General features: G+C 67.0%; 59 protein-coding genes (1 of these 59 cut by a window edge). 23 read left to right on the top strand and 36 right to left on the bottom strand.

Annotation, left to right across the window (positions count from 1 at the left end):
* The 6 genes from carB to pyrR all read right to left on the bottom strand — a co-directional run.
* A protein-coding gene (carB, locus tag RUH65_RS02915) for a carbamoyl-phosphate synthase large subunit (protein ID WP_313815699.1) crosses the window boundary here: on the bottom strand, positions 1-817 show its 5' portion. The gene continues 2,510 nt to the left of window position 1, outside the view; the window shows 817 of its 3,327 coding nt (coding positions 1-817); it begins with the start codon at positions 815-817; its stop codon lies off the left edge, out of view.
* Between the two features lie 6 nt (positions 818-823).
* Positions 824-1,996, bottom strand: coding sequence for a glutamine-hydrolyzing carbamoyl-phosphate synthase small subunit (gene carA / locus RUH65_RS02910; protein WP_313815698.1), 1,173 nt, complete (start codon positions 1,994-1,996; stop codon positions 824-826).
* A 96-nt stretch (positions 1,997-2,092) separates the two neighbouring features.
* Entirely contained in the window at positions 2,093-2,653 is a 561-nt protein-coding gene (locus RUH65_RS02905; RefSeq protein WP_313815697.1) for a hypothetical protein, read from the bottom strand.
* The gene (locus RUH65_RS02900; protein ID WP_313815696.1) at positions 2,650-4,068 is read right to left on the bottom strand and encodes a dihydroorotase; all 1,419 of its coding nucleotides are present in this window, start codon (positions 4,066-4,068) and stop codon (positions 2,650-2,652) included. Before RUH65_RS02900 ends, RUH65_RS02905 begins: the two co-directional genes overlap by 4 nt.
* Positions 4,065-5,078, bottom strand: coding sequence for an aspartate carbamoyltransferase catalytic subunit (locus RUH65_RS02895; protein ID WP_313815695.1), 1,014 nt, complete (start codon positions 5,076-5,078; stop codon positions 4,065-4,067). The genes RUH65_RS02900 and RUH65_RS02895 overlap by 4 nt, the downstream gene beginning before the upstream one ends.
* Positions 5,075-5,695, bottom strand: a complete 621-nt coding sequence (gene pyrR / locus RUH65_RS02890) for a bifunctional pyr operon transcriptional regulator/uracil phosphoribosyltransferase PyrR (protein WP_313815694.1) — start codon at positions 5,693-5,695, stop codon at positions 5,075-5,077. Before pyrR ends, RUH65_RS02895 begins: the two co-directional genes overlap by 4 nt.
* A 121-nt stretch (positions 5,696-5,816) precedes the next feature.
* Between pyrR and RUH65_RS02885 the strand changes: the two genes are divergently transcribed.
* Positions 5,817-7,109, top strand: a complete 1,293-nt coding sequence (locus RUH65_RS02885; RefSeq protein WP_313815693.1) for a PrsW family intramembrane metalloprotease — start codon at positions 5,817-5,819, stop codon at positions 7,107-7,109.
* Here the strand turns inward: RUH65_RS02885 and nusB are convergent.
* From nusB to RUH65_RS02820, 13 genes are all read right to left on the bottom strand, one after another.
* Positions 7,057-7,467: a transcription antitermination factor NusB gene (nusB, locus tag RUH65_RS02880; RefSeq protein WP_159551174.1), complete on the bottom strand. Its 411-nt coding sequence runs from the start codon at positions 7,465-7,467 to the stop codon at positions 7,057-7,059. The two genes, RUH65_RS02885 and nusB, sit on opposite strands and share 53 nt — an antisense overlap.
* 18 nt (positions 7,468-7,485) lie before the next feature.
* On the bottom strand, positions 7,486-8,049 hold the full coding sequence (efp, locus tag RUH65_RS02875) for an elongation factor P (protein WP_313815692.1): 564 nt from the start codon (positions 8,047-8,049) through the stop codon (positions 7,486-7,488).
* A 133-nt stretch (positions 8,050-8,182) separates the two neighbouring features.
* Positions 8,183-9,316 carry a 3-dehydroquinate synthase gene (aroB, locus tag RUH65_RS02870; RefSeq protein ID WP_313815691.1) on the bottom strand — a complete coding sequence of 378 codons (1,134 nt, stop codon included), beginning with the start codon at positions 9,314-9,316 and terminating at the stop codon, positions 8,183-8,185.
* Positions 9,313-9,894, bottom strand: a complete 582-nt coding sequence (locus RUH65_RS02865; RefSeq protein ID WP_313815690.1) for a shikimate kinase — start codon at positions 9,892-9,894, stop codon at positions 9,313-9,315. The genes aroB and RUH65_RS02865 overlap by 4 nt, the downstream gene beginning before the upstream one ends.
* Positions 9,891-11,135, bottom strand: coding sequence for a chorismate synthase (gene aroC, locus RUH65_RS02860; RefSeq protein WP_313815689.1), 1,245 nt, complete (start codon positions 11,133-11,135; stop codon positions 9,891-9,893). The genes RUH65_RS02865 and aroC overlap by 4 nt, the downstream gene beginning before the upstream one ends.
* 51 nt (positions 11,136-11,186) lie before the next feature.
* A complete protein-coding gene (locus RUH65_RS02855) occupies positions 11,187-12,110 on the bottom strand; it encodes a shikimate dehydrogenase (protein ID WP_313815688.1) in 924 nt (307 codons plus the stop codon).
* Positions 12,103-13,521, bottom strand: a complete 1,419-nt coding sequence (gene mltG / locus RUH65_RS02850; protein WP_313815687.1) for an endolytic transglycosylase MltG — start codon at positions 13,519-13,521, stop codon at positions 12,103-12,105. Before mltG ends, RUH65_RS02855 begins: the two co-directional genes overlap by 8 nt.
* Entirely contained in the window at positions 13,502-14,041 is a 540-nt protein-coding gene (ruvX, locus tag RUH65_RS02845; protein ID WP_313815686.1) for a Holliday junction resolvase RuvX, read from the bottom strand. Before ruvX ends, mltG begins: the two co-directional genes overlap by 20 nt.
* Positions 14,038-16,797: an alanine--tRNA ligase gene (alaS, locus tag RUH65_RS02840; RefSeq protein WP_313815685.1), complete on the bottom strand. Its 2,760-nt coding sequence runs from the start codon at positions 16,795-16,797 to the stop codon at positions 14,038-14,040. Before alaS ends, ruvX begins: the two co-directional genes overlap by 4 nt.
* 7 nt (positions 16,798-16,804) lie before the next feature.
* The gene (locus tag RUH65_RS02835; protein WP_313815684.1) at positions 16,805-17,212 is read right to left on the bottom strand and encodes a hypothetical protein; all 408 of its coding nucleotides are present in this window, start codon (positions 17,210-17,212) and stop codon (positions 16,805-16,807) included.
* A 217-nt stretch (positions 17,213-17,429) separates the two neighbouring features.
* The gene (gene rpsD, locus RUH65_RS02830; protein ID WP_313815683.1) at positions 17,430-18,056 is read right to left on the bottom strand and encodes a 30S ribosomal protein S4; all 627 of its coding nucleotides are present in this window, start codon (positions 18,054-18,056) and stop codon (positions 17,430-17,432) included.
* A 298-nt stretch (positions 18,057-18,354) separates the two neighbouring features.
* Positions 18,355-18,870, bottom strand: coding sequence for a general stress protein (locus tag RUH65_RS02825; RefSeq protein ID WP_313815682.1), 516 nt, complete (start codon positions 18,868-18,870; stop codon positions 18,355-18,357).
* Positions 18,871-18,965: 95 nt separating this feature from the next.
* Entirely contained in the window at positions 18,966-20,504 is a 1,539-nt protein-coding gene (locus tag RUH65_RS02820) for a replication-associated recombination protein A (protein WP_313815681.1), read from the bottom strand.
* Between the two features lie 72 nt (positions 20,505-20,576).
* On the opposite strand from RUH65_RS02820, the gene dtd reads away from it, so the two are divergent.
* Entirely contained in the window at positions 20,577-21,080 is a 504-nt protein-coding gene (gene dtd / locus RUH65_RS02815; RefSeq protein ID WP_313815680.1) for a D-aminoacyl-tRNA deacylase, read from the top strand.
* Here dtd and RUH65_RS02810 read toward each other — a convergent pair.
* Positions 21,077-21,289, bottom strand: a complete 213-nt coding sequence (locus RUH65_RS02810; protein ID WP_313815679.1) for a hypothetical protein — start codon at positions 21,287-21,289, stop codon at positions 21,077-21,079. The two genes, dtd and RUH65_RS02810, sit on opposite strands and share 4 nt — an antisense overlap.
* 1 nt (position 21,290) lies before the next feature.
* A complete protein-coding gene (aspS, locus tag RUH65_RS02805; RefSeq protein ID WP_313815678.1) occupies positions 21,291-23,141 on the bottom strand; it encodes an aspartate--tRNA ligase in 1,851 nt (616 codons plus the stop codon).
* A 109-nt stretch (positions 23,142-23,250) separates the two neighbouring features.
* Between aspS and RUH65_RS02800 the strand changes: the two genes are divergently transcribed.
* The 5 genes from RUH65_RS02800 to RUH65_RS02780 all read left to right on the top strand — a co-directional run bounded on the left by RUH65_RS02800 (position 23,251) and on the right by RUH65_RS02780 (position 30,401).
* On the top strand, positions 23,251-24,537 hold the full coding sequence (locus RUH65_RS02800; RefSeq protein ID WP_313815677.1) for an APC family permease: 1,287 nt from the start codon (positions 23,251-23,253) through the stop codon (positions 24,535-24,537).
* 325 nt (positions 24,538-24,862) lie between these two features.
* Positions 24,863-28,348, top strand: a complete 3,486-nt coding sequence (locus RUH65_RS02795) for a DUF4020 domain-containing protein (RefSeq protein WP_313815676.1) — start codon at positions 24,863-24,865, stop codon at positions 28,346-28,348.
* A 284-nt stretch (positions 28,349-28,632) separates the two neighbouring features.
* Complete coding sequence (locus RUH65_RS02790) at positions 28,633-29,202, top strand: hypothetical protein (RefSeq protein WP_313815675.1); 570 nt, start codon at positions 28,633-28,635, stop codon at positions 29,200-29,202.
* Between the two features lie 308 nt (positions 29,203-29,510).
* A complete protein-coding gene (locus tag RUH65_RS02785) occupies positions 29,511-29,888 on the top strand; it encodes a hypothetical protein (RefSeq protein WP_313815674.1) in 378 nt (125 codons plus the stop codon).
* A gap of 162 nt (positions 29,889-30,050) precedes the next feature.
* Positions 30,051-30,401, top strand: coding sequence for a hypothetical protein (locus RUH65_RS02780; RefSeq protein WP_313815673.1), 351 nt, complete (start codon positions 30,051-30,053; stop codon positions 30,399-30,401).
* 208 nt (positions 30,402-30,609) lie between these two features.
* On the opposite strand, the gene RUH65_RS02775 is transcribed toward RUH65_RS02780, so the two are convergent.
* Complete coding sequence (locus RUH65_RS02775) at positions 30,610-31,575, bottom strand: IS481 family transposase (protein ID WP_313815672.1); 966 nt, start codon at positions 31,573-31,575, stop codon at positions 30,610-30,612.
* 199 nt (positions 31,576-31,774) lie between these two features.
* Here RUH65_RS02775 and RUH65_RS02770 point away from each other — a divergent pair, with 199 nt between their 5' ends.
* On the top strand, positions 31,775-32,323 hold the full coding sequence (locus RUH65_RS02770) for a GNAT family protein (protein ID WP_313815671.1): 549 nt from the start codon (positions 31,775-31,777) through the stop codon (positions 32,321-32,323).
* 151 nt (positions 32,324-32,474) lie between these two features.
* On the opposite strand, the gene RUH65_RS02765 is transcribed toward RUH65_RS02770, so the two are convergent.
* Both RUH65_RS02765 and RUH65_RS02760 read right to left on the bottom strand, forming a co-directional pair.
* Positions 32,475-33,101: a hypothetical protein gene (locus RUH65_RS02765; RefSeq protein ID WP_313815670.1), complete on the bottom strand. Its 627-nt coding sequence runs from the start codon at positions 33,099-33,101 to the stop codon at positions 32,475-32,477.
* Between the two features lie 153 nt (positions 33,102-33,254).
* Positions 33,255-33,461, bottom strand: coding sequence for a hypothetical protein (locus RUH65_RS02760; protein WP_313815669.1), 207 nt, complete (start codon positions 33,459-33,461; stop codon positions 33,255-33,257).
* A gap of 321 nt (positions 33,462-33,782) precedes the next feature.
* Here RUH65_RS02760 and RUH65_RS02755 point away from each other — a divergent pair, with 321 nt between their 5' ends.
* From RUH65_RS02755 to RUH65_RS02735, 5 genes are all read left to right on the top strand, one after another.
* Positions 33,783-34,178: a hypothetical protein gene (locus RUH65_RS02755; protein WP_313815668.1), complete on the top strand. Its 396-nt coding sequence runs from the start codon at positions 33,783-33,785 to the stop codon at positions 34,176-34,178.
* Positions 34,179-35,031: 853 nt separating this feature from the next.
* Positions 35,032-35,757, top strand: coding sequence for a hypothetical protein (locus tag RUH65_RS02750; protein WP_313815667.1), 726 nt, complete (start codon positions 35,032-35,034; stop codon positions 35,755-35,757).
* A gap of 696 nt (positions 35,758-36,453) precedes the next feature.
* Positions 36,454-37,137: a hypothetical protein gene (locus tag RUH65_RS02745; protein WP_313815666.1), complete on the top strand. Its 684-nt coding sequence runs from the start codon at positions 36,454-36,456 to the stop codon at positions 37,135-37,137.
* A 109-nt stretch (positions 37,138-37,246) separates the two neighbouring features.
* Positions 37,247-37,690, top strand: a complete 444-nt coding sequence (locus RUH65_RS02740; protein ID WP_313815665.1) for an AraC family transcriptional regulator — start codon at positions 37,247-37,249, stop codon at positions 37,688-37,690.
* Positions 37,691-37,938: 248 nt separating this feature from the next.
* Positions 37,939-38,514, top strand: a complete 576-nt coding sequence (locus RUH65_RS02735; RefSeq protein WP_313815664.1) for a GNAT family protein — start codon at positions 37,939-37,941, stop codon at positions 38,512-38,514.
* 105 nt (positions 38,515-38,619) lie between these two features.
* Here RUH65_RS02735 and RUH65_RS02730 read toward each other — a convergent pair whose 3' ends face one another.
* Together RUH65_RS02730 and RUH65_RS02725 are read right to left on the bottom strand one after the other, a co-directional pair.
* Positions 38,620-39,138: a hypothetical protein gene (locus RUH65_RS02730; RefSeq protein ID WP_313815663.1), complete on the bottom strand. Its 519-nt coding sequence runs from the start codon at positions 39,136-39,138 to the stop codon at positions 38,620-38,622.
* A 666-nt stretch (positions 39,139-39,804) separates the two neighbouring features.
* The gene (locus RUH65_RS02725) at positions 39,805-39,969 is read right to left on the bottom strand and encodes a hypothetical protein (protein WP_313815662.1); all 165 of its coding nucleotides are present in this window, start codon (positions 39,967-39,969) and stop codon (positions 39,805-39,807) included.
* A 303-nt stretch (positions 39,970-40,272) separates the two neighbouring features.
* On the opposite strand from RUH65_RS02725, the gene RUH65_RS02720 reads away from it, so the two are divergent.
* Positions 40,273-41,307 carry a serine/threonine protein phosphatase gene (locus RUH65_RS02720; RefSeq protein WP_313815661.1) on the top strand — a complete coding sequence of 345 codons (1,035 nt, stop codon included), beginning with the start codon at positions 40,273-40,275 and terminating at the stop codon, positions 41,305-41,307.
* A 171-nt stretch (positions 41,308-41,478) separates the two neighbouring features.
* Here the strand turns inward: RUH65_RS02720 and RUH65_RS02715 are convergent, their stop codons facing one another.
* Positions 41,479-41,892, bottom strand: coding sequence for a hypothetical protein (locus RUH65_RS02715; protein WP_313815660.1), 414 nt, complete (start codon positions 41,890-41,892; stop codon positions 41,479-41,481).
* A 472-nt stretch (positions 41,893-42,364) separates the two neighbouring features.
* On the opposite strand from RUH65_RS02715, the gene RUH65_RS02710 reads away from it, so the two are divergent.
* Positions 42,365-42,727, top strand: coding sequence for a hypothetical protein (locus tag RUH65_RS02710; RefSeq protein ID WP_313815659.1), 363 nt, complete (start codon positions 42,365-42,367; stop codon positions 42,725-42,727).
* A 181-nt stretch (positions 42,728-42,908) separates the two neighbouring features.
* On the top strand, positions 42,909-43,247 hold the full coding sequence (locus RUH65_RS02705) for a hypothetical protein (protein ID WP_313815658.1): 339 nt from the start codon (positions 42,909-42,911) through the stop codon (positions 43,245-43,247).
* Between the two features lie 111 nt (positions 43,248-43,358).
* Here the strand turns inward: RUH65_RS02705 and RUH65_RS02700 are convergent, their stop codons facing one another.
* From RUH65_RS02700 to RUH65_RS02680, 5 genes are all read right to left on the bottom strand, one after another.
* Positions 43,359-43,757 carry a hypothetical protein gene (locus RUH65_RS02700; protein ID WP_313815657.1) on the bottom strand — a complete coding sequence of 133 codons (399 nt, stop codon included), beginning with the start codon at positions 43,755-43,757 and terminating at the stop codon, positions 43,359-43,361.
* Positions 43,750-44,088, bottom strand: coding sequence for a hypothetical protein (locus RUH65_RS02695; protein ID WP_313815656.1), 339 nt, complete (start codon positions 44,086-44,088; stop codon positions 43,750-43,752). Before RUH65_RS02695 ends, RUH65_RS02700 begins: the two co-directional genes overlap by 8 nt.
* Positions 44,089-44,252: 164 nt before the next feature.
* Positions 44,253-44,465 carry a hypothetical protein gene (locus RUH65_RS02690; protein ID WP_313815655.1) on the bottom strand — a complete coding sequence of 71 codons (213 nt, stop codon included), beginning with the start codon at positions 44,463-44,465 and terminating at the stop codon, positions 44,253-44,255.
* 170 nt (positions 44,466-44,635) lie between these two features.
* Positions 44,636-45,202: a DUF1697 domain-containing protein gene (locus tag RUH65_RS02685; RefSeq protein ID WP_313815654.1), complete on the bottom strand. Its 567-nt coding sequence runs from the start codon at positions 45,200-45,202 to the stop codon at positions 44,636-44,638.
* A gap of 111 nt (positions 45,203-45,313) precedes the next feature.
* Entirely contained in the window at positions 45,314-45,904 is a 591-nt protein-coding gene (locus tag RUH65_RS02680) for a dihydrofolate reductase family protein (protein ID WP_313815653.1), read from the bottom strand.
* A 179-nt stretch (positions 45,905-46,083) separates the two neighbouring features.
* Between RUH65_RS02680 and RUH65_RS02675 the strand changes: the two genes are divergently transcribed.
* Entirely contained in the window at positions 46,084-46,638 is a 555-nt protein-coding gene (locus tag RUH65_RS02675) for a GNAT family N-acetyltransferase (RefSeq protein WP_313815652.1), read from the top strand.
* 107 nt (positions 46,639-46,745) lie between these two features.
* Here RUH65_RS02675 and RUH65_RS02670 read toward each other — a convergent pair whose 3' ends face one another.
* A complete protein-coding gene (locus RUH65_RS02670; protein WP_313815651.1) occupies positions 46,746-46,916 on the bottom strand; it encodes a hypothetical protein in 171 nt (56 codons plus the stop codon).
* A 129-nt stretch (positions 46,917-47,045) separates the two neighbouring features.
* On the opposite strand from RUH65_RS02670, the gene RUH65_RS02665 reads away from it, so the two are divergent.
* Positions 47,046-47,405 carry a VOC family protein gene (locus RUH65_RS02665; RefSeq protein WP_313815650.1) on the top strand — a complete coding sequence of 120 codons (360 nt, stop codon included), beginning with the start codon at positions 47,046-47,048 and terminating at the stop codon, positions 47,403-47,405.
* Between the two features lie 21 nt (positions 47,406-47,426).
* Here the strand turns inward: RUH65_RS02665 and RUH65_RS02660 are convergent, their stop codons facing one another.
* Positions 47,427-48,602: an MFS transporter gene (locus tag RUH65_RS02660; RefSeq protein ID WP_313815649.1), complete on the bottom strand. Its 1,176-nt coding sequence runs from the start codon at positions 48,600-48,602 to the stop codon at positions 47,427-47,429.
* Positions 48,603-48,658: 56 nt separating this feature from the next.
* Between RUH65_RS02660 and RUH65_RS02655 the strand changes: the two genes are divergently transcribed.
* The 3 genes from RUH65_RS02655 to RUH65_RS02645 all read left to right on the top strand — a co-directional run bounded on the left by RUH65_RS02655 (position 48,659) and on the right by RUH65_RS02645 (position 50,133).
* Positions 48,659-49,246: a TetR/AcrR family transcriptional regulator gene (locus RUH65_RS02655; RefSeq protein WP_313815648.1), complete on the top strand. Its 588-nt coding sequence runs from the start codon at positions 48,659-48,661 to the stop codon at positions 49,244-49,246.
* A 132-nt stretch (positions 49,247-49,378) separates the two neighbouring features.
* A complete protein-coding gene (locus RUH65_RS02650) occupies positions 49,379-49,816 on the top strand; it encodes a VOC family protein (protein WP_313815647.1) in 438 nt (145 codons plus the stop codon).
* Between the two features lie 110 nt (positions 49,817-49,926).
* Positions 49,927-50,133 (top strand): hypothetical protein, encoded by a 207-nt coding sequence (locus RUH65_RS02645; protein WP_313815646.1) that lies wholly within the window; start codon positions 49,927-49,929, stop codon positions 50,131-50,133.
* 24 nt (positions 50,134-50,157) lie between these two features.
* On the opposite strand, the gene hisS is transcribed toward RUH65_RS02645, so the two are convergent.
* Complete coding sequence (gene hisS / locus RUH65_RS02640) at positions 50,158-51,531, bottom strand: histidine--tRNA ligase (protein WP_313815645.1); 1,374 nt, start codon at positions 51,529-51,531, stop codon at positions 50,158-50,160.
* Between the two features lie 295 nt (positions 51,532-51,826).
* Here hisS and RUH65_RS02635 point away from each other — a divergent pair, with 295 nt between their 5' ends.
* Entirely contained in the window at positions 51,827-53,377 is a 1,551-nt protein-coding gene (locus RUH65_RS02635) for a DUF349 domain-containing protein (RefSeq protein WP_313815709.1), read from the top strand.
* Positions 53,378-53,570: 193 nt separating this feature from the next.
* Positions 53,571-54,131 (top strand): hypothetical protein, encoded by a 561-nt coding sequence (locus tag RUH65_RS02630; protein ID WP_313815644.1) that lies wholly within the window; start codon positions 53,571-53,573, stop codon positions 54,129-54,131.
* 14 nt (positions 54,132-54,145) lie between these two features.
* Here RUH65_RS02630 and RUH65_RS02625 read toward each other — a convergent pair whose 3' ends face one another.
* Positions 54,146-56,413 (bottom strand): bifunctional (p)ppGpp synthetase/guanosine-3',5'-bis(diphosphate) 3'-pyrophosphohydrolase, encoded by a 2,268-nt coding sequence (locus tag RUH65_RS02625; RefSeq protein ID WP_313815708.1) that lies wholly within the window; start codon positions 56,411-56,413, stop codon positions 54,146-54,148.
* Positions 56,414-56,548 lie beyond the last annotated feature (135 nt).

The following is a 56,548-nucleotide window of genomic DNA, read 5'->3' as shown; positions in this document are numbered from 1 at the left end:
GGATCACGGCGATCGAGATGTCCCGCATCGTCTGGTACTCGCGGTCGGTCAGGGTCATGGCGGGCGCCACGGTGATGGAGTCGCCGGTGTGGACGCCGACCGGGTCGAAGTTCTCGATGGAGCAGACCACCACGACGTTGTCGTTACGGTCCCGCATCATCTCCAGCTCATACTCCTTCCAGCCGAGGATGGACTCCTCGAGCAGGACCTCGGAGGTGGGGCTGTACTGGATGCCGGCGCCGGCGATGCGCCGCAGGTCCTCCTCGTTGTACGCCAGGCCGGAGCCCAGGCCGCCCATCGTGAAGGAAGGGCGCACCACCATGGGGTAGCCCAGCTTCTCCGCCGCGGCCAGGGCCTCGTCCATGGTGTGGACGATCTCAGATTTCGCGGACTCGGCGCCGCAGCGCTCGACGACGCCCTTGAACAGCTCACGGTTCTCGCCGAGCTCGATCGCCTCGATGTTGGCGCCGATCAGCTCGACGCCGTACTTCTCGAGCACCCCGTTCTTGTCCAGGGCGATCGCGGTGTTCAGGGCGGTCTGGCCGCCGAGGGTCGGCAACACGGCATCCGGGCGTTCGACGGCGATGATCTTCTCGACGACCTCGGGGGTGATCGGCTCCACGTAGGTGGCGTCGGCCAGCTCGGGGTCGGTCATGATGGTGGCCGGGTTCGAGTTGACCAGCACCACGCGCAGGCCCTCGTCCTTGAGGACCCGGATCGCCTGGGTGCCGGAGTAGTCGAACTCGGCGGCCTGACCGATGACGATCGGGCCGGAGCCGATGACCAGGACGGACTTCAGATCGGTGCGCTTGGGCATCGGGGCTCAGGCTCCTTCGGAGGTAGAGGACTGCTCGGTCATCATCGCGATGAACCGGTCGAATAAGGGAACCGAATCGTGCGGGCCGGCGGCCGATTCGGGGTGGAACTGAACGGAGAAGGCGGGGCGGTCCAGCAGGCGCAGCCCCTCGACCACCTGGTCGTTCAGGGACCAGTGCGAGACCTCGACCCGGCCGTAGGCGGCCTCGGGTGCCATCACGGGCTCACCCAGGGGGGCGTCCACGGCGAAGCCGTGGTTCTGCGAGGTGATCTCCACGCGCCCGGTGGTCTTGTCCATGACGGGCTGGTTCGGGCCACGGTGTCCGAAGGGCAGCTTGTAGGTGCCGAAGCCCAGGGCACGGCCGAAGACCTGGTTGCCGAAGCAGATGCCGAAGAACGGCAGCCCGGCGTCGAGGACCTGCCGCAGCAGTGCCACCTGGTCATCGGCAGTGGCGGGGTCCCCGGGGCCGTTGGAGAGGAACACGCCGTCCGGGTCCAGGGCGGTGATGTCCTCGAAGGAGGACGTGGCGGGCAGCACGTGGAGCCGGACCCCACGGGACGCCAGATGCCGTGGCGTGGCGGCCTTCAGGCCGAGGTCGAGGGCCACCACGGTGTGCAGCGGCTCGCCCTGCCAGCCGTGCTCGGCCGGCTCCACGACGTAGGCCGACTCCGTGGTCACCCCGTCCGCCAGGCGGGCACCGGCCATGGACGGCTGGGCCTCCACCTCGGCGATGAGGTCGGCGACCGGACGCCGGGCGGCGGCGCCGGAGAAGATCCCGGCCTTCATGGCGCCGGCGGAGCGCAGGTGCCGGGTCACCGCACGGGTGTCCACGCCCTGGATCCCGACGACGCCCTGGGCTTCCAGCTCATCGTCCAGGCTCCGCTGGGAGCGCCAGTTCGACGGCACGCGGGCCGCCTCGCGGACCACGTAGCCGGCGGCGAAGACGGCCCGGGACTCGGCGTCCTCGGTGTTGACGCCGGTGTTGCCGATGTGCGGGAACGTCTGCACGATGATCTGGCGGGCGTAGGACGGATCGGTCAGCGTCTCCTGGTAACCGGTCATGCCGGTGGTGAAGACGGCTTCGCCCAGGGTGGTGCCGGTCTGGCCATAGGCCTGGCCGTGATGGACCGTTCCATCGGCCAGGACCAGTACGGCCGGCTCGCGGTTCAAGAGGCTCACGAGTTGTTCTCCATCTGCGGGGTATCTATGGGGGTATCTGCGGGTGTGTGGGGTCGTCAGTGCGGTCTGGTGTGCGGCGGGTACCGCATCGGTCGTCTAGGCGTCCGGCGCGGTCGCGGAGGTGGTCGTCGGGGTGGCCGGGGGCTGGCCCTCGATCAGGGTCTGGATGGCGGTCAGCAACGGATCACGGTCATCGGCCGCGCGGGTCCGGAATCCGGTGGAGACCTCGTGGGCGCCCAGGGTCCACGAGACCACCAGCAGGCCGCCCTTCTCCACGAACTTCCCGCTCATGCCGGAGTCGAGGCGGACCTGGCGTAGATCGGCCTGCGGGATGAACAGATTGGTCCCGCCCTCCCGCAGCAAGGCCACGCCGGAGGGGTGCACCTCCAGCCGGGCGTTGGTGCGCAGCCCGAGGTCATGGACGGCGATCCGGTCCAGGTAGTCCCGCCCGCGGACCGTGGTGACGTACATGCCCTCGGCGCCGGCGAGCGGCTCGGACTCCAGGACCTCGGCCGGCACGGGCACCGGGGCCGCGATGTCCTGCTGGCGTCGCTTGCGGTTGCGCCATCCCCACCACATGAGGACCACGACCACGACCAGTCCGAGGCCGGTCAGGAACCCGATGAGGGTGTACTCGGCGCTGAAATCATCGTTCACTGCTGGGCGCTTCCTGTCTGCTGCTGGTGCTGGTTCTGCTGGTACTGCGTCCGGGGTGTGGCCAGGGCACGGTCCCGGACCACCGGGTGACCGTGGTTGAAGACGTCGGTGACCTGGCCGGGCAGCTCCATCCCCCGGAAGGGGCTGTTGCGCGACTTGGTGGCGTGCGACTCCGGGTCCACCGTCCGGGAGACCGAGGGGTCGTAGACGGCGAGGTTGGCGGGGGCACCGATCTCGAAGACCCCCTCCGGGGAGATGCGGCCCTGGTCCGCCAGGCGGGCGATGCGGGCCGGCGTCGAGCTGAGGATCCGGGAGATGCCGGCCCAGTCCATCAATCCGGTGTCCACGAGCGCCTGCTGGACCACCGGCAAGGCGGTCTCGAGGCCGGTCATGCCCATGGCCGCGACCGTCCACTCGCATTCCTTGGTCTCCGCGGTGTGCGGCGCGTGGTCGGTGCCGATCGTGTCGATCGTGCCGTCCGCCAGGCCCTCGCGCAACGCCATCACGTCCTGCTCCCGGCGCAGCGGCGGGTTGACCTTGTAGACCGGGTTGTAGGTGCGGACGAGTTCCTCGGTCAGCAGCAGGTGGTGCGGGGTCGCCTCGGCGGTGACCTCGATCCCGCGCTCCTTGGCCCAGCGGATGATCTCCACGGAACCGGCGGTGGAGACGTGACAGACGTGCAGCCGGGAGCCCACGTGCTGGGCCAGCAGCACGTCCCTGGCGATGATGGCCTCCTCCGCCACGGCGGGCCAGCCGGCCAGGCCCAGGACCGAGGACAGGGCGCCCTCGTTCATCTGGGCGCCGTCGGTCAGCTTCGGCTCCTGGGCGTGCTGGGCGATCACGCCGTCGAAGGCCTTGACGTACTCCAGCGCCCGGCGCATCAGCACAGCGTCCCAGACGCACATGCCGTCATCGGAGAACACCCGCACCTCAGCCCGCGACTGCGCCATGGCACCGAGTTCCGCCAGGCGTTCCCCGCCCAGGCCCACCGTGACGGCACCCACGGGGTGGACGTCGCACCAGCCGGCCTCCCGGCCCAGCTGCCAGACCTGCTCGACGACGCCGGCCGAGTCCGCGACCGGCGTGGAGTTGGCCATGGCGTGCACCGAGGTGAAACCGCCGAGGGCGGCGGCGCGGGTCCCCGTCTCCACGGTCTCCGCGTCCTCGCGGCCGGGCTGGCGCAGATGGGTGTGCAGGTCCACCAGCCCGGGCAGGAGGATGCGGCCGGTCGCGTCGATCACCTCGGCCGCCAGCGCCCCTGCTCCTGCCTCAAGCGTGGCCGCGGCGCGCGTCCGGGCGTCCGGCCCGACGGCGGCCAGCAGGCCGTCCTCGACGAGGACATCCGCGGTGGTGCCGTCCGGCAGGGTGCCGCCGGAGATCAGGTACCGGTTGCGGTGGTCAAACGTGGCGCTCATGCGGTGGCCTTCCGGTCGGACAGTGCGGTCGGGGTGGACGGATCGGGACTCTCGGAGGCCGACAGCAGCAGATACAGCACGGCCATCCGGACAGAGACGCCGTTGGCGACCTGCTCCAGGGCCGTGTTGCGCGCGGAGTCCGCGGCCGCCGCGGAGATCTCCAGGCCGCGGTTCATGGGGCCGGGATGCATGATGACCGCGTCCTCCACGCCGTTGGCCTCCAGCATGCCGAGCCGCTCGTCCGTCAGTCCCCAGGACCGGGTGTACTCGGCGGCGGAGGGGAAGAACGCGTCATGCATCCGCTCGGACTGGACGCGCAGCATCATCACCGCGTCCGGCGCACCCGCCAGGGCCTCGTCGAGCGAGTACGTCACAGTGCAGGGCCAGTCCCCCACCCCCACCGGGACCAGGGTCGGCGGGGCGGCCAGGGTGACCTCGGCCCCGAGCGTGGTCAGCAGCCACAGGTTGGATCGGGCCACCCGGGAGTGCAGGATGTCCCCGACGATGACGACCTTCATGCCGGCCAGATCCGTGCCGTGCGGCGCGGTCCCCTTCCGCAACGCCAGGCGGCGGCGCAGCGTGAAGGCGTCCAGCAACGCCTGCGTGGGGTGTTCGTGGGTGCCGTCCCCGGCGTTGACCACGGCGGACCGGATCCAGCCGGAGTCGGCGAGCTGGGCAGCCGCTCCGGAACCCCAGTGGCGCATCACGATCGCGTCGGCGCCGATGGCCTCGAGGGTCTGGACCGTGTCCTTCAGGGACTCGCCCTTGGAGACGGAGGTGCCCTTCCCGGAGAAGTTGATGACATCCGCGCTCAGCCGCTTGGCCGCGGCCTCGAAGGAGATCCGGGTCCTGGTGGAGTCCTCCAGGAACAGGTTGACGACGGTGCGGCCGCGCAGGGCGGGAAGCTTCTTGACCTCGCGGCCGGAGACCGTGGCCATCTCCTCGGCGGTGTCCAGGATGCGCAGGGCGTCGGCGTGGGACAGGTCCTGGGTGGACAGCAGGTGCTTCACCGGGCCTCACCCCGGGTGCCGGTCTCCGCGTGGTCGGTGATCGAGACGGCGTCCTCGGTGACCTCGGCGGTGCCGTCCGGCCCGTCGATCTCCACGAGGCGGACCTGGACGCGCTCGGCGGTGGAGGTGGGCAGGTTCTTGCCCACGAAGTCCGCCCGGATCGGCAGTTCGCGGTGGCCCCGGTCCACGAGGACGGCAAGGCGGACGGCGGACGGGCGGCCGAAGTCGTTGAGGGCGTCCAGGGCGGCACGGATGGTCCGCCCGGAATACAGCACATCATCCACGAGCACCACGGTGGCACCGTCGATTCCGGTGGCCGGCAGCCGGGTCGGCGCGGGGGTGCGGGAGGTGGAGCGGCGCAGGTCGTCCCGGTAGAGGGTGACGTCCAGTTCACCGGTCGAGGTACCGGCGTCGAAGCCCGGTTCGATCCGGGAGAGCTTGCGGGCCAGTCGCTCGGCCAGGGTGACGCCGCGGCGAGGGATGCCCAGGATGACCAGGCCGGCCGGGCCACGGTTCGCTTCGAGGATCTCGTGGGCGATCCGGGTCAGTGCCCGGTCGATATCCGCCGCGGAGAGGACATTCCGGACGGTACGCACAGCGCGGCTCTCAGCCTGCACACATGCCTCCTTCCCCGCCTCACAGGACGGAACTTAAAGGAAACGCAACCCTGGGTGGGTGTGTTTGGTCCGGCGTCAACAGTATCACCGCGGCGGGTCGGCCAGGTGTCAGGATGGTTCCATGACGCAGCCGGTGAACCTCCCCGCACCACCTCCCTCGGACGGGCCGGTGCCCTCGGCCGGCCTCCCTGGGACCACCGGTCCGTCGCCGGTGGCGTATCCCCCGGCGCACCTCACCGCGCGGCGGAGCCGTCGCTCCCAGGCCTGGGGCGTCACCCTGCTCGTGGCGGCCGCGGCCGTCGGTGCCCTGGTGATCCTGTTCCTGGTCGACTCCCTGGGCTCCGAGACGCTCTTCGTGGTCGGGTTGCTGGCGCTGGTTCCCCTGACCATCGTGGTGGCCGCCCTGCTGTGGATCGACCGGTGGGATCCCGAGCCCCGTGGCTGGCTGGTCTTCGCGTTCCTCTGGGGTGCCGGGGTGTCCGTGTTCGGCACCCTCGCGCTGGGCGAGGTGTTCATGGAGACCTTCGGCGGGCTGTCCTCGCTGGACGCGGCCACCTTCGCTGCGGTGGTGCAGGCCCCGGTGATCGAGGAGACCATGAAGGGCGCCGGCCTCGTGGTGATCTTCCTGGCGGCCCGCCGGCACTTCGACGGTCCCGTGGACGGGGTGGTCTACGCGGGCATGGTGGCGGCCGGCTTCGCCTTCACGGAGAACATCCTGTACTTCGGCACAGCCTACACCGAGGCCGGGTGGGGCACCGAGCTGGCGTTCACCTTCGTGCTGCGGGGGCTGTTCTCGCCCTTCGCCCACGTGCTGTTCACCGTGTGGATCGGGTTCTTCCTGGGGGTGGCCGCACATCGGCGGGTCACCCGGGGCCGGCTCGGCCGGGTCAGCTGGACCGGCTGGTTCCTGGTGGGGCTGGTCCCGGCCATGGTCGGGCACTTCCTGTGGAACGGCGGCCTGGCTTTGATCTTCGACGACTTCTTCACGTTCTACCTGGTGCTGCAGGTCCCGCTGTTCATCGCGGCGGTCGCCGCCGTCGTGCTGTTGCTGCGGGCCGAGCGACGCCTGACCCAGGGCATGCTGGACCGCTATGGGGTGGCGGGGTGGCTGTGGCCGGAGGAGATCGCCCTCTTCGGCACGGCCCCGGGGCGGCGGCAGGGCCGCCGGTGGGCCGGCCAACATGGTGCCCGGAGTCAGCACCGTGCCTTCGAGCGGACCGTCCTACGCCTGGCCGCGCTGCGGCACCGGATCGAACGGGGCCACGATGTCCAGGCCAACAGCGCCGAAGAGCTCCGGCTGCTGCAGGACACGGTCCGGCAGCGGCGGGAGCTCTTCGGCGCGATCAGGCCCGGAGGACCGGTCAGTCCAGCAGCGTCGGCTTCAGCTGCTGGATCCGGCCGAGCAGGCCGTTGACATAGTCGGGGGAATCGTCCGTGGACAGTTCCTTGGCGATCGTGACCGCCTCGGCCACGGCCACGCGGTCCGGCACCTCGTCGTTGAACAGCAGTTCCCAGGCACCGATCCGCAGGATGGCGCGGTCCACCGCCGGCATGCGGTCCAGGGTCCAGCCCTGGGCGTAGGAGGACAGGATCTCGTCGATCCGCTCCTGTTCGGCCACCACGCCCTGGATGATCTCCACGGTGTACGGGTTGATCACCTGTGCCGTGGATGCCCTGCGGGAGGTGATGCCCTCATCCGGAGTGGTCCCGCGCTGTTCGGCCTCGAAGAGGACCTCCAGCGCGCGCCTCCGGGCTTTGCCTCGTGCGCTCACAGTTGGTCAGTCGTCCCGTCAGTCGTTCACGCGGCCCAGGTAGTCACCCGAGCGGGTGTCCACCTTGACCTTGGTGCCCTGGTCCACGAACAGCGGGACCTGGATCTCGTAGCCGGTCTCGAGGGTCGCGGGCTTGGTGCCGGCGGAGGACCGGTCACCCTGCAGGCCCGGCTCGGTGTAGGTGATCTCCAGGACCACCGACGGCGGCATGTCCAGGTACAGCGGGGTGCCCTCGTTCATGGCGATGGTCACCTTCTGGTTCTCCAGCATGAAGTTGGCGGCGGTGCCCACGACAGCCGGGTTCACCGGGATCTGGTCGTAGGTGTCCGTGTCCATGAAGATGTAGTCCTCGCCATCCTGGTACAGGTACTCGTAGTCCGAGCGGTCCACAATGGCGGTCTCGATCTTGGCGCCGGCGTTGAAGGTCTTGTCCACCAGCTTGCCGGTGGTGATGTTCCGGATCTTGGTGCGGACGAACGCCCCGCCCTTGCCGGGCTTCACGTGCTGGAACTCGATGACGTTCCACAGGTGGCCGTCCATTTTCAGCACGGTGCCGTTCTTGATGTCGTTGCTGGTTGCCACTGTCAATCTCCGTCTGTCTTAAGGGGCCAGTCGATGGCGTCGGCGGGTCTCGCTGGAAGTCCAGTCGACCATTCTAGGTGATGGGGACCTTACCCCGGGTCATCGCCGGGTTCGCTCGGCGATCACCCGGCGCTCACTCCGCGATCTCCTGGTAGGCCGCGAACAGCAGTGAGGCGTCCGGGACGTCATAGGTGGTCGGCTTGCCCAGGCCGTCCAGGAGCACGAACCGCAGCTGGTCCCCGCGGTTCTTCTTGTCCCGGCGGATGCCGTCCAGCAGCGTCTCCCAGCGGCCGGAGGAGTACGACGTCGGCAGGCCGAGCGACTCGAGGATCGTGCGGTGACGATCGGCGGTGGCATCGTCAAGGCGACCGACGGAACGCGCCAGCTCGGCCGCGAACACCAGGCCGACGGACACCGCGGCCCCGTGGCGCCACTGGTAGCGCTCGGCCAGTTCGATGGCGTGGGCCAGGGTGTGGCCGTAGTTCAGCATCTCGCGCGCGCCAGCCTCCCGCAGGTCATGGGAGACCACCTGGGCCTTGACGGCGATCGAGCGCTCGATGAGTTCACGCAGCTGGTCCGAATGCGGGTTCTGGGCCTGCTCCGGAGAGGACTCGATGATCGTGAGGATCTCCGGGTCCGCGATGAAGCCGCACTTGACGACCTCCGCGAGTCCGGACACCAGCTCGTTCGGCGGCAGGGTCAACAGTGTGTCCAGGTCAGCGAGCACGCCGGCGGGCGGGTGGAACGCTCCCACCAGGTTCTTGCCCTCGGCGGTGTTGATACCGGTCTTGCCGCCCACGGCGGCATCCACCATGCCCAGGAGGGTGGTGGGGAAGTGCACCACGCGGACCCCGCGCAGCCAGGTGGCCGCCACGAAGCCGGCAACGTCGGAGACCGAGCCGCCGCCCACGGACACCACGGCGTCCGAGCGGGTGAAGTCGTTCTGGCCCAGGACCTGCCAGCAGAACGCGGCCACCTGGATGTGCTTGCCCTCCTCGGCATCCGGGATCTCCGCGGTGAGAGCCTGGAAGCCGGCCGTCTCCAGATCGGCCTTGACCACGTCACCGGTGGCCCGCAATGCCCGAGGGTGGATGACCAGGACGCGCCGGACCGAGGGCCCGAGCATGTCCGGCAGGCGCCCCAGCAGACCCCTGCCCACCACGACGTCGTAACCACCGGTGCCCGCGGCCCCCGATCCGCCGGCCACGGGGATGACGGTGGCATCGTCCGGGACGGGTTCGGTGGACGGGGTGTTCGGCTCAGTCATGGGTGGACAGCTCCTGTGGTCGGCGTGGTGGTCTCGGCCTGGCGGACGAGGCGGATGATGTGGGTGGCAAGGTCTTCGGTGGAGCGGCCGGTGGTGTCCACCGTCCACTGCGATACCTCACGGTACAAGGCATGGCGTTCGGCGAGGATGCGGCGCCAGGTGCGGCCGGGATCCCCGGCGAGGACCGGCCTGCCGAGGCCGCCGTTGAGCCGGGCCAGGGCCGCGTCCTCCTCCACTGTGAGGTAGACGACATGGGACCCGTGCCGCAGTCGGTCGCGGGTCTGGGCGCTGAGCACCGCTCCCCCGCCCAGTGAGAGGACGCAGGGTTCGGCGCGGGAGAGTACCTCTCCGATGACGCCCTCCTCGGCCTGACGGAAGGCCGGTTCACCGTTGCGGGAGAAGTACTCCGAGATGGCGCCGTGCTGGGCCACGAAGAGGTCATCGGCGTCCAGGCGCTCCAGGCCGAGCCGGCGGCCCAGGACGAGTCCGACGGTCGACTTGCCGGACCCCATGGGCCCCACGAGCACGATCCGCCGGCCAGGTGACCAACCAGGGCCGCCGCCGGTTGCTGAGCTCACTGCAGCGGGTCACCCATGGGCGAGGCGGCCAGCTCGGCCACCGCGTCCGCGTCAGCGACCGGCAGCGGTTCGAGCGAGGCCACGAAGGAGTCCAGGTTCCGCTTCGTCTCCGCCACGGAGTCTCCCCCGAACTTCTGCAGGACGGCCTGGGCGAGGACGAGGCAGACCATGGCCTCGGCCACGACGCCGGCCGCCGGCACGGCGCACACGTCCGAGCGCTGGTGGTGGGCCTTCGTGTCCTGGCCGGTGGCCGTGTCCACGGTACGCAGGGCCTTGGGGACGGTGGCGATCGGCTTCATGCCCGCGCGCACGCGGACCACTCCCCCGGTACTCATGCCGCCCTCGATGCCGCCGGCCCGGTTGGAGGTGCGGATCGGATATCCGTCTGGGCCGCGGACGATCTCGTCGTGAGCGGCGGTGCCGCGGCGGGCGGCCGTGGTGAAGCCGTCGCCGACCTCGACGCCCTTGATGGCCTGGATGCCCATGAGGGCGCCGGAGAGCAGCGAGTCCAGGCGGCGGTCCCAGTGCACGTGGCTGCCCAGCCCCACGGGCACGCCGTAGGCCAGGACCTCCACGACTCCGCCGAGGGTCTCGCCCTCCTTGTGGGCGGCGTCCACCTCGGCGACCATGGCGTCCGAGGTCGACTTGTCGAAGCACCGCAGCGGATCGGCGTCCAGCGCGGTCACGTCCTCCGGCAGGGGCAGTGCGGCGCCCTCCGGCACGGACACCGTGCCGACCGCCGTGGTGTGGGAGACGGTGCGGATGCCCAGCTCCGCCAGGAAGGATGAGGCCACGGTGCCCAGGGCCACGCGCGCCGCGGTCTCCCGGGCGGAGGCGCGCTCCAGCAGGGGACGGGCCTCGTCGAAGCCGTATTTCTGCATGCCGGCCAGGTCGGCGTGGCCGGGGCGTGGCCGGGTGAGGGCGGCGTTGCGGGCCAGGCCGTCGAGTTCGTCCGCGGCCACGGGGTCGGCCGACATGACCTTCTCCCACTTGGGCCATTCGGTGTTGGCGATCTCGATGGCGACCGGGGAGCCCAGGGTGGAACCGTGGCGGACACCGCCGACGAGGGTCACCTGGTCCTGTTCGAACTTCATCCGGGCACCACGGCCGTACCCCAGGCGCCGGCGCGCCAGGGCGTCCTGCACCATAGAGGTGGTCAGGGGGATGCCCGCGGGCATCCCTTCAATGATTCCAACGAGTGCGGGCCCATGTGATTCGCCCGCTGTCAACCAGCGCACCATGGATTCGATTCTCTCATGGTCCGCACGGGGCCCCCGACCGTGTGACCGGGTTCAACGCTCCGGAAGGTCGATGGCGGCGGCCATCGCGGCGATGACGGCGGGCCAGTCGGGCTCCGTCCCGACCGGGCGGATCCGCGCCGTGAACAGGCGGACCTGTTCGACGGCCTGGTACAGCAGCATCTCCAGGCCGCTGACCACCTGGCCACCCTGGTCTTGCCAGGACCGTGCCAGCGCGGACGGCCACGGGTCGTACGCCGCGTCCAGCAGAGGGGGCAACGGTGACGTTTCCGCGGTCGCTGCGGCTGCTCCGGACAGAGCCGTGGCCAGGGCCCCGGTCAGGGCCCCGGCCGTGGGGTCTGCAGCGCGCGGGGGCAGCGTGGCGACGACGGCGCGGAAGCCACGGGCCGCCGTCGGGAAGTCCTCGAGCAGCCGGACGTGCGGGATCAGGCCGAAGCCGCGCGCGAGTTCGGCGTGCTCGGCGGCCTTGGCCGGGGTGCGGACGAACAGGTCGACGCCGGCCAGCCCCAGCTTCTCCGCGGCGGCGATGGCCGCCGCGGCGGTCCCGCCACCGCCGAGGATGCCCATCCGCCCGCCGGCCACCTCGCGGCTGTAGCCGGCGAACACGAGCGATTCGACGATGCCCTCCACGTCCGTGTTGTAGGCCGTGGAGACCCCCTCCCCGTCCCAGACGACGGTGTTGAGGAACCCGAGCCGCTCGGCCCGCGGCGAGTAGCGGTCCGCCAGCGGCATCATCGCGGACTTCAGCGGCATGGTGACCGAGAACCCGAGCCAATCGAAGCCCGTCGCCGTACTCCGGTCCAGGCCGGCCATGAAGGCCGGCAGCGCCTCCGGTGTCACGTCATGGGCGTCATAGGCGACGTTCACGCCCAGGGCACGGTAGGCGGCCCGGTGCAGGGCCGGTGACTTCGAGTGCGAGATGGGGTGGCCGAGGACGCCGGCGGACGGCCTAACCACAGATCTCCGCATTCTCGGCGCAGTAGTCGCGGTATTCCTGCTGGTAGACACGGTGCTGGGCGTAGTCCTCTGCGAACTTCGTCTCGCCGGTCTCGATGTTGGTGGTCACCCAGTAGTAGTAGTCGTTGTCCTCCGGGTGGGCCGCCGCATCCAGGGCCTGGGTGGAGGGGGCACCGATGGGTCCGGGGGGCAGTCCGCGGTGGGCATAGGTGTTGTACTCGTTGGAGGCATCCTGCTTGTCCTCTTCCGAGAACTGCAACTGGCGCTGGCCGAGCCCGTAGATCACCGTGGCATCGATCTGCAGGTAACCGCCGGTCTCCTCATTGGACGGATTCAGGCGGTTCTCGATGATGCCGGCGACCATCGGGTAGTCGTCCGTCAACGCCTCGGCCTCCAGGATGGAGGCGATCGTGACGGTGCGGAACTGCTCGGACTCGTCCGTGATCCCCTGCTCCTCGAGCTCGGCCATGGTCGGTTCGATCATCATGGCAAAGATCTCGGCCGGCTCGGCATCCACGGGGAAGCGGTACTCCCCCGGAGCCAGGTAGCCCTCCAGGCTGGGGGCCTCGGCGGGAAGCCCGAAGTCAGTGGGGTCCGCCGCGGCAGCCTCCAGGTCCTGGACGGAGATACCCGTGGACTCGCTGACGGCGCTCATGGCCTCACCCAAGCGCATGCCGCGGTTCACCGCGACGTAGTGGACCTGGCCCTGACCGTCGCGTTGGAGGATGGCCGCCGCGTCAGCGGCCTTCATCTGCTTCCTCAGCGGATATTCCCCCGGCTGGATGGAGTTCTCCGACCGCGACTGGTTGACGGCCTCGATGAAGGCGGCGCCGCTGGCCACGATGTCCTCGTCCACGAGGCGGTTCCCGATGGCGATGGCACCCTCGCCCTCATTGACGGAGAACACCACCTCGGCGCCGCCGGGGCCCGGGTAGTCCTCGGCCGCGGGATCCGGCAGGATGGCCTTCAGCGCGAAGGACAGGCCCGCCACCAGCAGCACGAACACGGCGAAGGCGGAGGTCAGAGCGATGTTGCGGCGGCGGCGGCGCTTCCGGCGCGCCTCCTTCTTCACCTGTTTCTCGGCGTCCAGGGAGCGGTCCCGGTTGACGGTGACGGTCTGGTATCCCTTGCGGCCGGCCGGGCGGACGATGACGGGGGTCCCTGAACTGTCGGTACCCACGACGACGGCGTCGTCATCCGCCGTGCCGTGGTTCTGATCCTGCTCCTGACCGCTACCGCCGTCATGACCCTCGTCGCCCTCACCGTGCTGACCGGGGAATTCGCGGCGATCCTCGTCCAGGGAGGGTTCACCGGCTGCGTCGGACCGGCGGGCCTCCTCGCGGCGGCGCAGTTCGCGCCGGGTCAGCGGGGACTGCTGGTCTCGGGAACCCTCAGGAGTCTGATCGGCCACGTGTTCCGTCCTCTCCCTCTGGTCCTTTTGGCACAGGAACTAGCACGGGGCGCCCGGCGTCCCGCTGGAGTGATTGTTGCATATTCAACGCGTGCTCGAGTATCTGCACGGCCGCCACCTGGTCCACGACCTCGCGATGGGTCCGGCTCCCCCGGCCGGCCTCATGCAGCTGCCGGTGAGCCGTGACGGTGCTGAGGCGTTCGTCCACGAGGTGCACCCGGGCCGGGCTTCCGGCCTCGAGCAACTCCGCTGCCAGGTCCTCGGCATAGCGGTGGGCGTCCTCGGTGGATTGCGTGAATCGGCCCTGCATGTTCACCGGAGACCCGACGTAGACCACCACGGCCTGGCGCTCCAGGGCCTCACGGACGATCAGCCGCCGGTCGAACCCCTTCTTGAGGTCCCGCCGGAGTGTCTTCACCGGGGTGGCCAGGATGCCGTCCGGGTCCGAGGCGGCGAGGCCGACGCGGGACTTGCCCACGTCGACCCCGAGCCGGACCCCGCGCTGCAATGCACCGCTCACGCGCCCGCGGCCCCGACCGTCGACTCGATCGTCGTCCGCACGGCCACCAGGGCGTCATCGATCCGGGCGGCCTCCTGGCCGCCGCCCTGGGCCACGTCGTCCTTGCCACCGCCGCCTCCGCCGAGCACTCCGCAGGCGGTCTTGACGAGGGCACCGGCCTTGAGTCCGGACTCGCGGGCGGCCTGGTTGGTGCCGACCACCACGAGCGGACGGCCCTTGGCGGTGCCGGCCATGGCCACCACCACGGGGGTGCCCGCGGCGTTGCCGGACTGGTTCTCCAACCGGGATCGCAGGTCCAGCACCAGGCTCCGCAGCTCGTCGCCCGAGCCCACCGGGCCGGCGTCGTGCGCCAGGACCGTGATGGTGGCGCCGGGACCGGACACGGCCACGGCGTTCTCGACGAGGCGGCCGGCCTCGGCCTGCAACTGGGCCGAGCGCAGGACGGCGAGCTCCTTCTCGACCTCCTTGAGCCGGGCCAGGGTGCCGGTGATGCGGTCCTTGACCTGGTCCGCCGGGACCTTGAGCAGGCCGGTGAGCTCATTGACGAGCGTGCGCTCGGTGGCCAGGTGGCGGAAGGCGTCCAGGCCGACGAGGGCCTCGACGCGACGGTTGCCCGAACCCACGGACTGTTCCCCGAGCAGCGCCAGGGAGCCGATCTCCGCCGTGGCGCCCACGTGGGTGCCGCCGCACAGCTCGCGCGACCAGGCGCCGTTGACCTCGACCACGCGCACGCGGTCTCCGTACTTCTCGCCGAACAGGCTCATCGCCCCGAGATCGCGCGCCTCGTCCAGGCCCATCTCCCGGGTGAGCACGGGGTGGTTGTCCCGGATGGCCAGGTTGGAGACCTCCTCGACCTCGGACCGGGCCATCTCGCTCATGGCCTCACCCCAGCGGAAGTCGAACCGGAGGTACCCCTCCTTGTTGAAGGAACCGGACTGCGTGGCCTCCGGACCGAGGATCTGGTGGAGGGCAGCATGCACCAGGTGCGTGCCGGTGTGGGCCTTCTGGGCGTCGAGGCGCCGCTGGAGATCGATGGCGCCGACGGCGGTGGCGCCGGCCGGCACCTCACCCTCGGCGACCTTGATCCGGTGCACACTCAGGCCGCGGACCGGGGACTGGACGTCGAGGACCTCGAGCACGAAACCGTCACCGGTGATGAGACCGGTGTCAGCGGCCTGGCCTCCGGACTCGGCGTAGAAGGGCGTGGCGTCCAGCACCAGTTCGAGTTCCTGCCCGGCGGTGGCCGAGCTCACCCGCTGGCCACCGCTCAGCAGGCCGCGGATGCGGGCCTCGGTGGTGTGCTCGGTGTAGCCGGTGAAGACCGTGTCCCCCTCGGCCTGCAGCTGGCGATAGGCCGAGGAGTCCACGTGACCGGACTTCTTGGACTTGGCGTCCTGGCGGGCACGGTTGCGCTGCTCGGTCATGAGCTCCCGGAAGCCGGCCTCGTCCACGGCCACCCCGGCCTCCTCGGCCATCTCGAGGGTGAGGTCGATGGGGAACCCGTAGGTGTCATGCAGCTCAAACGCGTCGGCGCCGGAGATGCCGGGAGCCGCGGCGTTCCCTTCTCCGGCGGCGCGCGCGGCGGACTTCGCGGCCGTGACGGCCGAGTCCATCCGGGCCGTGCCGGCGGCAATGGTCCGCAGGAAGGCCTTCTCCTCGTTGTAGGCGATCCGGGAGATGCGGTCGAAGTCCCGCTCGACCTCCGGGTAGGTGCCCTTCATGGCGTCGCGGGAGACCGGCAGCAGTTCCGGCAGCACCGGATCGGTCACACCCATCAGACGCATGGCCCGCACGGCACGGCGGATTAGGCGGCGCAACACGTAGCCGCCGGCCTCGTTGCCGGGCACCACGCCGTCCGTGATGAGCATCAACGCGGAGCGGACGTGGTCAGCGATCATCCGCAGGCGCACGTCGTCCGTGTAGCGCGGGTCCGTGGGGTCCTCGGTGGAGGAGTATTCCTTGCCGGCCAGCGCGGCGGCGCGGTCCAGGACGGGGCGGACCTGATCCGTCTCGTACATGTTCTCCACGTCCTGCAGGATCATGGCGAGACGTTCGAGGCCGAGCCCGGTGTCGATGTTCTTGTGGTCCAGCTCGCCCGCCACCGTGAACTCGGTCTGCGAGGTGACCTCGGAGAGCTGGTACTGCATGAAGACCAGGTTCCAGATCTCCATATAGCGGTTCTCGTCCGCGGAGGGGCCGCCCTCGCGGCCGTACTCCGGCCCCCGGTCATAGAAGATCTCCGAGTCCGGGCCGCCGGGGCCGGGCTGGCCGGTGTGCCAGTAGTTGTCCTCCTTGCCCAGGCGCTGGATGCGCTCGGCCGGGAAGCCGACCTCCTCGCGCCAGATGCGCTCGGCCTCGTCGTCCTCCTCGTACACCGTGACCCACAGCCGCTCGGGGTCCAGGCCGAAGCCGCCCTGGTCCTGAGATGTGGTCAACAGCTCCCAGGCGTAGGGGATGGCCTTTTCCTTGAAGTAGTCGCCGAAGGAGAAGTTGCCGCACATCTGGAAGAAGGTGCCGTGGCGGACCGTCTTGCCGACCTCTTCGATGTCCGCGGTGCGGATGCACTTCTGCACGGTGGTGGCCCGCTGATAGGGCGGGGTCTCCTGGCCCAGGAAGTACGGGATGAAGGGAACCATGCCGGCGATGGTGAACAGCAACGACGGATCCGGGGAGACCAACGATGCCGAGGGAACGACGGAGTGGTCCTTCTGGGCGAAGAAATCCAGCCAGCGGCTGGCGATGTCCTGGGACTTCATGACTGCTCTACGACTGCTTTCGGGGATCGGTGGGACGGGCGGTGGGCCTCTCCGCGGGGGCCTCGGTGGCGGACCCCGTGATGGTGGTGTGTGCGGCATCCGGGACGTCCGTGGCGGCTGCAGCGTCTGCGCCCCGGGACTGTCCCTGCTGCGGGGCCGGGTCGGCCAAGGACGATGCCATCGTCTTCCAGGCCGGGACCTCCTCGCGCAGCTGATAGGCGAAGGAACGGGCGCTGGCGGCCAGGGCGGTGGCCGCGGCCTGACCGGCGTTGCGCCCGATGTTCTCCGGGTTCAGCGTGTGGCGGATCGTCTCCTCCGCCCGCACGGCTGCGGCGTCACGTCCCTTGCTGAACACGGTGTGTCCGAGCCAGCCGACCGCTGCCCCCACTCCCACCAGCATTACGCGCTTGATCACGGGATTTCCTTTCGCTTCAGTGCCTGGTCCACCCTACCGGGGCCGCGGCCCCGGCGTGGAACATCAGCGCCCGACGCCGGCCCCGGCGTCCCCAGGCTGGGTTCCGGGACCGCTGTCCATCCTGAGCGCTTTAAGGCCCTTAAAGCCGAAACCCGGCGTCCCCTGGAGGGGACGCCGGGTTCTCAGGCAGTTTCCGCCGCAGCAGATCCGGAAGGGATCAGCGTGCGTAGTACTCGACCACGAGCTGCTCTTCACAGGTCACGGGGACCTCGGAGCGCTTCGGGCGGCGGGACAGCTTGGCCTGCAGCTTGTCGATCTCGACATCCAGGTACCCCGGGACGGCCGGCAGGACATCCTGGTGGGCGCCGGTGGCGGAGATCTGGAAGGGGACCATCTTCTCCGAACGCTCGTGCACGTGGATCAGCTGGCCCTCCTTCACGCGGAAGGACGGGCGGTCCACGCGGGCGCCGTCCACCACGATGTGGCGGTGCACGACCATCTGGCGGGCCTGCTGGATGGTGCGGGCGAAGCCGGCGCGCAGCACGAGGGCGTCCAGACGCATCTCGAGCAGCTCGACCAGGTTCTCACCGGTCAGGCCCGAGGTGCGCTTGGCCTCTTCGAAGTAGCGGCGCATCTGCGCCTCGCGGATGTTGTACTGGGCGCGCAGACGCTGTTTTTCCTTCAGGCGCACCGAGTAGTCGGAGTCAGCCTTGCGACGGGCACGGCCATGCTGGCCGGGGCCGTACGGACGGCGCTCCATGTACTTCTCGGCCTTGGGGGTCAGGGCAATGCCGAGTGCGCGCGAGTGGCGCACGGTGCGGCGGGTACGGAGGTTGGAAGCCACGAGGGACCTTTCTTGTCAGGCGGCACGATTCTGGTTTGTCTCCGGTCCTGACACGAGGCGGGGGCTCCCGCGGTGTGACAAGGGTGGACCGGAACCTGGCCTCCCGTGCGTCCTTCGGGAGAGCTGAGGGGCATGCCGCTGCCCGTCATTGCTACAGCGCCGCAGGACCCGGACGGGGCCTCCGCACCTCTCCGGCGCAGGCCGGAACGGGACAGGGAGAACTGGCGGCGCTTGCCAGACAGCAGACGAGTCTACCAGTTCTGCCCCGTTCCCCAGACCGCCGGGCCCGGCTCGGCGACTAGGCCTGGGGGCCCGGTTCCGGCAGGGGCTGCCCGTTGGCGACCTGTGCGGCCTGGTTGATGTGGGAGGCCTCCACGAGCACATCGTAGGACTCGGCCTCCATGACCTGGACGGAGGAGAAGTCCCGGCGGCCTCGGGTGGCCGCATGGCCGAGCGCTCCGAAGATCGCACCCCACACCGCGCCGAAGCCCAGGGTCATCAGCAGGATCATGATCCAGCCGGCGGCCGGGGCCAGGATGAGGAAGAGCAGGCCGATCATCAGGCCGAACCACAGGCCGGTCAACGCACCCTGGAGGGCGGCCCGGCCCGTGGTCAGCCGGCCGGTGATCTGTTCCACGGAGCGCAGGCCGGTCCCGACGATCCTGGTCTTCTCCACGGGGAAACCGCCGTCGGAGAGACGGTCCACCAGCTCCTGGGCCTGTTCGTAGGCGGCCACCGACTTGAGAATCCGGTAGTCGACCTCGGCGGTGTTCGGTACGAGCCGGCTGGCCGGGTTGTTCGCGGGAGTGGACATGGTGGATACTCCGATCTCCGCGGCCGGTGGCCCCTTCACATGGGCTGAGGCCGAACCGCGGTGCTGGCGGGTACGGACACCTCCAGCTTAGAGGCCTACGTGCTGGAATCACTCTGGTCGGAGGCCGGTGGCGCCGGTGGAGCCGGTGGTGCCGGGGGTGGAGTGCCCCGGATGATCGACCGCAGGTGCTGCACCCTCTCCCCCAGGTTCCGTTCCACGCCGTTCTGTTTGGGGCGGTAGTAGTCCTTGCCGCGCAGCGGATCCGGCAGGTACTGCTGCCGGGCCACCGAATGCGGGGCGTCATGGGAGTAGATGTACCCCTTGCCGTGACCCAGACCGGCCGCCCCCGGGTAGTGGGCGTCCCGCAGGTGGGGCGGCACCTCCCCGGACAGCCCGGCGCGGACGTCCGCCACGGCCTCGTTGATGGCGGCGTAGGAGGCATTGGACTTAGGTGCGGTGGCGAGGTGCACCGTGGCCTCCGCCAGGACCAGCCGTCCCTCCGGCATGCCGATGAGCTGGACCGCTTGGGCCGCCGCGACGGCGGTCTGCAGGGCGGTCGGATCGGCCATCCCGATATCCTCGGAGGCCGAGATGATCAGGCGCCGGGAGATGAACCTCGGGTCCTCCCCCGCCTCCAGCATCCGTGCCAGGTAGTGGAGAGAGGCATCGACGTCTGAACCGCGGATCGACTTGATGAACGCGCTGATGACGTCATAGTGCTGGTCGCCGGCCTTGTCATAGCGCAGCACCGCGCGGTCCATGGCCTGGGCCGCGTCCTGGAGGCTGATCGAGGGCAGTTCGGGACGGTCCCCGGACTCGTCGGACCCATCGGGCTCGTCTCCCTTGCCGCGGCCGGCTGCCTCCCACCGGTCCAGGGCCACGCCGGCGCTGGCCTCCAGGGTGGTCAGCCCCCGGCGGGCATCGCCCTGGGCCATGCGCACCAGGTACTCGCGGGCCTCGTCCTCCAGCACCACGGTGCCGTTGAGCCCCCTCTCGTCAACCACCGCACGGTCCAGCACGCCGCCGATGTCCGCGTCCGTGAGCGGCTTGAGGGTGAGCATGATGGACCGGGACAGCAGCGGTGCCACCACGGAGAAGGACGGGTTCTCGGTGGTAGCGGCCACCAGCACCACCCACCGGTTCTCCACCCCGGGCAGCAGGGCGTCCTGCTGGGCCTTGTTGAACCGGTGGATCTCGTCCAGGAACAGCACCGTGGTCCGGCCGTAGAGGTCCCGGTCGTTCAGCGCCTGGTCCATGACCGCCCGCACGTCCTTGACGCCGGCGTTGATGGCGGACAGCTCCACGAACTTGCGGCCCGGACCGCGGGCGATCACGGTCGCCAAGGTGGTCTTGCCGGTGCCGGGCGGCCCGTAGAGGATCAGCGACGACGGCCCGGCACCGCGGCCGCCCCGGCCACCGGCCGCGCCCTCCGCCAGCTTGCGCAGCGGTGAACCCACGTGGAGCAGGTGCTGCTGGCCGACGACCTCGTCGACGGTGCGCGGGCGCATGCGCACGGCCAAGGGGGCACTGGGGCGGTCCCGGCCGCCCGAGGAGGCGCCGTCGTCGTGCGTGGCATCCGCCTCCGCGTCACCGTCGTGATCCCCGCCGCCGAGCACACTGAACAAATCACTCACCGGCCCAGCCTAGCCGCCGCTCCGGACGGGCTAGATCGCCCGGGGCGGGCAGAATGCGGGGAGAATGGAGCCATGAGAGCTGTGCTGCAGAGGGCCACGTCCGCGTCCGTGAGCGTCGATGGCCGGGTGACCGGGCGCCTGGACTCCCCCGGGCTCGTGGTGCTGCTGGGGGTCTCCGTCCAGGACACCGAGGCGGAGGCCGTGCAGCTGGCCGAGAAGGTGGCCCACCTACGCATCCTCGACGGCGAGGACTCCGTCGTCGGGGCCGGCGCCGCCGCCCTCGTGGTCAGCCAATTCACCCTGTACGGGGACGTCCGGAAGGGACGCCGGCCCTCCTGGACGCGGTCCGCGAAGGGCGATCAGGCGGAGCCGCTGTACGAGCGGTTCATCACCACGCTGGAGGGCCTCGGCGTGCCCGTGGAACGCGGGGTGTTCGGGGCCATGATGGACGTGGCCCTGGTCAACTCGGGCCCCTTCACCGTGTGGGTGGACACGGAGGACCTGGCGGGGCCGCGAAGGAGCAACCCGCCCGGCGGCCACCCGCCGCCCTCACCCGAGGACCGTCCTGACCGTTAGCGCTGGCGCGAGGCCCAGAGGCGCAGCACGACGAACTGCGCCGCCATGCCGCCGGCCAGGGCGATGCCCCAGCGCAGCAGCATCGGCCACTGAGTGGACTGGTCGATCAGCACGTTGAGCGCGAACGTGACGATCAGGACCGGCAGCAGCCGCACCGCCGTCGGCGGGATATTGTCCCGGCGCTGATCCTGACCGCCCTCGGGCGCCATGTCAGGCCACCGTGGTGTCGGGTGAGTCCTGAGCGGCCGTGGTCTCCTGCTCGAGGGCGGCCGCCTTCGGCTCCGGGGTGGCGTCCACCCCGGCCTCCTTGCGCTGCTGGCCCGTGATCGGAGCCGGGGCGGCAGTGAGGGGGTCATAGCCGTTGCCGGTCTTCGGGAAGGCGATGACGTCCCGGATGGACTCGGTGCCGGCCAGCAGGGCGACGATGCGGTCCCAACCGAAGGCGATGCCGCCGTGCGGCGGGGCGCCGTACTTGAAGCCCTCCAGGAGGAAGCCGAACTTGGACTGCGCGGACTCCTCGTCCAGTCCCATGAGCTTGAACACCCGCTCCTGGACCTCGCCCTGGTGGATACGGATCGAGCCGCCGCCCACCTCGTTGCCGTTGACCACGATGTCGTAGGCGTAGGACAGGGCGTTGGCCGGATCCGTGTCGAAGGTGTCCATGAACTCGGGCTTCGGCGAGGTGAACGCGTGGTGCACCGCGGTCCAGGCACCGGAGCCCACGGCGACGTCACCGGAGGCCACGGCCTCCGCGGCGGGCTCGAACATGGGGGCGTCCACGACCCACACGAACGCCCAGTCGGCCTCGGCGGCGGGCACGTCCGGGCCGGCGTCCTTGATGAGGCCGACGCGGTGGCCGATCTCCACGCGGGCGGCGCCGAGAATGGCACGGGAGGGGCTGGTCTCGCCGGCGGCGAAGAAGATGCAGTCCCCCGGGTTGGCACCGGTGGCGGCGGCCAGGCCGGCCTTCTCCTCCTCGGAGATGTTCTTGGACACCGGGCCGGTCAGCGAGCCGTCCTCCTGGACGAGGACGTACGCCAGGCCGCGGGCCCCGCGCTGCTTGGCCCACTCCTGCCAGGCGTCCAGGGTGCGGCGAGGCTGGGAGGCGCCGCCGGGCATGACCACGGCACCCACATACGGCGCCTTGAACACGCGGAACGGGGTGTCCGCGAAGTACTCGGTGAGGTCCGTCAGCTCGAGGCCGAAGCGCAGGTCCGGCTTGTCCGAACCGTACTTCTCCATCGCCTCGCGGTAGGTCATGCGCCGGATCGGGGTCGGCACGTCCACGCCGACCAGCGACCAGACGGATTCCACGATCTTCTCGCCGAGGGCGATCACGTCGTCCTGCTCCACGAAGGAGGCCTCGATGTCCAGCTGCGTGAACTCCGGCTGACGATCGGCGCGGAAGTCCTCGTCCCGGTAGCAGCGGGCGATCTGGAAGTATTTCTCGATGCCGCCGACCTGCAACAGCTGCTTGAACAGCTGCGGGGACTGGGGCAGGGCGTACCAGGAGCCGGGCGCGAGGCGGGCCGGGACCAGGAAGTCGCGGGCGCCCTCGGGGGTGGAGCGGGTCAGGGTGGGGGTCTCGACCTCGATGAACCCCTCCTCGTGCAGCAGGTTCCGGGCGGTGCGGTTAACCTCGGAGCGCAGGCGCATGATGCGGGCCGGCTCCGGGCGGCGCAGGTCCAGGTAGCGGTGGCGCAGGCGGGCCTCCTCGCCGACCTCCACGTGCTCGTCGATCTGGAACGGCAGCGGTGCGGCGGCGTTGAGCACGGTCACGGTGTCCGCGATGAGCTCGATCTCGCCGGAGGGCAGAGCCGGGTTCTCATTGCCCTCGGGGCGGCGCTCCACCGTGCCGGTGACCTGCAGGACGAACTCGTTGCGCAGCGGAGCGAAGTCCTTCTCGTCCCGCACCACGATCTGGGCGAAGCCGGAGGCGTCGCGCAGATCCACGAAGGCCACCCCACCGTGGTCACGGCGGCGGGCCACCCATCCGGTCACGGTGACGGTCTGTCCGATGAGCGAGGCGTTGAGTTCGCCCAGCTGGTGGGTGCGCAGCACTTCAGGTCCTTCCGGTCCCGGTTCACCGGGAGGTTTTCTTGGCGTGGTAATGACATACAGGTCCGGCACTGCCAGGACATTTCCCGGTTGATTCTAGTAGGTGGAGCGCATGGGCGATCACGCAGGTCTGCAACGACGCCTGGGGTTGCCCGGGTCCGTGGTCATCGGCATCGGCTCCATGGTCGGCGCCGGGGTGTTCTCCGCTCTCGGGCTGGCCGCGGCGCGGGCCGGTGGCCTGTTGATGGCCGCCCTGTTGGTGGCCGGGGTGACGGCCTGGCTCAACGCCATCTCCACGGCTCAGTTGGCCGCCGTGCACCCGACCTCCGGCGGGGCCTACACCTTCGGCCGGCGGCAACTCGGCGAGTGGGCCGGTTTCCTGGCCGGCTGGGGCTTCGTCACCGGCAAGTCCGCGTCCATCGCGGCCATGGCCTACACCGCCGCCCTGTACATCGTGCCGGTCGCCGGGTCTTCCGGCACGGAGTGGACCGCACGCTGGGTGGCGATCGCCGCCGTCGTGCTCCTGACCGGCGTGAACCTGCTCGGCATCACCCGGACAGTCCAGGCCACCGTGGTCATCCTGGTGCCGGTGGTCCTGGTCCTCGCCCTGGTCATCGTGGCGGGTCTGGCCTCCGGGCCCGACGCCGGCTCCCCGGCTCCCCCGGTCGGTTCGGCTGCGCCGGTGGAGCCGTCGGTCCTCGGGGTGCTGCAGGCCTCGGGACTGCTGTTCTTCGCCTTCGCCGGCTACGCCCGGATCGCGACGATGGGTGAGGAGGTCCGCGATCCCCGCCGGACGATCCCCCGCGCGGTGCTGGGAGCCCTCGCGTTCACGCTGGTGCTCTACGTGCTGTTGGCCTGGAGCCTGACCCGCGTGCTGGGTCCAGGCGGGCTGGCGGCGTCGGAGGCACCGGTCCGGGATGCCGTGGGCGTGCTCTTCGGGCCGGATTGGCTCTGGCTCGCCGTGGCCGGAGCCGTCCTCGCCAGCCTGGGTTCCCTGCTCAACCTCGTGGCCGGGGTCTCCCGCACGGGGCTGGCCATGGCGCGCGAGGGCGACCTGCCGCGGCCTCTGGCACGGGTGTCCGCCCGCACCTCGGTCCCGTGGGTAGCGCAGCTGGCGGCCGCAGCGGTGGTGATCGTCCTGCTGCTGACAGCGGACGTGCTGACCGTCGTGGGCTTCTCCTCCTTCGGCGTGCTGGTCTACTACGCCGTGTCCAACCTGGCGGCCTTCACCCTGACCGAGCGCGTGGTGCGTTCACCCCGCTGGCTGAACCTCACCGGCGCCGTGCTCTGCCTGGTTCTGGCCTTCACCCTGCCGGCGATGTCCGTGGTCATCATGCTCGCGGTATTCGCCGTGGGACTGCTCGGCCGCCTGGTGGTCCGGCGCGAGCGGTCCTGGTGAGTTGGGCGGGTGGCGGAGTGCGCTGGGGACTTTTGTGCGTGTCAGAAGACGCCCGCGTACCGGACATATCTCCGGACGGGTCTTACGGGACTCTCTCAAGGCGTTCTCCCGTTCGTGCAGGTCAGCGTTGGGCTTGTTCGGTGGGGGTTCGGCATACGGAGCATTCTTGCCCGGGCGATTGAAGACCCCGGCCAGTTTCCACCCAGACCGACGCGCAGAAAAACTCAGTGCGATTGCTCCCCGAGCCGGTTTGAGTGCCTCCCGACATGGTTCGGGTAGGTCGCCCGCGAGTGGATCTGTCGATGTATCCCCCGATACTGGTCATGTGTGGATAAAGAACGTTGACGTTGCCGCTGAGTTGGTCGCTGCCGCACGAACCGGCAATCTGGTGTTCTTTGTCGGAGCGGGCGCTTCTCGCGACGAGCCGGCCGGACTGCCCGACTTTCGCTCCCTTATCAAGGAAATCGGGAGTGTGGTTGGTAGCCCCCCTAGTGCCGAAGAGGTACAACACCCCGACGTATATCTCGGGCGCCTGGCCGACAAGGGGATTGATGTTCATCGCTTAGTTGCGAACGCCATCAACAAGACCGAATCTGAGCCGAACGCCCTCCACAAGGCGATCGTGAGATTGGCCAGTGTGCACCCGTCACCGCGTATTGTCACGACGAACTACGACGTCCACCTCACCACGGCGGCTGTTGCTGAGGGACTGTCACTTCCCGTGTACGGAGCGCCAGCCCTTCCCGTCGGTGACGACTTCCAGGGAATCGTCCATCTTCACGGCTCGCTCGAGCAGGAGCCACGTCGACTCGTAGTGACGGACAAGGACTTTGGTCGGGCATATTTGCTCGAGGCCTGGGCGGCACGCTTCTTGGAGCGGATGTTCTCTGCCTTCACCGTCCTCTTCATCGGATACAGCCACGGCGACGTCGTCATGCAGTACCTGGCACGGTCGCTTGGGCCGTCCGGCAAGAGGTTCGTGTGCACGAGTGATGGGAACGACCCGGCTTGGCGACAGTACGGACTGACGCCCATCACCTACGAAGTGGTTGACGATAGTCACGCAGCTTTGCCAACGTTCATGGCCCGCTGGGCTGAATTATCGTCGATGGGCCAGACGCAGCACCGTGCGCTGATTGCCGACCTGGTCGCTGCGGGCCCCCCAACGATCCCCGAGGAGGTCTCCTACCTCGATGAGGTGCTCGAGCATCCGGAGCGAATCCGGTACTTTGTGGAGACGGCATGGGGCCGGGACTGGTTCGTGTGGGTCGCGGAGCGGCCGGCCTTTCAATCGCTGTTCGACAGCGACACGTCGGGAACGGATGACGCACGGACCCTCATGTCGTGGGTCGCTGACACCGGCATGCTCGACGCGTCCACGTCGCCGCTCGCGTTGCAGGCGATGGCGGACAGTCCCTGGCCCCCGGACACGCGGCGGACCCTCGTGCACCGTCTCTTGGGTTACGACGGTGAGATGCCCTCCTGGCTGTCGCCGTGGCTTCTCCTCGCTGTTCAGAACGCCCCCGGTTCCCGAGACGACCTGCTCGACATGCTCCTTGCGGAAGCCGACTGGCGGGGCAACGTAGGCCTCGCCATCACGCTGTTCGAGGATCGCACGCGGCCAGTTCTCAAACCGGCGATCAGCTTCGATCCCGAAAGCGCCCGCTTCGAGGTCGACCTACCCGGGGACGAGTATTGGCTATCCGAAGCATGGTCCAAGGTCTTCGTCCCAGCGCTCGACAAGCATCTCGCGCCGATCACGGCGTCGGTGGATCAACAGATAGCCCGCGTATACCGCGCGCTGCATGGTCTCGGTTCCGAATTCGACCCCGTCAGCTTCCGTCGGTCGGCCGTCGAGCCGCACGAGCAGGACTCCTTTTCGGAGCCGATTGATGTGCTCATCAGTGCCGCACGAGACTGCATCGAGTACGCCCTCGTCCACGATATGCAAGTTGCCGATCGCAACATCGACTCGTGGGCGACCCGCCGTGAGGCCATTTTTCGTCGTTTGGCCGTTCACGCTTGGCGGGTAAGGGCCGATCGGACACCCGATGAGAAGCTCCGCTGGCTCGAAACGCAGAACTGGCTGTGGGAAATTCCCCTGCAGCACGAGGTCTACCTCCTTCTGCAGGACGCCCTCCCCACGGCAAGTGATGAGACGGTGCAGGCATTGCTAGATGCCGCAAAGGCCGGCCCCCCGACCGATGGCGACGATGAGATCTCGCCCTACCGCTCTTACAACCTTCTTGCGTGGCTGGCCCGTTCGGCACCGGCCCGGCCCGTCGTCACCCAGGCATTCGAAGACTCCCAGTCCACGCATCCCGACTTCGCACCCCGGGCGCATCCAGACCTGAACAGCTACATGACCTCAGGTTTTGTCGAGGATGCATTGCCGTACTCGGCCGACGAGTTGCACGCCCGAATTGCCCAAGGGCCCGGAGCTGCGATGGCGGCGCTTCGTGACTTACAGCCCGACTCCTTCGCCTTGACAGGACCGGCCCGGACGGGGGCGTTGCGGTCGCTACAGGCATGCGTGTCCGCCTACCCCGGCGACGGACTGACGCTGGCGACCGCGCTGCAACCCGGCGACGGAGATCTTCGAAACGCGATCATCCACGGGTGGGATACCGCGGACCTCGATGGGCAGGAGTTGGGCAGCGTGCTCGCCGCCATCGACAGTTGGGACCGCAACGAGATCCGACGTGCTGCCGCCAAAATGCTCGCCAATGGCGGCACCCAGACGAACCCGACCCCATGGCACCGCTACCCGCGGGCCCGGGAAACCGCCCGAGATCTTTGGCCGACCGAGCCGGTACTGGGCGCCATCAACGATGACGGAGATCTCGTCATGGAAGCCATCAATCATCCCGCCGGAGACCTCGCCCAGTTCTGGTCCAAGGCTGTGCAATGGGAGTGGACTCAGGCTGGCGACACGTGGGACGGCCTCACGGACGAACTAGCCAGCGAGCTGAACCGGATGTTCTCCGCTGACGACCGCAACGGTCTCCTCGCAAGCACCTTTCTCGCGTCGCAACTGCACTTCTACTTTGTCGCCGACCAAGAATGGGCCACCTCCCACCTGATTTCACTCTTCGACTGGCGCGGTGACGAGGACCGAGCTCGTGGGGCGTGGCAGGCGTTCCTGACATGGGGCCGCCCCCATGACGGACTACTCGCCGCGGGACTCCTCGACGCCTATGTGGAGACATGTCGTCACACGGATGCGCTCGGATCACGGATCTCTGCCCGGCTCAGCACCCAGCTTGCGTCGATAGCAGCGCACGCCGGCCATGATCCGCTGGCATGGCTCCCACGCTTCGTGCTTGCCGCACCCGAGGAACTGCGCGTGTCGTGGGCGAACCAAATTGGCCGTCTCCTCGAGAAACTCGCTCCGGACGAAGCAGGCAGGCAATGGGATCGGTGGATCAACGACTATTGGTCAGGTCGCGTCCAATCGACACCATTGCCACTCACGAGCGCCGAAGCATCAGCGATGGCACCCTGGCTCATCGGCCTCCCCACCGCGCGCGAACAGGTGGTCACCCTTCTCGTACAGACCCCCGCCGGACTGCCTCAAAATGGGGGGTTCATGCGTCGCGTCCGCGATCTTGACCTCACCCCCGATGCGGCAACCTGGGCGACTGCCATCACACATCTGCTTCGAAACACCACCGGATCAAACTGGAACCTCGGCCACAACCTCAAGGCCATCGTGGAGCAACTTCGAGCAGCGAGCCCAGTGCCGGACCTTTCCGAGTTGACCGACGAAGCGTTGAGACTCGGTGTAACAGATGCGGCGGCGGAATGGTAAACCAGGATCTGCGGCATCACTCCCTGACTGGTCCGCCGCGAAATTCGGGTACGGGTAAGCGTTGGACACGTCTTCCCGCCGCGAGTGACTGTGAAGGAGAACGCCGATCCAGACGCCGTGTCCCGAGCCGCCGCGTCATGCACCGTGGCCGTTAGGGGATCCCTATTCGGACGCCTCCAGTGAGTGACAGCGTTGAACGCGAGTCCACCTTCCAGTAGATGACGGTCCACAGTTGAGAGCAGAGGTCCTGTTTCACTCGGGCAGTTTCGCCCTACAGTGTGGCAATGACCCAGCACGGGGTGCCTGCAGGCGAAGTCGAGGACAGCCCGGTCAACAAGGGCCTCTGGGAACGACTGCTCGATTCGGGGTGGATACCGCTCCTTGGCGTGCCGGTGGGAGTCCTGGCCATCCTGATAAGTCAGAACACCCTCACCGGGGCGATCATCGGCGGCACCCTGACCCTCGCCCTAACGGTGATCCTCCTATGGGCGCGAAACAAGCAGCGCCGCCAGCGGTTGACGCTCGTGGCCGCCCGGGACCGCAGCTTCGAGTGTTTGGTCCGGCATCCCGACGCGTCCCAGGATTCCCTCAATCACCGTTGGGCGTACGGGATCTCCACGTTGAAGGCGGGCACACTCACGTTCCAGCCGCTAGCTGGCCCGGACGGCCTGCCGATAGGCCGCTCCTCGGTCTTCACCGATCTTGCCAATCTCGGGCAGCGCGAGATCCCGGCATCGCAGCGTCGCGGGGCGAACCGATCCTGGCAGTGCATCGCGTTGAGCACCGACCACGGAGTCATCGAGCTCTTATGTCCGGCTGAGGCAGGGTCAGTCCTGGCAGGCGTGGCCCCATGATCGCGGCAATGAAGGATCTCGATGAAGATCGGCCATGCCCATAGATCTAGAAGCGACCTGCCCTAACGGTCGAGCCCGTTTCAGAAGGCCCCTGCGATTTCCAACGTTTCGGCAGACGTCGAACATCCAAGCTCACTGACGTTGTGCCACTTGAGGATCCTCAACCGGGTGGACGTTCACGGTAGGGGAGTTCTGCAAGAAGTCCTCCGCTTCCCTCTGCAAGTCATGTACAAGGCGGGCGGGTCAGGGAGAGCAGTCGGTGGGACGCGGGCTGGCAGAATCGGCGCATGACGTGGAGCCCTCCTGAGATGCCCGAGCCCGAAGAGGTTCCACACCCCTGCTTGGGCTCGTATCGTCGTCGAGCCGGACGCATCACAGACCCCGCCGGGTCTTCCGGCCTGATCTATGTCGATGTGGACGTGGCCTGCACCCAGGTAGGGGGCCACCTGTGGTGGCGCCGCTGGTCGGAACCGTGCGAAGTCGTCATGCTCTATATGCGCTTCCCCGAAGGGCTCTTTCAGGAGGCCTGGATGGAGGGTGAAGACTTAAACGCTGAAATCGGCACGTGGCAGCGTGGCGAATTCCTTGGTCATCCGTACCGAGACGATGAGCCAACGCGGTATCAACTGGAATGGCTCAACGACGAGGAGACGGCCCGTGCGCGCACCGAATTCGTCGGTGACTGACATCCCCTTTCAGCTTCCGGGCAAGAGGGTTTCGTGTCCTTGACTACCGTCCTTGGACTAGTCCTGACTGTGGCCTTATTAATGGGGGTGGTGATCCATGCCCGGTCCGAACGCCCTGGCATCTCAAGCGGGACATTCCCTCGATCCCGACTATGGGAGGGCATGGCCTGGGTGCTGGTGTTCGACCCCGTGGTGATCTTCATAGGATTCTGTTCATACGCGGGTGGCCAGGAATTGGTGCAGTCCGGTCTGGTCGGCGTGACCGCGTGGGGTGTGCTGTGGCCGCTGGCCGTGGAAGCGGCTTCTTGCGGGCACCCGTACCGGATGGCCCGACTGCTGCGGCTGTACTCGGAGTATCGATTGACGCTGCCGTTCACGGCTGAGCATCAGGTCTACCGGCGGAAGATGGGTCCGCTGCGTCCGACAGAGTGGAAACTCCTTGCGCTCGTGCTGCCCGTTATTCTTGCCGGAGTGATCCTGACCAGCTTGTTCTCCGGGGCCGCCTTCACGTAGCAACCCCAGGTGGAACCTCAGCAAGTGCCAGCCCACGGGTTCACGAAGGGCGTCGACACCGTGTCAGTTGAGGATCGTCACACGGGAACGGGCCGGTCGTAGTGGTCCGCGACCGCCCGGCGCAGACTCGTCACCCTAGAACGTTCGTCTTACAGAACACTTCCGCGACGGGTGCGCATTTGGTTGTGGCTCTAGGTGTACCCGGCCATCACGTTGGTGACAGTCGGCTGATCGGGGGCTTGCCGCCGAGTGCGCTGTGGTTTCGTTCAGTGTTGTAGTGCTCCAGCCAGGGGGCAAGGGCGGCCTGGCGCTCGGTGTTGGAGGTGAACACCTGGCGGTAGGCCCACTCGCCGGCCAGGGTGCGGTTGTAGCGCTCCACCTTGCCGTTCTGCCATGGGCAGTGCGGTTTGATGAACTTCTGGCCGATGCCGTGGGCGGCGCAGACCTCGCGCAGCGACCACCGGTAGGCCCAGGCGTTGTCGGTCATCAGCCGCTCGATGCGCCCGATGCCGTGAGCGGCGAAGTACTCGATGGCCCGGACCAGGAATCCGGCGCAGGTGGGGCCCTTCTCATCGGACAGCACCTCGGAGTAGGCCAGCCGGGAGTGGTCATCGACCATCGAGTGCACGTAGTCATAGCCGAGCCTTGTCGAGCGGTCCCGTCGCTGTGATCCGGCCTCGCGCCCGTGGGCGCGCCAGCCGCCGCCGTCCGGAATTCGGCCAAGTTTCTTGACGTCCATGTGCACCAGTTCCCCGGGCCGGGTCCTCTCGTAACGCACCGCGGTGGTCTTGGACGCCCGGATCACCTCACCGGTCATCGGGTCGCAGTCCCGCAGGTAGGGCATGTCGTGGCGGGCCAGGATGCGGGAGATCGTCCGGACTGGCACCCCGGTGACCGAGGCCAGCACGGCCGGTCCGGCCCGGCGCTGGGCCCGGGCCGCCGCCACCTTCGCCTCGGTGGCCGCGGAGGTCTTGGTCGGCATCATGTGCGGACGCGAGGACCGGTCGGCCAGTCCGGCCTCGCCCTCGGCGGCATACCGGCCGATCCACTTGTACACGCACTGGCGCGAGACGCCCATCGCCGCAGCGATATGCGGAGGTTTCCACCCGTCCTGGTGGCGGCGGATGATGAGGGCCCTGCCGTGGACGGTGAGGCGGGCATTACGGTGGGACACGGAGCCTCCTGTGTGCTGGTGCAGCCTTCGACAAGCCACACCTCACCGGGAGGCTCCCCTCACGTCAACCCACCCGAACCGTCACCAACCTCCTGGCCGGGCACATCTAGGTTGGTGAGCTCGTGGGCGTTCGTCTGTCGATGTCTGGCGCTCATGGTTCGGGCCATGTCCGGTCGGTGGCGTCAGTAAGCTCTGACGCATGTCCATTTCCTTCACACGGCTCGATCCCACCGGGGAAGATCATGACGCCCTCATAGAGTTCATGACCCGGAACGAATTTCCGTTCCATGTGCGCGCTCGTCCGAGTGTCGAAGACGTCGAGGGCAAGATCAGCGAAGGCGCATATCGAAACGAGGACAACGACTCATTCTGGATTGATCACGGCCAGCTAGGACGTATCGGCTTCTTTCGACTCGAGGACTTGAGTGAGGACAGCCCGGTATTCGACCTCCGACTGGACACCCCGTTTCGGGGCCGAGGCCTCGGGTCACCGATACTCCACGAAGCAACCAAGTACGTGTTCAGCGCCATGCCGAGCATCAATCGATTCGAGGGGCAGACCCGCGAGGACAACACTGCCATGCGCATGACCTTCGTACGCTGTGGCTGGCTCAAGGAAGCACACTACCGCGAAGGCTGGCCGGTAGAGGGCGGCTCTCCGCTCGCCTCGGTCGCTTACAGCATCATCCGGCGTGACTGGGAAACCGGGCGAACGACGACGTTCGTCTGGAATGATCTAGCCGTCTGAGTTATCGCCGGCCAAGGTCCAAGGCGTAGGGGCGCTGTGCCTTCGGTTGGGGATCCCCGATCGGAACGCGTGGGTCTCTTCTGCCAAGCTCACATTGTCCGTATCGGAAGTGGTTCCCTATTCGGACATCGCACTGGTGCGAGTGTTTCCCTCAGTCGCCTGCGCTTCGCGGCAGGACGTCCCGGCCAGCTCTGACCGATGCGCTGTCGAGGCGAGGGTCGTTTCTCAGTTGTCGAAAGAGGGGCATCTCCGCGGCGACGATCAGCGAATCTGGATACAGTCGACTGCCCCAGGCGAGACGGCCGTCCGCGTCCCAAGCGAAGTCCGGGGCTCTTCGACCAGGGCGCACATCGCCTGGGCCTAGATCCGCCTCGAAGTAGTCCTCGCCGAGCACACGCGTAGGCGAGGCGGTGTGCGGGGTCTCGCCCGCATATCCCAACCACCGCAAACAGCGGAGCTCTACATCGCCAATAACGTCGCGTAGTGCGTTGGCGGTCGTCTCGTCCAGCTCGCCCATGCAGGAAACCAGATCACCAACGGAAGAATTTGTAGTTGCGAGCTGCTCCACAGCCTCGAACCAGTCCAGCGATGCAGGCTGGTCCTCTACCGAAACGTACTGCGACCATCGCACGATGTCATGGCCCTCGCGGAAGCCGGCGTCGCGAAACGGGAGGTAAATTCGCAGCATCGGCAACCCTCGGTGCGTTTCCGGAATGACATCTCGAGCCAATCTTGCGTGACCAATTTCCGCAAGCTCCACGCCCTGACCTTCCTTCATCCATTCAGCATAGATAAGAACGATGGTCGGACATCCATCCCCGAACGGCAACGGCACAGTAGATGGCCTGAGCCGCCCTGCGATTCACATGCCAGGACCCAAGCCGGTTTACCAGGTCGTGAGTGGCCGACTCGAATGAGGCTGACGCCGGGCCTACTCGAACCGGCGGTGGACGATCTCGCCGATCAACTCGGCCAGCTCATCGTCCCCGTCGGGGAGGTCCACCAACTCCACGCCGCGCCCGTCGGGCGTCACCCTGGAGGGCAGCTCGAGGAGCTTGTAGACCTCGTGCGTGCGCTTGATGCGCTCGGTGTCCGGCAGGTACCGCTTGCGGGTTACCGGGAGCTGATCGATGTCCATGCCGGAAGTCTCCCAGATGGGAACCTCCAAGGCTGCCCACAAGGGGATCCCCTAAAGCGAGGTGAGGCCAAGTTTCGCCCGGTGGCCCAAACACACGAGTCCAAATCGGAGCGGCGGCGGTAGGCTCCGACCATGGGGGACGCTCAACATACTTTGACGCATCATCGACGCCCGCTGAGAACAGCGACTACGGTTCGGGCGATGGATGCCTGGCATGCGTGTCTGTTGTTGGCCTGTTCCGCGGTCGGGTGCCTGGCAGGAGTCCTGGCGCCAACATTGTGGATCGATTGGACTGGGTTGCCCTGGGCAGGGGCTGTGGTCATGTCCTGCCTGCTGGTGCCGTTGGCCGGCTCGGTGAGTCTGGCCGGGCTGACTGGACAACTCGGATCCGGCCTAATGCTCCTGGTCGGCGCCGTCGGGGTGAGCGTGACCCTGCTGGCGCTCACCTGGCTCGCTGTGGGTCCCAGTGCCTTGGTCGGCTTGTGGCTGCTCGGGGCTGGACTGTTGTCTTGGCCGGACCGACGATCCCGCAGGGCGGTGGTGTGGTCGGGATCAGTCGTGCTGATCGCCGGCCTGGGGCAGCTGCTCATGTGGTGGATATTGCCGTGGGCCCCGGAGGTCGGTGCGGTCGTCCTGAACGTCATGATTGTCGGATTCCTGACGTGGCAGGCCGTGCGCCGGGCGCCAGCGCCGAACCGGCAAATCACCATGGCATGACCCGACGGCTCCGCACTGTAATGAAATGAGCAGTAGCCGAGCTGAGGTGTCAGTTTCCGACACAGCCTGCAATAACCTCAGCAATTTTCTGCCCCGAACGTCAGTGTTCCGCGGTGGGATGGTCTACCGATGTGGTTTGAAGACGGCACCCGTTAGCGGCGCAACGGCGAACCACTCGGAGCCTTCTCCGCCGGGGGCGCTTACAGCCTCAGCAAATCTCTCGCGTTCCGCGTTCAGAGCCGCCGCAAGCTCTCCGAAGGCAGCAGCTGCCCGAGGATTCAGGGCAGGGCGTTTCCCACGGAAGCTGCGCGGCGGTACGTCTGGCTCGTAGGAGCGGAACTGCACTTCATAGCCGTCACCCAGTTCGTCGGCCACCCGCCCGGCCAGACGGTTGCCTGCTGCGGTGAATTGGCGGGCCAGTTCTGCTGACTTCCAGTCCTCATCGGGGCGTCAGCGAGTCATAGTAGGACCGTTCCCAAGCCTCTAACTCGCGGACCAGCCCGTCAGTGAGGCCGGAGATTCCATACGGTATGGGCTCACCGAACCACAGAACGGTATCGGCGTAGTCCGGGAACATCCGCACCATCTGAGGCTGGCCCTCACGGTCGTTCATACTGCGACGCTACTACGGGGGGCGCACACAAGCCCTGCTTTAAGGTGATCCGGACGGAACGTCACCGGCCGTCCCGTAAGCCGAACGACTCACGGCACCTGTTCGAAGTGCCCGCCGAAGGCCATATGTGCGACGACCCCGCCCGCAAGGGGATCCCCTTCCGTGCGCCCGGGCAACACGTCTAGCGAGTATGTGGACTGGCGTCAGGACGATGTCCGGCGCCAGTGGCATGCTCGAGACGTGGATGTTCCAGAATTACTGATCGGTGGCCTCTTGGGCGTGCTCCTCGGCGCATTCGTGCGACCTCTTTCAGCGCGTCTTGAACGCCTCGCCAGGTCCGTCTGGCGAGAAAGCCCCCTCTTGGTCCACGTTGAGCAAGATCCGGCGATCATCTGGGTGGGAACTCCCGACTGGGTTCCGTTCTCTGTGTACTTCCGAGAGGTGCTTCACCTGCCCCCGCCCCCGGATGATCGAACTGAGTGGCTGGCATGGGCTAAGCGGCAAGGAGGCAAGGACGTCTTTGTCACCCAACTGTCTGTCACGATGCAGGCAAAGACAGACGTCGCGGTGGTCGTTGAGGGCGTTCGAGCCAAGAGCCGAACACGGCCGGTGACCGAGGGGTACGTGGTTACTCGACCAACGGGCGGGGCTGGCTTGAGTCCCCGGCATTTCAGTGTGGACCTCGATTGGGGTCCAGATCCGGTTGTCACCTTCTATGGTGACGGTGGTGAGCCCGCCCCAGTACCTACCATGCGTATTGCTGCGGGTGACATTGAGCGATTCCAGATCTGGGCCGAGGCAAGCCAGGGATGGCACGACTGGTCTCTCGAACTGTTGCTGCTGGTCGAGGGACGACGAATGACGGTCCCCATTAACAACAACGGCGCGCCATTCACCACGGTCGGACAAGAAGGTCTTACCCACTTGTCCACCGGTCCCAGCGCCGATGAGCCTTGGCCGACGTAAAGCTCGGAATTCGGCTTCCGGGGTGGCAGGCCATTGCTACTGGCCTACTTCGTATCCCCAGGAAGTGGGTGAGACCTGCAAGCGAAGAGTCGAAGTTTCTCCGTTCTGCCGCTTCGTGCCTCCTTCGAGCACTTTGAACGACACGCTGCCATCATGAGTAGTTTCTGTTGTGACGGAGAGTTCAACCTCCGCTGAGCTGAAGACGATGGTGCCGTGAGGCCTCTCGGCCTCGTGGGCCCTACGGAGCTGCTCCCCCAGGGAAACGAGGACGTCTGAGAGGGAACCGACAGGATGCGCTGCCCGTGACATGGCGGCCCTAGGTTGCCTCGCAAAGAAAAGCAATAGCAATGCCACGGTAATGGAAGTCAGGGCGAAGCGCAGACCGTCGTTCATTTCCGGGGCAGACCAGACGCCCACTACTGCTCCTGCCGCCAGCAAGAGGGCTCCGACAAGCCGCAGGACTTTTCTGATCGTTTCCACGGCTTTGCCTAACGCTGGAACTTCGATATCTGATGTGGCCACTGTGGTCGACCCTAGCGGGGGTGCCGCTGCTCGGCGTCCGGAGAGGGTTCCCGCTAGGGCACACAGAGACCTTGCCAGGGATCTGCGGTCACTAGTGCCCAGTGATGGTATCCCGAGCGCGAGTCGTTGGTGGGATCTGGCTCGTGACGGTGGACCTGTGTCTATGGTTTCCAGATGGCCCTCACGCTCGTCTTCCTGCCCAGCCCGCTCCTCGGCCCGTCGGTGTGGAGGCCCGTCGCCGAAGCGGTTGAGGACCGAGGCTTGCACAGCGTCATCGCTTCGGTACCAGCCGGCGTGCAGACAAGCGAGGATGTACTCGACGCCTTCCTCGAAGCGAGTCCGGCCGACCGAGATCTCGCCGTCGTGCCCCACAGCAATGCCGGCGCGTTCGTACCCGCTCTCGTCGAGCGACGCGCAGTGGTGGCCACGGTGTTCGTCGACGCGATCCTTCCGCCGCCTCACGGTTCGGTCCCGCTCGCGCCACCGTCCTTCCTTGCCATCCTGCGCACGAAGGCAGAAGCCGACGGTCTGCTCCCGCCGTGGACGAGTTGGTGGGCGGAGGAGGTCGTGGCAGAACTCTTTCCTGACGCAGCTACGCGGTCCGCCGTGGAGCGGGAGCAACAGCAGCTCCCGCTGTCGTACTTCGAGATGGCCATGCCCGCTCCCCGCGGGTGGGACCAGCGATCCGGGGCCTACCTCGCCTTAGGCGACACCTACACCGACGAACGCGATGACGCCGTACGCCGGGGGTGGCCCACGAACACGTTGAGAGGTGGCCACCTCCACCAGCTTCACGATCCGGAGTCCGTCGCTGACACGATAGTGGCCCTGCTCGGTCAGGCCATCAGAGAGCACTGACGCATGATCCGAACCCGTTGTGGGTCACCGCACGACCATCGGCTACCGGTCAAAGAGCCGTGGATCGGGTGACATTGAGAATTGTGCCAAAATCCGGTACGCACTAGCCATGAGCACCTACCCCACCACGCACAACCTGGGGCGCATCGACGTCATCACTCTCGACGACAGCCCTGCCCTCAGCCGAGACGTCCAGCTCGACCTCGCCACGATCCAAGACGCGTGGCCCGACTTCGAGAGCTCCTTCGACTTCCTCCAGGGCCGCAAGATGATGGGCCTGTTCTACGGCGGCAACGCCGTCTACCGCATGTCCACCCTTCGCCTGGACCGCGACCACGAAAACCCCTTCGGCCACGACGAAACAGTTATCCCGGGCGGTCACTACCTCCGTCTACGTCTGCGAGGCACCGCCCCGGTCATCTACGAGAACATCGCCCCCGCGTTTGACGCGCTCTTCTCCCACGCCGACCACGACCCCGCACGGCCCCACATCGAGTACTACCGTCGCGAGGGTGAGGTCGACTGCCTCGTCCCGATCAACCCACCCAGCTAACATCCCCATGGCCCAGGCGAGCGTCACCGATCTCTAACAGAATCGCGCTGGTCACTTTTCGGGTCGTGCTCGACTCCTAGCTCGCGCGCGTCCCGTTCAGTGCGATATGTGGGTGATGCGCGCCGAGCCGCCGGAGTTCATGCCGCGAATCACTGGTTGCCCGTATCGTTCGCGGCCAAAGCTCAACAACGGATGCTCATCACGGTGAAGTGGACACGGCAGGCAGGCACCTATGTGAGCATGGCCTCATGAGCGACGCTGTGACATTACGTCCGCTGGCCAGGGGCGACGTTGAGGATGTCCTGGCTGCCTTCCTGTCCACCGGCGACATGCAACGGCAAGGTGATGTAAGGACGGCTGGGGAGGCCATGAACTACGTCGAGCGATTACTGGGGCCGGACAGCTCTCATTGTCCCTGGGCCGTGGTCGATGAGACCAACACCCTGAGGGGGTTGGTCGTGGTCAGCGTCGATGAGGTGAACCTCAGTGGTTGGTTCTGGTACTGGATGCATGTCTCCCGCCGGGGCCGAGGGTGGACCAGTCGAGCAGCTGCAACGGTGGCCAATTGGGCGCTGGGTGATGGTGGTCTCCATCGCCTGGAGTTGGGCCACCGGGCGAACAATCCGGCGTCCCGGGCGGTGGCGCTGGCCGCGGGGTTTGTGCAGGAAGGAGTGGAGCGGGAGAAGTTCTTGGTCGACGGGCAGCGGGTCGACGTGCTCACATACGGTCGCGTCCGCTCAGATCCCGTACCGTCGACCGTTCCTCTGCCGACGACCACGCCGGACGAAGGTGAGCACCACATCACTGCCGAACAAGCACGCTGACTGCCAGTGGACCGTGACCGGTTGGGGATCGCTAATCGGGACAAGAATCGAACGGTGCTAGGCCAACTGCGCACTCGGGGCGATTGAATATCGCACGGCCGAACTTCATGCGGGCCCGTCTCGGAATACGAAGTGATCGTCTGGAGACCACTGGTGCTCGTCGTCGCAGCGGTACCCCCGCAGCCAAGCCTGCCTATCGACCACGCGGAGATAGAACCCCTTCGGGTACTCATCGTCATTGCTGATTGGGGCCGAAGCTATTGTCAGCGAGCCTTCCGGTGCATACCCCGAAGACATCAGAGGGTCAGACGATGTCGTCTGCTCGTGCAAGGCGAGGCGCAGATAAGGCCCGGTGTCTACCGGACAGAGTGACAAGCCCTGGTGTTTGGCCGCCTGAAAGATACGGGAAAGCGGCGCACCGTTGGCCAGACCGAGTTCGGCCACCGTACGCTCGGTGACCACGATCGGTCGTGCCACCAGATCATCGAATGATTCGCTCGCGAGGAGAGCTTCTGCGTAGGCGTTGAGATGGATGCCGTGCGAACTCAGACTGCCCAGCAACTGAGATCGGGAGAGCCCTCCCACCCAGAGCTCACGCTGTTCGATGCGCAGGGGCTCAGGCACGAAACTCGTCGCAGTAGGGGGCCGATTCACGCCAACATCTCATCGCAACAGTCTGACATCAATGCCTGACTAAGGAATGTCCCTCTGGACACGAAGTCGACGCAGGGATGCCGTAGCACTTCGTCTCGCGATACCAACGACCTACGGCGCCAGTACAGAGAGGTTGCCGCGGGTCATACGGGCGATAGTGCGAAGCCGTATGGGGCCCCTAAGACCTTGCCACGCACCGGTCGCGTCGCCGATGAAACAGAAGAATCAGCGGGGGAATGGCGATGCCCACGAAGCCCGATCCATTCATGAAACCGAACTGGAACGAGTGGAGGATTGCGGAACCGGATGCCTCGGGAGACGCCGGCAACACGTGCGCTAAACCCACGGCGCTGAGATAACCGAACGTCGCGAGCAGGCCTGCCATGAATGCCTGCCGAGTCGCGAAGCCCCGTGAGCCCAGCGCGACGGCGACCAGGACGAGTACCTAGACGCCGACACCGATCAGCCACGGCAAAGACCCAATAGGCCAGCGCCTCGGTCAAGGGCGACCCGTTCTTCACACTGCCCAACGCTGCGAGGAAGAACCCAGGTACACCGTGCAGGAAGTACATCAACAATCCGCTGAGCAAGGCCCAGCGCAGCGGGCCCTTCAAGCTAAGGCTGATCAGAGAATCCCTACCGAGCCGGGTCCGGCGTGGACTCCGGCTCAGCTTCGGCCTCCCGACGCTTGTCGGCGGCGCGGATGCCATCACGGACGCCGGCGCGGATGACGCCGTAGAGCAGGTAGAAAAAAATCGCGGTGAAGACGACATACAGCACCAGCACGTTAAGTTCCCACATGGTGCGAGCCTACCCGTGCCCCTCGCCAGTACAGGCCGAAGCCTCCTGGTAAGGCCTAGTCAGTGGCTCAGAAAACGTTCCCTTCTTGCGAAGGATGCGGCGGTCGCAGGATGCGATACATCTCAAGACAGCCCGGGAGGCGTGACGACCGTCAGCGTCTCCGCAAAGGGATCCCCAAGCGAACACGCGAGCCACAGCTATCCCAGCCTCTCGTGTGAAGGGCTGTTAGAGGTCTCTGCGCAGACAATCCGCCGCGGGCTGCTCTGTCTGGAGCTGATTTTCCGTGGCAGGCAGAATGGCGTCATGCTCAGCACCCGACGTGTCCGTCACGAGCTTGCGTCAGCTTCGCTCGCCGCCCGCAAAGACGACGAGCTTTCCACGCTCCTTCATGCTGTACCCATCAGTGCTGTGGGCGCAGGCGGTGGTACCTCTGTGCTCGAGGTCGACGGCATATCGGTGTTCGCTAAACGTGTGCCGATCACCGACCGTGAGCTGGCGCATCCGCACAGCACCGCGAACCTGTTTGGCCTGCCGACCTCGTGTCAGTACGGCATGCACCGCCTCGCAGGCCCAGGCTTCAACGCCTGGCGTGAGCTGGCCGCGAACGTCACTGTCACCGAGGGAGTACTCGGCGGTGAGTCGGAAGCGTTCGCGCTACTGCACCACTGGCGGGTACTTCCGGGCCGCCCACCCATCGCATCCGAGCATCAGGACATCGAATCGGTGGTTGCCCAGTTCGGAGGCGACTCGGCGGTCCGGACCCGCTTCGGAGAGCTGGCCGAGGCGAGTTCAAGCCTCGTACTCTTTCTTGAGCACCTGCCCGACCGACTGGTCGACTGGCTGAACGACCCATTGGTCAGTGCCGAGACGGTCGAGCGGCAGTTATTCGAGGCTGTCGCGTTCCTGCGTCGCCGCCAGGTGCTGCACATGGACGGGCACTTCGGCAATATGCGGGCCGACGACCATCAGATCTACCTCGTTGACCTCGGGCTGGCCACTTCGCCTCGGTTCGACCTGTCCACCGCCGAGCGTGACTTCGTTACGAACAACGTCGACCACGATGCCGACTATGCGGCGATGCGAATCATGAATTGGCTGGTCACTACGGTGTGTGAGTTGCCTGCTTCGACCAGAGGCGATCTCGCTGCACGCAACGCATACGTGCGTCGGTGCGCGAGTGGCGACATCCCGCACGACGTGCCGGCGGTAGTGGCGGGCATCCTCGCCCGGCATGCGCCCGCTGCTGCCGAGATGAACGACTTCTGCTGGCGCTTGGTCGATGGAGATATCCACGCGCAGTACTCCGGGGTGCGGTCAGGCCCCGCATGTGACCGATAGAGCATCCTTGAACGGTGGCGGTGGGCAACCCTAAAGCTACCGCCGATCATGGCCTCGTTCACTCCAGGAGTCTTCCCGCCGCCTGCGCACCATACGGACTGGGTGGGTCTCCCAAAGGCCTTGCGGCGTGCCCTTTCTGATACCGACGCGACGATTCGGTGATGAATGAAGTCAGGAACAGTCCAGGTCCGCGTAGGTCTCGATGAGGCGGGCCGGGGCATCCGGGAAGCCTGCCTTGTCCAGTTCAGAACGCACGTCTTCCCTCACTGCCTCCATGTAGGCGTGACCCTCCAGCTCGTTGGGGGGAATCTTCTGGTCACCGGACTGGGCATTGAGCAGTGTTTCCTCCCAGTCCATGATGTCCGTGGCGGAAACCGTCGCCTCACTCAGCGCACGTTCCGCCGCATCCGATGCCTCGTCGGGAACGTCTTGGGCGAGCGGCTCGAGCCACCACTCGGCGGTGCACTCTCCTCCGTCAACCGCAAAGGTCTCTACGCGGTCCGGCTCGCCGTGTGCGGAGGCACAGCCCGTCAGGGTCACGACGCAGGCCAATGCAATTGCAAGAAATGACCCGTTTCGCTCCATAAGCTCACCGTACTGCCGTGCGCCTTCTCGATCTGCACAGCCAGGTGAGGATGGCACCCAGAATGGATTGGCCTGTGCAACGGCGCAGCACGGTCACCTCAATTCGCTGTGTGCCGCAAGTGGATCCACTTCTGGAATAGGTGATCGTTCAGCCCAACGGCGGCCAGTTCGAGAAGCGCGGAGCTGCAGGACGGGGAGGGTGAACCGCCTTGTGGTGTCCGTTCCGGCCACGAGCGTGCGCCAGTAGGGTGAAAGACCCGGACGACGATCAGAGGGGGTTCATTTGGCGGGGAAATTGGGTTCAATTCCGGCCGGAAGCGCAGTGCTGATGTTGACGGCTGGGTTCGTCCTGACGGGCTGTGGCAGCGAGGCGGGACAAGGGGCACCTGAGACCACGTCCCCAGCCACCATCCCGAGTGAGTCGACGTCCGCCCACCCCGAATCGTCGCCATCCTCGACGATGGTCACTCCCGTGGGCAGCCTGGATGAGTTGTTCGAAGCCGTCGATGAGCGGTTCGACTGCCCGGGTCCCTCAGATGGTTTCTCCGGGGAGGACCACTTTTTCATGGTCGAAGGTGGTGAGCAGCTCGTGGGGCGTCAGTGTGGCGAGACCGTTGTCATGGCATGGTCCGACGACGAAACCCTGATTCAGGGTGCCCGCGAGCTGCTGGATTCAACCGTCGCACCCGTACCCGTGGTGGGCACGGAACAGTGGTTCGTCGCTGACACTACCGAGGCCGGGGAGGGCGGAACAGGTGCGCCGGAGCACCAAGCGGCGTCTAAGGACTTGGACAGGCTCGCTGCCGAGCCCAACGCCGACTTCACCGACGGCTGATCGGCTCCGCCCTCCCGCGGTCACACCGCACTTATTCAGCATCAGTCTGACTATGCGACATCCAAAATTCGGTGAACCAATGCCAGACGGGGATCCCCAATGCACACAACGACGGCGAACTCGGGGATGGATGGATCGCGGCTCCACGTTGAACGATGCAGAGGTGACCTATCCTGAACGCATGCCCGACCGCATCATGTATTTCCAGCTCAAGACCGGATATGACCTCGACCGTGGGCCCGCGTGGATTGGGTCAGTGCGCTTTTCTAAGACGTGGCGAACCGCGTATTTCCATGACCGCACTCTTGCACGAGTTACCGGCACAGCCCGGGCCAACGTGGACGGGGACGCGAATTTCTACGACGTGGATACTGGGGACCTCTACTGGATCTCCGGGCCAAAGCGGGACCGTACGGACGGGCGTTACTCGGCTCAGCAGCCGACGGTTGAGCCCGAGGTGAAGATCCAGTACGAAGCATTTCTGACCGGTGCCCCGTTGCCAGGACGTGAAGAAGGGTAGGCCCAGAACGTCCGGAGGAATCTTCTCCGTCACGTGTGCCCAGGGGGGATCTCTAGCTGGCACGGTTCGAGAGAGCCCATCAGCGCAACACCGTGAATGCATGAATGCGGCTCAATGGAACTGGTGCAACCGCCATTCAATGCCGTCGCTCGAGAGCATGGACACGTAGGGCTTGCGCAGGATCCAAGTCTTGCCCCTGGTGAGGTCCTTGTCGCTGAGGACGAATCCGGCGATTTCGTCCAAACTCTCTTGGATGAAATCCAGTTGGTCATCCATGCCCGGGCCGATAAGATGGTGGTGGATGTACTGGCCGTCGTAGACGATCTCCGGGGCCTCACTGCCCAGGACTAGCGTGAACGTCGCCCATCGGGGGCCACGAACCTCTACGTAGACACTCCTGCCGCGGATGCTGGCGGTCGCCTCCACCTTAAGCGGCAGCCTCGCGGTAAGGCCCTCAACTTCTCGCAACAGGGTCGCAAGGTAGTGGTCGACTTCAGAGGACTCACCCATGGCTCTCGCCCCCTGTCATCGCATCGGCACCGGCCGACGTGGAGCCTTGGACCAGTTGGTTCAGGCGGACGACGAGGTTCTCCGCGGCCCCGGTGCCGGTGACTTGGCTGAGCGATTCGCCGAACCAGTCCTGCCAAATGGCATCCACCTGTTCGAAATTGATCGCCCGGTGGGACAGCAGGTGTCGCGCGATGGCATCGGCCTCGGGGGCGTACTCGTTCTTCGGCGCTCCATCGAGCGTGCCGGGGTCGAGTCGATAGGGGTCCATCTCGCTGAGCAAGGCCAGCACTCCTGCGGTCACCTGTTTCCACGACCGGGTTCCGTGTTTCATTCAGCAATGATCCCCGATGATGAGAGCGGCTTGCACACGTCTCCGCCACTACCCCATATGTGGATCCCCATACGGCAGGCATTCAGCAACTGGCTGGCGCTTTCTCGTCATTCCACCCACTCGCGCCTCGCGTGACTGGGCCGCCCCCAGGAACCGGTTAAGTTTCAGTAGTCAGCATGTGGCGGGTCGTCCCGGGTATTGCATTCATTCGTGAAGAACAGGACGCCCAGGCTCACTGCCGCGATGGCTGCCAGAAGGATAAGTATCCAATCCTGGACGGCCAAGGCGAAGATAAACATCCCCAGCACCCAGGCAGCGCCGATGCTGCAGACCAAGCGGGATCTTTCCCTCACCGTCATGTCCTGGATCTTCTTCATGCTGCAGATGTCCCATACGCGAATTCCCACCCACAGGCTGCGACCGGGCGGATCGCGGCGCGGACCCGAGGCCGTCCGCCAGGGGATCCTCGTTCGAGGAGGCTCATCTCAATCCCCGTTGGGCGTCGTCCTCACGCGTCCGGTACGACCTGGCAGGCTGGTGTGGCGAGTCAATCGTCGAGAAGCGCCATTAGCCGAGTCACTGTCGCCCAGTTGCGCATCGTGTTGACCACGTCCGTGGCCGTGGCGGCCGGTGGGCGGGACAGTTCCGCGGCCAGCACGCTACGACCCAGGCCATCCGGGGTATGCAGGTAGAGGAAGTTGCCGATCACGGTGGCATCGTCGCGACTGCCTTTGTCCCGGGCGCGCTGCACAGCTGCCGCCACGGTCTCGGCTGTGTCGGGGCTGATCTGGTCTCGGTGGAACACCACGTGCAGGAATTTCGGGTTGGTCTCTCGCGGGTAGGGGTTGTCTGCCACCACTGACCTCAGGTGGGGTCGAGACAGCACGACGACACCCGTTCGCACGTCTGACCGATCAGCTATCGCCTGCTCGAGCTTGGTGGAGAGTTTCGTGCCCTCAGTCTCGTCGCAGCTGAACACCACGTTGCCGCTCTGTATGTAGGTCACGACATCACTGAAGCCGAGCCCTCGCACGATCTCGCGCAGATCCGACATCGCCAACCGGTTGTGCCCTCCGACGTTGATGCCGCGCAAGAGACCGACATGGGTTCGCATGACCACATACTGCCAGTTCCCAGAGGGTCTCATCTTGGTTTCGAAGACGGTCCTCAGCCGACTCATCAGGGTCTCGTTTCACGAGGAGGACGCCATGCAGCACCCATGGGGTCAGAGGACGTCGTAGGTGATATGAACGGCGCTGGTCGAGACGCCGATGTCGACCTGCTTGAGCTGTCGCGGCGACACCCCGTCGAAGAGTGGGATACCCGCGCCCATGATGATCGGCGACAGATGTAGGCGCAGCTGGTCGAGCAGCCCGGCCTCGAGACAGCCCCTCACCGTTGCGCCACCACCCATGACGTACACGTCTCGACCTGGAGCGGCTGCACGCGCCTGATCCACGGCAGCCTGGAGTCCGGTGGTCACAAAGGTGACCTCGTACAGGGATGCGATCCGGGGAGTATCGGGCTGGGTACTGGTGACGACGAAGAGGGGCGGCCGAGCGTCACGGTCGGCGCCGTAGCCCATGCCCTCTTTCCAGCCGTCTGGCGCGTTGACAACGTCAAACACGTTGCGCCCCATGACGACTGCTCCGGCCTCGGCGGCGCGATCCAAGGCCCGCTGGTCCGCTTCTTCGCCCGCGAACACCCAGGCATGTATCTGCTCTCCACCGCTACCCAGACCGGCGTGAGGGCCGGCATCAGGGCCGGCCACAAAGCCGTCGATGCTGACGCTGATATCTCCGATGACCTTGGCCATGTCCTTCGACTCCTCGAGTGATGCCGGCGCACGACGCCATGGACTTCCAACGGCTTAGCCCACGGTCACGTCCGGGTCTCCGATCTTCTACCGCAGCAGGGCGGCATGTCTACCCAGTGACCGCTGGACCGTCCTCTTCCGGACGGCACCAAGGGCTTGTCCCGCTATAGGATCGGACCGTGAGTCGGCACCTCAGAGTCATTCAGCACGCTGACCTGTCTGAGGTCGACATTCGACTCTTGCGAGATTTTTTCAATCGTCAGTACTTTGCAGATTTCGGCCCTTGGAACCTCGACGCACCGTACGGGTATTCACCTGCAGACATGCACACCCTGATCTGTGATGGCCCGGCTCTCGTCGCCCATGTGGGTTTTCAAGTCCGCCTCATCGGGGTCGGCAGCATCGATGTCTCGGTGGCCGGAACGGGCGGGGTTCTTGTCGACGAGTCGTGTCGTGGTACTGGCCTGGGCCGGGAAGTGATGCAGGACGCTCAGCAGGCGATGCGTAATGACGGCAGGGTGCAGTTCGGGTACCTCGGTTGCCGCGAGCAGGTCGTGCCGTTTTATGAGAGCACGGGGTGGCACCGAATCCATGCGACCGAACATCACGCCTCCCGGATCGACCACCACCGTGTTGTGACCTCGACAGGCGACCCTCTTCTCATCTACCCCGTGAGGAAGGACGTCACCGAGTGGCCCCCTGGCGACATCAACTTACGCGGGACCCCGTGGTGATTCCGTCCGTTCAGGGATCCCTCGGCGGCATATGGAGCGATTTTCTGACTTCGCCGACTGATAGTGGACCAGCTGGCAACTAAGAATCCGGGTAAGGAATGGCCAGATCATGCCTTGGTGCGCGGCCGGTCCCGTGCCGGCGTCCAGCGCAGGGCCTGCCATACGAGGAAGCCGACGATCAGGACGTTGAGGACGACTGCACCTGCCCCTGGGGCTCCCGGCACGAACCACCACGCGCCCACGGCGAACCTGGTCAGCACCAGCAGCGCCATGCTCACCCCGACAACGCTAACCAGGAGCACCAGGCCGAAAGCGCTCTGGCCGGTCAGTCCGGCCAGGATCACCGAGCCGGGTCAGGTAGGACTTGAACGCTCCCCTGATAGTGACCACGCTGGGATACTGAGATCATGCATGACCGGGCATTTCCCATCATCACTGTTCAGGACCTGTCAGCGACGCGCGCGTTCTATGAGCAGCTCGGGTTCACGCAGACGTACCAGTTCCCGCCCAACGGTGAGCCCGGATTCGTGACGATGGAGCGCGGCAGTTCGAGCATTGGCATCGGCGCAGGCGGAGATAGCGGAGATACCGCAGAGGACACTTTCAGCCTCTGGGTCTACGTCGATGACGTCGACGAAACTCTTGCGGTGCTGGGCACGTCGGGGGCGCCTGTGATCTCTGCGCCCGAAGACCAGCTGTGGGGTGAACGCGTGGCCCGGACCAGGGATCCGCAGGGGAATCTGATCATTCTCGGAGCTGTCCTCTGACGACCGGGCGGCCGGCCCACCCTAGCGCTTCCCCGCCACGGCGGCGAAACCTCCGCCAAGACACAGGCCCGCGGCCAACACGGCCAGGGATCCCGGGTTCAACAGTTCTTGGGCAGCACCAAAACCGACAGACCCCAGCGCTTGGCCCGTGGCCAAAGCGATGAAGAGTACAGAGGTGCCAGCGCCGGCATTCTCAGGCCACGCCTGGCGGGCCCAGAGGATGAGAACCGTGGTCAGACCCATATACCCGGCTCCGAACAAGGCCATGCTGGCGTAGGCGAACCAGACGTCACCAGTGGCCACGGACAGTGCGATTCCGGCGCTCGCCAGCGCCAGCCCGCCGGTACAGACGTACCATCCGCCTCGACGTCCGATGCGTTGCACCACAGCACCAGTTGTGGTGCCGAGGAGTCCACCCAGGCCCAGTGCTATCCATAACCCTCCGACCTGTCCCGACACCACAGGGCCCGACTCGGTCAGGATCAGGGGCCCGAACGTCCAGAGCAGCGAGGACCCCGCACCGGCGAGAATCGCAGCCAGGCCCGGGATCGCCAAGGACCGCAACCGCCCGATCAACGGTGCCGACGTCGGCCGGGACACTCGGGATCGCGACGAGGCCACATCGGAGCGCGCTCGGACGAACAGCCACATCGTGATCGCGGACGCCGCGCAGGCCAGAGCCATGAGCAACCAGGCCGGCCCGATCACGGGGAACGCCCACACCAGCAGGCCCGACGCGACCACTCCGACGGCGGTACCCGTATTGACCACGGATTGCGCCGTCGAGGAGAGGCCAGGCGCTACCACCACGTCGATGATTGGTACGAGTGCAGGCGAGGCGAAGCCTCCACCCATGCCACCGATGAAGACCGCGATGATGAACAGTGTCGGCTCGGTGGCGACCGCCACTCCAAGACACCCCACGGTGGCCGTCACCCCGGCGAGGATCAGGCCCCTTCGCGGGGCGTGGGACACCAGGCGGGCCGCCAGCGTGGCTGCCACAGCGTAGGACGTGAACTGGGCGCCGGCCGCCCACCCCAGCACCGGCAGTAGTTCCGGACGGTCGGCCGCCAGGTACGGGGCGAAAAGTCCCACTCCGAAACGAGCCATCCCATAGGTGGCGGCGATCAACAGCATCCCGGCCACGGCAGCGCCCATTCCCGAGCCGTGTCGTACTTCCGTCGAACATGCAGTCATCCTGACTCCTTCTTGCATAACGATCGTTTTGCTGTAACGAACGTTATACTAGAGGCATGGCCAATCCACAGCACACCAGGAACCGCCTCCTTGATGCCGGGGAGAACTTGTTCTTCAACGAGGGCATCGCCGCCACGGGCGTGGACCGGGTCGCCTCAGAGGCCGACGTCGCGATCGTGACGCTGTACAAGCACTTCGGTTCGAAGGACAACCTGTTGCGCGAAGTCCTGTCCCGCCGGCTTGAGGCATGGACCCAACACTGGGATCAGGCCCTCAGTGCCGCCGAGGGCCCGCAGGAACGCCTGCTGGCGGTCTTCGACGCCATCGAGACCTTCCGGGCCTCAGCCGGATCCACGCAATGGTGCTGTTTCCTGGCGACCGCCTCGGAACGCCCCGCCCCGGAGAAGGGGACCAGTGACCCGGTCTTCGACCTGATCGATCAGGACACGCACCAGGTCCAGACGCGACTGTCAGACCTGGCTCGAGAGGCTCGATGTGCAGATCCGGACGCGATGGCCTCGATGCTGCTGTTGCTCTACAACGGCGTCCTCAGCAGTCTCCTGAGGGGGGCGCCCTCCGATCCGATCACCCATGCACGGCGCACCGCGCAGATGCTCCTCAACTCGGGCACCGACTCGCCCTAGTTGGCAGGCGTGCTGCCGAACTCAAGCATCAGCCCAGATCTTTACCGAGTCTGTTCAAGGGTGGAATCATGACGATTCCAGACCGGATCACCCGGATCTCCACCCAACGCCACCATCGCCAGGACCCTGCTCATGTCCATCACACTCGAGAACGTCGGCATCGCCGTCCGTGACCTGGAGGCGACGATCGCCTTCTTCACCGACCTGGGACTGACCGTCCTGGGCCGGGACACGATCAGTGGTCCGTGGGCAGACACCGCGGTCGGACTCGACGGAAATCACGCCAACATCGCCCTGCTCCAGACGCCGGACGGGCACGGCCGCCTCGAGCTCTTCGAGTACCTCCACCCCGAGGCGATCGAGACGGAGCCCACCCGGCCGCACGAGATTGGCATGCACCGCGTCGCCTTCTCCGTGGACGACCTCGACGCGGCCCTCGAGATCGCCGCGCGGCACGGCTGCCACCCGCTGCGGGGCGTGGCGACGTACGGGGACATCTACAAGCTCACCTACGTCCGCGGCCCCAGCGGCATCCTCGTGATGCTGGCGCAGGATCTGACCAGGGGCTGACCACAGACCGAGTCGAATGGGATCTCGTCACCACCGACGACTTCTTCGAACGCCGACCCGACCGGGATTGGTGCTCTGCGGCCGCGCTCTGATGAGGCAGGATCGGGTGCATGGGTACTCGACGCACCGACATGACCGAGATCGTTCAGGCCGTCCTGATCGGCACCGCCATCCTGTTCGCCGGAATCGCCCTGCTCACCGGAGACATCGTCATCCCCCGCAGCGTCGCCGGCGGCGGCCTGCTGGCCGTGGCGGGCCTGTGCTATCTGGCCAGCGCGCTGCTGAGGATCCGGCACCGTCCCCGCAAGGATCGGTGACGGTCACGCCGGTGTGGCCTCAGTTCAGTTCGCCAGGACCTGAGGCCGCAGGTCCTCGGCCGGGGGCGTCCACGTGGCCGGGTCGGCGTCGACCTGCTCGCCGGAACGGATGTCCTTGACCTGATGCGTGGCGGTCCCGTCCTCCCCCACGGAGGTGAACCAGACGAACGGGATGCCCCGCTTGTCCGCGTACTTGATCTGCTTGCCGAACTTCTCGGCGGACACCGCCACCTCGGCGGGGATCCCCCGGCCGCGCAGGGACTGCGCGGTGTCCTGCGCAGCCGACCAGTCGTCGTCGTGCGTCAGGGCGATGTAGACGGCCGTGGGCACCGAGCGGGAGGCGCGCGCCATGTCCTGCGAGAACATCCGCATCATCAGCCGGGTCACGCCGATCGAGAGCCCCACCCCCGGGAACGTGCGATTGCCCTTGGACGCCAGGGCATCGTAACGGCCGCCGGAGCAGACGGACCCGAGCTGCTCATGGCCCACCAGCACCGTCTCGTAGACCGTCCCGGTGTAGTAATCGAGGCCGCGGGCAATGGACAGGTCCGCCACGGCGCGCCCGGGGGCACGGCGGTGCAATTCCCCGACGACGCCGGCCAGCTCCTCGAGCCCTTCCTCCAGCAGCTCGTGGGTCACCCCCAAGGCACGGACCTGTTCCACGAACGTGGTGTCCTCGGTGCGGATGGCCGCCAGAGCCAGGGCCTGCGCGGCCTGGTCCTCAGTAGCACCGAGTTCGGACTGGAGCAGGCGGGACACCTCGGCCGCCCCGATCTTCTCCAGTTTGTCGATGTTGCGCAGCACCCCGGCGGTGTCCTCGAGGCCGAGCCCGCGGTAGAAGCCCTCGGCCAGCTTGCGGTTGTTGATGCGGATGGTGAAGTCGCCGATCGGCAGGGCCCCGAGGGCCTCGGCCATCACCAGGGCGACGTCCACGTCCGAGCGGAACGGCAGCGTGCCGTCCCCGACCACGTCGATGTCCGCCTGGGTGAACTCACGGGCGCGGCCCTCCTGCGGACGTTCACCGCGCCAGACCTTCTGGATCTGGTACCGGCGGAACGGGAAGGAGAGGTGCCCGGCATTCTCCACGACGTAGCGCGCGAAGGGCACCGTCAGGTCGAAGTGCAGGGCGAGGCGATTCGGGTCCTGAGCGTCCTGGGGCTGGCGCGATGTCGCCGCCCCCGGCTCCGAGTCCGCCTGCAGTCGCGAGACGGCATAGACCTCCTTGTCGATCTCTCCCTTGCGCAGCAGCTGCCCCAGGGTCTCCACGGCGCGGGTCTCGATGGAGGAGAAGCCATGCAGCTCGAAGGTGTTCCGCAGGGTGTCCAGCACATGCTGTTCCACGATCCGTTCGGCGGGAAGCCACTCGTGGAAACCGGACAGGGATGCCTTGCGGGACATGGGCCACCTTCTGTTGTACCTGCTGGGGGGACATTCGGCTCCCCATTCTAGGTCCAGCCGGTACGCTGGACGTGACCGTATCCACTATTCCCTGCGGCCGCGCGCCGGTGCAGGGCACCAGCAGAGAGTTCTAGCGGTGACCACCAGTCAAGAATCCGACGATCAGCAGTCCATCCAGCAGAGCCCCGATGAGGCCCCCGCGGCAGCGTCCGAGCAGTCCGCTCCAGAGGCTCCAGAGGCTCCAGAGGCTCCAGAGCAGGAAACCGAGCACGTAGCCGAGCCGGCTACCGACGCTATGACCGAACCGGCGGCGCAGGCCGAGACCGAGGCCGTGCTGGCCTCCATCGAGGCGACCGAAGCGCCCTCCGTTGACCCCGCCCCCAGTGACAAGGTGGCCTCGGAAGCGCCCGCCCCGGCGCCGGCATCGTCCACCGAAGAGGCCCCCGCCCCCGCGTTGCCCAAGCCCGGCGTGCCCAAGCCCGGCAAGGCCCCGAAGCCCTCCAACCTGCCACGGCCCGCCGCCCCGGCCGGTCAGAGGAAGACACCTTCGGCCGCCCCCGCCTCGCCGATGCCGGCCCCGAGCTTCACGACCCCGGTCGAGGACGCCGCGAAGTTCGCCAAGGTCAGCGACGACGGCCACGTCATCCTGATCGACGGCGCCGAGGAGCACCCGGTCGGCCAGTTCCCGGACGGGACCAAGGACGAGGCCCTCGCCTACTTCAGCCGCAAGTACGACGAGGTCGTCTCGCAGGTCATGCTCCTCGAGCAGCGCGTGGCCACGGGTGCCCCGGCCGGCGAGATCCAGAAGACGCTGGGCCACCTGCGCCAGACCATCGGCGAACGCGGCATGGTGGGCGACATGCCCGCCCTGCGCGCCCGCGTCGAGGCCCTGCAGACCCGGTTGGACGATCTCAAGCTGGCCGAGAAGCTGGCCCTGGAGAAGGCCCAGGCCGAGCAGCTGGCCACCCGCGAGGCGATCGTGGCCGAAGCCGAGGAACTGGCTGCGAAGGACCCGCAGCAGGTGCAGTGGAAGCAGGCCAGCGCCCGCATGGCCGAACTCTTCGAGAACTGGAAGGCCGCGCAGAAGGCTGGTCCGCGCCTCGGCAAGTCGGTCGAGGACGGCCTGTGGAAGCGATTCCGCACGGCCCGTACCACGCACGACAAGCACCGCCGTGCCTTCTTCTCCCAGCTGGACGCCACCAACTCCAAGGCCAAGTCCGCCAAGGAGAAGCTGATCGCCCGCGCGGAGGCCCTCTCCACCTCCACCGACTGGGGACCCACGGCCGGCGCCTACCGGGATCTCATGGACGAATGGAAGGCCGCCCCGCGGGCTTCCCGCAAGGAGGACGACGCCCTCTGGGCCCGCTTCCGCGCCGCGCAGGACGTCTTCTTCAACGCCCGCAAGGCGACCAACGACGAGATCGACAAGGAATACGGCGAGAACCTCAAGGTCAAGGAGCAGATCCTGGCCGAGGGTCAGCAGCTGTTGCCCGTGAAGGATGTGAAGGCCGCTCGCAAGACCCTGAACGACCTGCGCGGCCGCTGGGAGGACGCCGGGCGGGTGCCCCGCAAGGACGTCACCCGCATGGAGTCGGCGTTCCGCAAATTGGAGGAAGGCCTGAAGTCCGCCGAGGACGAGCACTGGCGCAAGACCAACCCCGAGACCAAGGCACGGACGAACTCCGCCCTGACCCAGCTCGAGGACAAGGTCGCCGAACTCGAAGACGACCTGGCCAAGGCCCAGTCCAAGGGAGACGCCAAGGCCATCGCCAAGGCGCAGGAAGCACTCGATGCCCGCAAGATGTGGCTTGAGACCCTGCAGAAGTCGGCCCAGGGGCTGCGCTGACCCGCTGGCCGTGAGTGGGTCGCCGTGTGGGCTCCCGCATGGATTCCCGTGTGGATCCCGCGTTGAGCGCGGCGTTGTCCACAGTGGTGGGGGGGGGGGGGGGGCCCCGGCCGGGGCCCCTGCCGGGGCCCACTCCCAGCCCACCGGCGGACCGACCGCGGTGATCCCGGGTCTCGTGCCGATGGACTTCCTGGTGCCCGGGCTCCCCTATGCCGGCCCCGAGCTCCAGGCCATGGCACGGTCCGGCCTGGTGGTCCACGTCATCGGGGACCTGTACGTGGAAACCGACCAGGGGCAGTCGGGAGCAGCGGGACTGAGGCTCCGGGCGGCGGCGGTGCACCGGCTCGCCGCACCCGTGCTCGCGGGCCGGTGGGCGGCCAGGGGTTTGACGGCGGCCTGGGTGTTCACTGGAGGTCCGGCACTGGCGATGCTGGAGGCCTCCGTGGAGCGTTTCCACCGGATCCCGCTGCAGCCGCTGTCCGTGACCTTGCGGTTGGAGCAGTCCGACGCCGCCGGCCAGCCGGCCGACATCGTGCACCTCCACGGGGTGCCCTGCACCAGCGTGGAGCGGACCGTCGAGGACCTGCTGCGCCGCCCCGGCGACGCATCCCGGGCCGCGGCCGCGATGACGGCGGTGAGGCAGCTGCTGCCGCTGACCGATCCGGTCTCGCTCCGGGACCGGTTCGAGTCCCGCCGGAAACGTCCCGGCATGGCAGCCGCTCGGCGCGCGTTGGAGGGTCTGTTGCCGGCCTGAGAATACCGCCGGTCTCAGTCCTCCGCTGCGGGGCGCCCCTGGCCGGCGGTGCGGTACACGTCGTAGACGCCGTCGATGCGCCGCACCGAGGACAGCACGTGGCTCAGATACTTCGGATCGCCCATCTCGAAGACGAACTTGCTGATGGCCACCCGGCTCCGGGACGTGTTCACCGACGCCGAGAGGATGTTGACGTGGTGTTCGGCCAGCACCCGCGTCACGTCAGAGAGAAGTGACTTGCGGTCCAGCGCCTCGACCTGGATCTCCACCAGGAACACGGAGGACTGCGTGGGGGCCCAGGAGACCTCTACGATCCGGTCCGGTTCCTCCTTGAGGTGGTCGATGTTCTTGCAGTCGGTGCGGTGCACGGATACGCCGGATCCGCGGGTGACGAAGCCGATGATCTCGTCCGGCGGCACGGGGGTGCAGCAGCGGGCCAGCTTGGCCATGACGTCGCCGGAGCCCTGGACCATGACCCCGGAATCCGACTGCCGGGTCGGGGCCGCGATACGGGTGATCGGGATCGCCGAGGTGTCCAGGGACTCATCGGTCTCCTCCACCACGGCATGCAGCTTCTGCAGATGCTCGATCACGTTCTGGACGGAGACGTTGGCGTCCCCGATCGAGGCGTAGAGGGTGGCGATGTCCGGCAGGTTCAGCTGCCCCGCCACCTCGGTGAGCGAATCCGAGCTCATCATCTGGTGCAGCGGCAGGTTCATCTTGCGCAGCTGGCGGGTGAGTTGTTCCTTGCCCTTCTCGATGGACTCCTCGCGGCGTTCCTTCGAGAACCAGTGGCGGATCTTGTTGCGGGCCCGAGGACTACGGACGAATCCGAGCCAGTCCTGGCTGGGCCCGGCGCCCTCGGTCTTGGAGGTGAAGATCTCCACCCAGTCGCCGTGGTGCAGTTCGCTGTTCAGCGGCACGAGCTTGCCGTTGACCCGGGCGCCGATGGTGCGGTGGCCGACCTCGGTGTGCACCGCGTAGGCGAAGTCCACGGGAGTCGAGCCGGCCGGCAGGGCCATGACCTCACCCTTGGGTGTGAACACGAAGACCTCGGCGGCGTCGATCTCCGCGCGCAGCGACTCCAGGAACTCGTTCGGGTCCGTGGTGTCCTTCTGCCAGTCCATGACGGACCGCAGCCACCCCGGCGTCTGTTCGCCACTGGACGGAGCGCCCTGGGCCGCCTGGTCCTTGTATTTCCAGTGCGCCGCCACACCGTACTCCGCGCGGCGGTGCATCTCATGCGTGCGCAGCTGGATCTCCACGGGCTTGCCACCCGGGCCGATCACCGTGGTGTGCAGCGACTGGTACATGTTCAGCTTGGGCATGGCGATGTAGTCCTTGAAGCGGCCCGGCAGGGGGCTCCACTTCGAGTGCAGGACCCCGAGCGCGCCGTAGCAGTCCCGGACCGAGTCGACCAGCACGCGGACACCCGTGAGATCGTGGATCTCGTCGAAGTCCTTCCCGCGGACGATCATCTTCTGATAGATCGAGTAGAAGTGCTTCGGCCGTCCCGTGACGGTGGCCCGCACCCGGGCCTCCTTGAGGTCTTTCTCGATCTGCCCGCGCAGCACGGCCAGGTTCTTCTCCCGCTCGGGGGTCCGCTCCCCCACCAGCCGCACGATCTCCGCGTACACCTTGGGGTACAGGGCCGCGAAGGACAGGTCCTCCAGCTCCCACTTGATCGTGTTCATGCCGAGCCGGTGGGCCAGCGGCGCGTAGATCTCCAGCGTCTCCTTGGCCTTGCGCGCGCTCGAGGCCGGGGCAACGTACCGCCAGGTGCGGGCGTTGTGCAGCCGGTCGGCGAGCTTGATGACCAGGACGCGGACGTCATCCGCCATGGCCAGCACCATCTTGCGGACCGTCTCGGCCTGCGCGGCGTCCCCGAACTTGACCTTGTCCAGCTTGGTGACACCGTCCACCAGGACGGCCACCTCGTCACCGAAGTCCCGGCGCAGCTGCTCCAGCGAGTAGCTCGTGTCCTCCACCGTGTCATGCAGCAGGGCCCCGGCCAGGGTGGTGCCCGTCATCCCCAGTTCGGCGAGGATCGTGGCCACGGCCACGGGGTGGGTGATGTACGGATCACCACTCTTGCGCTTCTGGCCCGCGTGGGCCCTCTCCGCCACCTCGAAGGCCCGGATGATCAGGTCAAGATCTTCCTTGCCCTCCTTCGGCTGACGGACCTTGAGGGTGCGGACCAGGGGCTCCAGGATCGGCGAGTAGTCGTTGGTGACGCGGCCGGTCAGGCGCGCCAGCCGGCTGCGGGGACGCCGCGAGACGATGGCGCCGCCCGCCGGGCTGCCTGCGGTCGCCGCAGGTGACGACGCGCCGGGCTCGGTGCCGGGCGGAGTGCTGGGAACCGGGCTGCTCGTCGGTGCGGTGGCGCTCCCCTGGACGCTGCTCGTCCTGTTCGTGAC

This window comes from Citricoccus sp., assembly GCF_032154715.1.
In the GTDB taxonomy this organism is placed as follows: Bacteria; Actinomycetota; Actinomycetes; order Actinomycetales; family Micrococcaceae; genus Citricoccus.
The sequence above is the reverse complement of the archived record's forward strand: the minus strand, read 5'-3'. Positions and strand labels throughout refer to the sequence as shown.

Coding starts and splice junctions, on each gene's coding strand:
- RUH65_RS02900 (WP_313815696.1), bottom strand. CDS start 4,068: ATGAGCGCCACGTTTGACCACCGCAACCGGTACCTGATCTCCGGCGGC.
- RUH65_RS02885 (WP_313815693.1), top strand. CDS start 5,817: ATGACGCAGCCGGTGAACCTCCCCGCACCACCTCCCTCGGACGGGCCG.
- aroB (WP_313815691.1), bottom strand. CDS start 9,316: ATGACTGAGCCGAACACCCCGTCCACCGAACCCGTCCCGGACGATGCC.
- aroC (WP_313815689.1), bottom strand. CDS start 11,135: ATGGTGCGCTGGTTGACAGCGGGCGAATCACATGGGCCCGCACTCGTT.
- alaS (WP_313815685.1), bottom strand. CDS start 16,797: ATGAAGTCCCAGGACATCGCCAGCCGCTGGCTGGATTTCTTCGCCCAG.
- RUH65_RS02825 (WP_313815682.1), bottom strand. CDS start 18,870: ATGTCCACTCCCGCGAACAACCCGGCCAGCCGGCTCGTACCGAACACC.
- dtd (WP_313815680.1), top strand. CDS start 20,577: ATGAGAGCTGTGCTGCAGAGGGCCACGTCCGCGTCCGTGAGCGTCGAT.
- RUH65_RS02810 (WP_313815679.1), bottom strand. CDS start 21,289: ATGGCGCCCGAGGGCGGTCAGGATCAGCGCCGGGACAATATCCCGCCG.
- RUH65_RS02800 (WP_313815677.1), top strand. CDS start 23,251: ATGGGCGATCACGCAGGTCTGCAACGACGCCTGGGGTTGCCCGGGTCC.
- RUH65_RS02790 (WP_313815675.1), top strand. CDS start 28,633: ATGACCCAGCACGGGGTGCCTGCAGGCGAAGTCGAGGACAGCCCGGTC.
- RUH65_RS02785 (WP_313815674.1), top strand. CDS start 29,511: ATGCCCGAGCCCGAAGAGGTTCCACACCCCTGCTTGGGCTCGTATCGT.
- RUH65_RS02780 (WP_313815673.1), top strand. CDS start 30,051: ATGGCCTGGGTGCTGGTGTTCGACCCCGTGGTGATCTTCATAGGATTC.
- RUH65_RS02770 (WP_313815671.1), top strand. CDS start 31,775: ATGTCCATTTCCTTCACACGGCTCGATCCCACCGGGGAAGATCATGAC.
- RUH65_RS02765 (WP_313815670.1), bottom strand. CDS start 33,101: ATGAAGGAAGGTCAGGGCGTGGAGCTTGCGGAAATTGGTCACGCAAGA.
- RUH65_RS02760 (WP_313815669.1), bottom strand. CDS start 33,461: ATGGACATCGATCAGCTCCCGGTAACCCGCAAGCGGTACCTGCCGGAC.
- RUH65_RS02755 (WP_313815668.1), top strand. CDS start 33,783: ATGTCCTGCCTGCTGGTGCCGTTGGCCGGCTCGGTGAGTCTGGCCGGG.
- RUH65_RS02745 (WP_313815666.1), top strand. CDS start 36,454: ATGGCCCTCACGCTCGTCTTCCTGCCCAGCCCGCTCCTCGGCCCGTCG.
- RUH65_RS02740 (WP_313815665.1), top strand. CDS start 37,247: ATGAGCACCTACCCCACCACGCACAACCTGGGGCGCATCGACGTCATC.
- RUH65_RS02735 (WP_313815664.1), top strand. CDS start 37,939: ATGAGCGACGCTGTGACATTACGTCCGCTGGCCAGGGGCGACGTTGAG.
- RUH65_RS02725 (WP_313815662.1), bottom strand. CDS start 39,969: ATGTGGGAACTTAACGTGCTGGTGCTGTATGTCGTCTTCACCGCGATT.
- RUH65_RS02720 (WP_313815661.1), top strand. CDS start 40,273: ATGCTCAGCACCCGACGTGTCCGTCACGAGCTTGCGTCAGCTTCGCTC.
- RUH65_RS02715 (WP_313815660.1), bottom strand. CDS start 41,892: ATGGAGCGAAACGGGTCATTTCTTGCAATTGCATTGGCCTGCGTCGTG.
- RUH65_RS02705 (WP_313815658.1), top strand. CDS start 42,909: ATGCCCGACCGCATCATGTATTTCCAGCTCAAGACCGGATATGACCTC.
- RUH65_RS02700 (WP_313815657.1), bottom strand. CDS start 43,757: ATGGGTGAGTCCTCTGAAGTCGACCACTACCTTGCGACCCTGTTGCGA.
- RUH65_RS02695 (WP_313815656.1), bottom strand. CDS start 44,088: ATGAAACACGGAACCCGGTCGTGGAAACAGGTGACCGCAGGAGTGCTG.
- RUH65_RS02690 (WP_313815655.1), bottom strand. CDS start 44,465: ATGAAGAAGATCCAGGACATGACGGTGAGGGAAAGATCCCGCTTGGTC.
- RUH65_RS02685 (WP_313815654.1), bottom strand. CDS start 45,202: ATGCGAACCCATGTCGGTCTCTTGCGCGGCATCAACGTCGGAGGGCAC.
- RUH65_RS02680 (WP_313815653.1), bottom strand. CDS start 45,904: ATGGCCAAGGTCATCGGAGATATCAGCGTCAGCATCGACGGCTTTGTG.
- RUH65_RS02665 (WP_313815650.1), top strand. CDS start 47,046: ATGCATGACCGGGCATTTCCCATCATCACTGTTCAGGACCTGTCAGCG.
- RUH65_RS02660 (WP_313815649.1), bottom strand. CDS start 48,602: ATGACTGCATGTTCGACGGAAGTACGACACGGCTCGGGAATGGGCGCT.
- RUH65_RS02655 (WP_313815648.1), top strand. CDS start 48,659: ATGGCCAATCCACAGCACACCAGGAACCGCCTCCTTGATGCCGGGGAG.
- RUH65_RS02650 (WP_313815647.1), top strand. CDS start 49,379: ATGTCCATCACACTCGAGAACGTCGGCATCGCCGTCCGTGACCTGGAG.
- RUH65_RS02645 (WP_313815646.1), top strand. CDS start 49,927: ATGGGTACTCGACGCACCGACATGACCGAGATCGTTCAGGCCGTCCTG.
- hisS (WP_313815645.1), bottom strand. CDS start 51,531: ATGTCCCGCAAGGCATCCCTGTCCGGTTTCCACGAGTGGCTTCCCGCC.
- RUH65_RS02635 (WP_313815709.1), top strand. CDS start 51,827: ATGACCGAACCGGCGGCGCAGGCCGAGACCGAGGCCGTGCTGGCCTCC.